The 53259-nt window shown below is 51.6% G+C and carries 50 protein-coding genes (1 of these 50 running past the window's edge); 30 read left to right on the forward strand and 20 right to left on the reverse strand.

Annotated elements, in window-relative coordinates; translation table 11 throughout:
• The 7 genes from QLH52_RS18415 to QLH52_RS18445 all read right to left on the reverse strand — a co-directional run.
• On the reverse strand, nt 1-34 hold the start of the coding sequence (locus tag QLH52_RS18415) for a lytic transglycosylase domain-containing protein (protein ID WP_033158930.1). It extends 542 nt beyond the left edge of the window; the window shows 34 of its 576 coding nt (coding positions 1-34); it begins with the start codon at nt 32-34; the stop codon falls past the left edge of the window.
• 24 nt (nt 35-58) lie between these two features.
• Entirely contained in the window at nt 59-1255 is a 1197-nt protein-coding gene (gene purT, locus QLH52_RS18420; protein WP_171694585.1) for a formate-dependent phosphoribosylglycinamide formyltransferase, read from the reverse strand.
• On the reverse strand, nt 1252-2844 hold the full coding sequence (locus QLH52_RS18425) for a MutS-related protein (protein WP_171694586.1): 1593 nt from the start codon (nt 2842-2844) through the stop codon (nt 1252-1254). Before QLH52_RS18425 ends, purT begins: the two co-directional genes overlap by 4 nt.
• Before the next feature lie 33 nt (nt 2845-2877).
• Nucleotides 2878-3861, reverse strand: coding sequence for a ferrochelatase (gene hemH / locus QLH52_RS18430; protein ID WP_205453691.1), 984 nt, complete (start codon nt 3859-3861; stop codon nt 2878-2880).
• A gap of 2 nt (nt 3862-3863) precedes the next feature.
• A complete protein-coding gene (gene folE, locus QLH52_RS18435) occupies nt 3864-4409 on the reverse strand; it encodes a GTP cyclohydrolase I FolE (protein ID WP_033158934.1) in 546 nt (181 codons plus the stop codon).
• 39 nt (nt 4410-4448) lie between these two features.
• Complete coding sequence (dusA, locus tag QLH52_RS18440; protein ID WP_033158935.1) at nt 4449-5453, reverse strand: tRNA dihydrouridine(20/20a) synthase DusA; 1005 nt, start codon at nt 5451-5453, stop codon at nt 4449-4451.
• 483 nt (nt 5454-5936) lie between these two features.
• Complete coding sequence (locus tag QLH52_RS18445; protein ID WP_033158936.1) at nt 5937-6245, reverse strand: hypothetical protein; 309 nt, start codon at nt 6243-6245, stop codon at nt 5937-5939.
• A 979-nt stretch (nt 6246-7224) separates the two neighbouring features.
• On the opposite strand from QLH52_RS18445, the gene QLH52_RS18450 reads away from it, so the two are divergent.
• Genes QLH52_RS18450 through QLH52_RS18465 form a run of 4 tightly spaced genes read left to right on the forward strand, consistent with a single transcriptional unit; the run spans nt 7225 to nt 13285 of the window.
• Nucleotides 7225-8355 (forward strand): hypothetical protein, encoded by a 1131-nt coding sequence (locus QLH52_RS18450; protein ID WP_319962523.1) that lies wholly within the window; start codon nt 7225-7227, stop codon nt 8353-8355.
• Nucleotides 8352-8810: a hypothetical protein gene (locus tag QLH52_RS18455; protein ID WP_033158938.1), complete on the forward strand. Its 459-nt coding sequence runs from the start codon at nt 8352-8354 to the stop codon at nt 8808-8810. Before QLH52_RS18450 ends, QLH52_RS18455 begins: the two co-directional genes overlap by 4 nt.
• Nucleotides 8807-11455 (forward strand): hybrid sensor histidine kinase/response regulator, encoded by a 2649-nt coding sequence (locus QLH52_RS18460; protein WP_051670430.1) that lies wholly within the window; start codon nt 8807-8809, stop codon nt 11453-11455. Before QLH52_RS18455 ends, QLH52_RS18460 begins: the two co-directional genes overlap by 4 nt.
• A 42-nt stretch (nt 11456-11497) precedes the next feature.
• A complete protein-coding gene (locus tag QLH52_RS18465; protein WP_033158939.1) occupies nt 11498-13285 on the forward strand; it encodes a sigma-54-dependent Fis family transcriptional regulator in 1788 nt (595 codons plus the stop codon).
• Between the two features lie 6 nt (nt 13286-13291).
• On the opposite strand, the gene lolA is transcribed toward QLH52_RS18465, so the two are convergent.
• The gene (gene lolA / locus QLH52_RS18470) at nt 13292-13918 is read right to left on the reverse strand and encodes an outer membrane lipoprotein periplasmic chaperone LolA (protein ID WP_051670432.1); all 627 of its coding nucleotides are present in this window, start codon (nt 13916-13918) and stop codon (nt 13292-13294) included.
• Nucleotides 13919-13920: 2 nt separating this feature from the next.
• Nucleotides 13921-16248 carry a penicillin-binding protein 1B gene (gene mrcB / locus QLH52_RS18475; protein WP_319962524.1) on the reverse strand — a complete coding sequence of 776 codons (2328 nt, stop codon included), beginning with the start codon at nt 16246-16248 and terminating at the stop codon, nt 13921-13923.
• 159 nt (nt 16249-16407) lie between these two features.
• On the opposite strand from mrcB, the gene QLH52_RS18480 reads away from it, so the two are divergent.
• Nucleotides 16408-17649, forward strand: coding sequence for a glutaredoxin family protein (locus QLH52_RS18480; protein WP_033158940.1), 1242 nt, complete (start codon nt 16408-16410; stop codon nt 17647-17649).
• Nucleotides 17650-17735: 86 nt separating this feature from the next.
• Nucleotides 17736-18005, forward strand: a complete 270-nt coding sequence (locus QLH52_RS18485) for a PilZ domain-containing protein (protein ID WP_020482610.1) — start codon at nt 17736-17738, stop codon at nt 18003-18005.
• Here the strand turns inward: QLH52_RS18485 and QLH52_RS18490 are convergent, their stop codons facing one another.
• Together QLH52_RS18490 and queG are read right to left on the reverse strand one after the other, a co-directional pair.
• Nucleotides 18006-18527 carry a putative metalloprotease CJM1_0395 family protein gene (locus QLH52_RS18490; RefSeq protein ID WP_033158941.1) on the reverse strand — a complete coding sequence of 174 codons (522 nt, stop codon included), beginning with the start codon at nt 18525-18527 and terminating at the stop codon, nt 18006-18008. It abuts the gene before it with no gap.
• Nucleotides 18528-18740: 213 nt separating this feature from the next.
• Nucleotides 18741-19841, reverse strand: a complete 1101-nt coding sequence (gene queG, locus QLH52_RS18495) for a tRNA epoxyqueuosine(34) reductase QueG (RefSeq protein ID WP_033158942.1) — start codon at nt 19839-19841, stop codon at nt 18741-18743.
• Nucleotides 19842-20079: 238 nt separating this feature from the next.
• On the opposite strand from queG, the gene QLH52_RS18500 reads away from it, so the two are divergent.
• The 6 genes from QLH52_RS18500 to QLH52_RS18525 all read left to right on the forward strand — a co-directional run bounded on the left by QLH52_RS18500 (nt 20080) and on the right by QLH52_RS18525 (nt 25862).
• A complete protein-coding gene (locus QLH52_RS18500; protein ID WP_319962525.1) occupies nt 20080-20775 on the forward strand; it encodes a DUF3047 domain-containing protein in 696 nt (231 codons plus the stop codon).
• 2 nt (nt 20776-20777) lie between these two features.
• Nucleotides 20778-21740 carry an arsenosugar biosynthesis radical SAM (seleno)protein ArsS gene (gene arsS, locus QLH52_RS18505; protein WP_319962526.1) on the forward strand — a complete coding sequence of 321 codons (963 nt, stop codon included), beginning with the start codon at nt 20778-20780 and terminating at the stop codon, nt 21738-21740.
• Between the two features lie 22 nt (nt 21741-21762).
• A complete protein-coding gene (locus QLH52_RS18510) occupies nt 21763-23913 on the forward strand; it encodes an FAD-dependent oxidoreductase (RefSeq protein ID WP_319962527.1) in 2151 nt (716 codons plus the stop codon).
• 3 nt (nt 23914-23916) lie between these two features.
• Nucleotides 23917-24534 (forward strand): TIGR04282 family arsenosugar biosynthesis glycosyltransferase, encoded by a 618-nt coding sequence (locus QLH52_RS18515; protein WP_319962528.1) that lies wholly within the window; start codon nt 23917-23919, stop codon nt 24532-24534.
• A gap of 321 nt (nt 24535-24855) precedes the next feature.
• A complete protein-coding gene (locus QLH52_RS18520) occupies nt 24856-25191 on the forward strand; it encodes a DUF1508 domain-containing protein (protein WP_319962529.1) in 336 nt (111 codons plus the stop codon).
• A 56-nt stretch (nt 25192-25247) separates the two neighbouring features.
• Nucleotides 25248-25862 carry a hypothetical protein gene (locus QLH52_RS18525; RefSeq protein WP_319962530.1) on the forward strand — a complete coding sequence of 205 codons (615 nt, stop codon included), beginning with the start codon at nt 25248-25250 and terminating at the stop codon, nt 25860-25862.
• A 29-nt stretch (nt 25863-25891) separates the two neighbouring features.
• Here QLH52_RS18525 and QLH52_RS18530 read toward each other — a convergent pair whose 3' ends face one another.
• Together QLH52_RS18530 and QLH52_RS18535 are read right to left on the reverse strand one after the other, a co-directional pair.
• On the reverse strand, nt 25892-26404 hold the full coding sequence (locus QLH52_RS18530) for a YgjV family protein (protein ID WP_319962531.1): 513 nt from the start codon (nt 26402-26404) through the stop codon (nt 25892-25894).
• Between the two features lie 43 nt (nt 26405-26447).
• On the reverse strand, nt 26448-28190 hold the full coding sequence (locus QLH52_RS18535) for an NAD-dependent malic enzyme (protein ID WP_319962532.1): 1743 nt from the start codon (nt 28188-28190) through the stop codon (nt 26448-26450).
• Nucleotides 28191-28458: 268 nt separating this feature from the next.
• Between QLH52_RS18535 and QLH52_RS18540 the strand changes: the two genes are divergently transcribed.
• Nucleotides 28459-29805, forward strand: coding sequence for a peptide MFS transporter (locus QLH52_RS18540; protein ID WP_319962533.1), 1347 nt, complete (start codon nt 28459-28461; stop codon nt 29803-29805).
• A gap of 223 nt (nt 29806-30028) precedes the next feature.
• Here the strand turns inward: QLH52_RS18540 and QLH52_RS18545 are convergent, their stop codons facing one another.
• The 3 genes from QLH52_RS18545 to QLH52_RS18555 form a co-directional block, all read right to left on the reverse strand.
• The gene (locus QLH52_RS18545) at nt 30029-31072 is read right to left on the reverse strand and encodes a methyltransferase domain-containing protein (RefSeq protein WP_033158951.1); all 1044 of its coding nucleotides are present in this window, start codon (nt 31070-31072) and stop codon (nt 30029-30031) included.
• A 35-nt stretch (nt 31073-31107) separates the two neighbouring features.
• Nucleotides 31108-31377 (reverse strand): hypothetical protein, encoded by a 270-nt coding sequence (locus tag QLH52_RS18550; protein ID WP_319962534.1) that lies wholly within the window; start codon nt 31375-31377, stop codon nt 31108-31110.
• Between the two features lie 486 nt (nt 31378-31863).
• Nucleotides 31864-32304, reverse strand: a complete 441-nt coding sequence (locus QLH52_RS18555; RefSeq protein ID WP_033158953.1) for a cupin domain-containing protein — start codon at nt 32302-32304, stop codon at nt 31864-31866.
• Between the two features lie 364 nt (nt 32305-32668).
• Here QLH52_RS18555 and QLH52_RS18560 point away from each other — a divergent pair, with 364 nt between their 5' ends.
• Nucleotides 32669-33310 (forward strand): methyltransferase, encoded by a 642-nt coding sequence (locus QLH52_RS18560; RefSeq protein WP_165385934.1) that lies wholly within the window; start codon nt 32669-32671, stop codon nt 33308-33310.
• Between the two features lie 51 nt (nt 33311-33361).
• Here QLH52_RS18560 and ylqF read toward each other — a convergent pair whose 3' ends face one another.
• Nucleotides 33362-34282 (reverse strand): ribosome biogenesis GTPase YlqF, encoded by a 921-nt coding sequence (gene ylqF / locus QLH52_RS18565; RefSeq protein ID WP_319962535.1) that lies wholly within the window; start codon nt 34280-34282, stop codon nt 33362-33364.
• A 275-nt stretch (nt 34283-34557) separates the two neighbouring features.
• Between ylqF and gap the strand changes: the two genes are divergently transcribed.
• Complete coding sequence (gene gap / locus QLH52_RS18570; RefSeq protein ID WP_033158955.1) at nt 34558-35571, forward strand: type I glyceraldehyde-3-phosphate dehydrogenase; 1014 nt, start codon at nt 34558-34560, stop codon at nt 35569-35571.
• Between the two features lie 8 nt (nt 35572-35579).
• Entirely contained in the window at nt 35580-37013 is a 1434-nt protein-coding gene (gene pyk, locus QLH52_RS18575) for a pyruvate kinase (RefSeq protein WP_033158956.1), read from the forward strand.
• 67 nt (nt 37014-37080) lie between these two features.
• Here pyk and uvrD read toward each other — a convergent pair whose 3' ends face one another.
• Nucleotides 37081-39246, reverse strand: coding sequence for a DNA helicase II (gene uvrD, locus QLH52_RS18580; protein WP_033158957.1), 2166 nt, complete (start codon nt 39244-39246; stop codon nt 37081-37083).
• 101 nt (nt 39247-39347) lie between these two features.
• Between uvrD and QLH52_RS18585 the strand changes: the two genes are divergently transcribed.
• Nucleotides 39348-39584: a YgaP family membrane protein gene (locus tag QLH52_RS18585; protein ID WP_101051651.1), complete on the forward strand. Its 237-nt coding sequence runs from the start codon at nt 39348-39350 to the stop codon at nt 39582-39584.
• 61 nt (nt 39585-39645) lie between these two features.
• On the opposite strand, the gene QLH52_RS18590 is transcribed toward QLH52_RS18585, so the two are convergent.
• Nucleotides 39646-40086, reverse strand: coding sequence for an FxsA family protein (locus QLH52_RS18590; protein ID WP_033158959.1), 441 nt, complete (start codon nt 40084-40086; stop codon nt 39646-39648).
• Between the two features lie 72 nt (nt 40087-40158).
• Between QLH52_RS18590 and cutA the strand changes: the two genes are divergently transcribed.
• The 13 genes from cutA to fcl all read left to right on the forward strand — a co-directional run bounded on the left by cutA (nt 40159) and on the right by fcl (nt 53049).
• On the forward strand, nt 40159-40476 hold the full coding sequence (gene cutA, locus QLH52_RS18595) for a divalent-cation tolerance protein CutA (protein ID WP_033158960.1): 318 nt from the start codon (nt 40159-40161) through the stop codon (nt 40474-40476).
• Nucleotides 40458-42677, forward strand: coding sequence for a protein-disulfide reductase DsbD (dsbD, locus tag QLH52_RS18600; RefSeq protein WP_319962536.1), 2220 nt, complete (start codon nt 40458-40460; stop codon nt 42675-42677). The genes cutA and dsbD overlap by 19 nt, the downstream gene beginning before the upstream one ends.
• Complete coding sequence (locus QLH52_RS18605; RefSeq protein WP_319962537.1) at nt 42674-43201, forward strand: TlpA family protein disulfide reductase; 528 nt, start codon at nt 42674-42676, stop codon at nt 43199-43201. The genes dsbD and QLH52_RS18605 overlap by 4 nt, the downstream gene beginning before the upstream one ends.
• 114 nt (nt 43202-43315) lie before the next feature.
• Nucleotides 43316-43777, forward strand: coding sequence for a type II 3-dehydroquinate dehydratase (gene aroQ, locus QLH52_RS18610; RefSeq protein ID WP_101051646.1), 462 nt, complete (start codon nt 43316-43318; stop codon nt 43775-43777).
• On the forward strand, nt 43767-44207 hold the full coding sequence (gene accB / locus QLH52_RS18615) for an acetyl-CoA carboxylase biotin carboxyl carrier protein (protein ID WP_171694616.1): 441 nt from the start codon (nt 43767-43769) through the stop codon (nt 44205-44207). Before aroQ ends, accB begins: the two co-directional genes overlap by 11 nt.
• A 20-nt stretch (nt 44208-44227) precedes the next feature.
• Entirely contained in the window at nt 44228-45571 is a 1344-nt protein-coding gene (gene accC / locus QLH52_RS18620) for an acetyl-CoA carboxylase biotin carboxylase subunit (protein WP_319962538.1), read from the forward strand.
• A gap of 65 nt (nt 45572-45636) precedes the next feature.
• Entirely contained in the window at nt 45637-46521 is an 885-nt protein-coding gene (prmA, locus tag QLH52_RS18625) for a 50S ribosomal protein L11 methyltransferase (RefSeq protein WP_319962539.1), read from the forward strand.
• A 236-nt stretch (nt 46522-46757) separates the two neighbouring features.
• A complete protein-coding gene (locus QLH52_RS18630; RefSeq protein WP_319962540.1) occupies nt 46758-47171 on the forward strand; it encodes a DUF3426 domain-containing protein in 414 nt (137 codons plus the stop codon).
• A 6-nt stretch (nt 47172-47177) separates the two neighbouring features.
• Nucleotides 47178-48374 carry a class I SAM-dependent rRNA methyltransferase gene (locus QLH52_RS18635; protein WP_319962541.1) on the forward strand — a complete coding sequence of 399 codons (1197 nt, stop codon included), beginning with the start codon at nt 47178-47180 and terminating at the stop codon, nt 48372-48374.
• A 179-nt stretch (nt 48375-48553) separates the two neighbouring features.
• Complete coding sequence (locus QLH52_RS18640; protein WP_171694620.1) at nt 48554-49081, forward strand: hypothetical protein; 528 nt, start codon at nt 48554-48556, stop codon at nt 49079-49081.
• A gap of 185 nt (nt 49082-49266) precedes the next feature.
• On the forward strand, nt 49267-50868 hold the full coding sequence (xrtD, locus tag QLH52_RS18645) for a VPLPA-CTERM-specific exosortase XrtD (protein ID WP_319962542.1): 1602 nt from the start codon (nt 49267-49269) through the stop codon (nt 50866-50868).
• A gap of 80 nt (nt 50869-50948) precedes the next feature.
• Nucleotides 50949-52070 (forward strand): GDP-mannose 4,6-dehydratase, encoded by a 1122-nt coding sequence (gene gmd, locus QLH52_RS18650; protein ID WP_319962543.1) that lies wholly within the window; start codon nt 50949-50951, stop codon nt 52068-52070.
• 4 nt (nt 52071-52074) lie between these two features.
• Complete coding sequence (fcl, locus tag QLH52_RS18655; RefSeq protein ID WP_319962544.1) at nt 52075-53049, forward strand: GDP-L-fucose synthase; 975 nt, start codon at nt 52075-52077, stop codon at nt 53047-53049.
• Here fcl and QLH52_RS18660 read toward each other — a convergent pair.
• A partial coding sequence (locus QLH52_RS18660) for a hypothetical protein (RefSeq protein ID WP_319962545.1) occupies nt 53036-53259 on the reverse strand: 224 nt, incomplete at its 5' end. The two genes, fcl and QLH52_RS18660, sit on opposite strands and share 14 nt — an antisense overlap.

The raw sequence follows: 53259 nt of genomic DNA on the forward strand, positions 1-53259 counted from the left end.
CTATCGATAGTGTGGCAATCAACAGGGGTTTCATCGCGTCACCTTTTACCGATTGGACTCATTCAGTCACACGAATTAGGCTGGCGGCCTGTAACGCTTTAGATCGAGCATCATTGACGTTGTCGGCCGTGGCGAGCGCCACACCCATGCGCCTTGACACGAAAGCCTCCGGTTTGCCGAACAGGCGAATGTCGGTGTCTGCGACCGCCAATGCTTGTGCCAAGCCTGCATAGCTCACGGCTTTGGCGTCTACGCCACCTAAAATCACCGCGCTGGCGGCGGTTTTATCTAGCGCCGTGTTGACCGGCAGGCCAAGAATGGCGCGGGTATGCAAATCAAATTCGCTCTGCCGCTGGCTGGCCATCGTCACCATGCCGGTGTCGTGCGGTCTGGGGCTGACTTCGCTAAACCAGACTTGATCGCCGGCGATGAATAATTCCACACCAAATAAACCTAATCCACCTAACGCTGTGGTGACTTTATCGGCGATTTGCTGAGATAACTCAATGGCCTTGCTGCTCATCGCCTGTGGTTGCCAGCTTTCCCGGTAGTCGCCGTTCTCCTGGCGGTGGCCGATGGGTTCGCAGAAATAGGTTTGCACTTGGCCGTTGCTATCCAACGCCCGGACAGTGAGTAGCGTAATTTCAAAATCAAAGTCGATCTTCGCTTCGACGATCACCTTACCCGTATCGGCGCGCCCGCCGGCCATGGCGTAATCCCAGGCGGCTTGCAGCTGATCGGCGCTTTTTACCATGGACTGGCCTTTGCCGGAAGACGACATCGTTGGCTTGATAAAACAGGGGTAGCCTATGCCGCTATCAACTGCGCTCCTCAATTGCTCGAAGGTTTCGGCAAAAGCGTATTTCGATGTCGGTAGACCTAGTTCAGCGGCTGCCAGCTCGCGGATGCCTTCACGATTCATAGTCAATTGAATCGCCCTAGCATTAGGGACAATAGTGGTTTCACCTTGAGCTTCAATCTCCGCTAAGGCCTCGGTAGCAATCGCTTCGATTTCGGGGATGATGTAATGCGGCTGTTCGCGGGCAATCAGGGTTTTTACTGCTGTCGTGTCGGTCATATCAATCACGTGGCTGCGATGCGCCACTTGCATGGCTGGCGCGCCGGCATAGCGGTCAACCGCAATGACTTCCACGCCATAGCGTTGCAGGGAAATGGCGATTTCCTTGCCTAATTCGCCGCTACCCAGCAATAAAGCTTTGGTGGCGCTGCCGCTGTCAGGGGTGCCGATTTTCATGATTTTGCTAAATAGTTATCGATGTCTTGTTTGGAAAAGCCAATTTTTTTCGCGACCCGGTCGGCGTGGCTGACTCTGGAAATGCCGGCGATCAATTTAAAAGTCGGCAAGTCGTCGGCAAATTCCACTTGTTTAGGCACGGCGATTTTTCGTTTCACGAACTCATCCACCAATTGATGGTTGTGGGTAATCAAAATAGTACTGTTACCTTTGCGGTAAAAACCGTCCAGCACGTCGATAGACGACTGCATCTTCTCTTCAAAAGTAGTGCCTTCCGCCATTTCGTCAAGCACCACCAAGCTTTTTGCGCTGCTGGCCAAGAAAATATCGCGGGTACGTTTCAATTCCGTACCGAAGCGGCCTTCGCCGTCATCGAGATGGCTGATCTCCGGGCATTGATAGAAAATGCGGTCCGCCACGCTTAAATTGGCGGCCTGAGCCGGCACGAAACAACCGATCTGCGCCAACAATTGAATTTGCGTGATGGTTTTGCAAAATGCGGTTTTGCCGCCGCTGTTGGGGCCGGTCACGCACACCAGACGTTCGTCGTCCATGCTGAAATCGTTGCCGACGTAGGCGGGATTTTTCTGGCCCAGTACCGGGTTTTTCGCAGCGACTAATTTGATATTGTGACGTTCGCCGGCGTTCAGTTCTGGCAGCACCATTTCGCTGCCGAAGTCTTCGGCGTATTTAATAAAAGCCAATAACTCATCCAACTGTCCCAGGCCGTCCAGCATATCGCCGAGCGCCTGCGAATTTTTATAAATGTTACGCAGGGGTATGATGCAGTTGTCTCTATCGTAGCCGCCAATGACCGGAATATAAGCTAAGGCTAAGGGCAGGAAAAACACCGAAGCCACCGACAAACCGTCACGGGTGACCTGGAACATATCGGTTGGGAAAATCTGCATCAAGCCCCAGATGGCGGCGATCAGTAGAGCGATCAACATCGGTTTGAACAGGGTGGGGCGGAAAATCGTCGCCGGTGAGAAGGAGTTTTTGCGCTCTTCTTTGCTTTGCAGGCCTTTTTCGCTGTTGTAAACCGGGCCGACCATCAACGAATATTCGTTACTGTGCGAAAAATTGCCGATTTTCTCGAAGACGCTTTGCAGATAAGGGCTTTGCGGCTTGCCGGAGTTGTAGATCGCACCGACCAGATTCAAGACCACGCGCACACCACGCACGTATTGTTTGTAGCCGTAACCTTCGATTTGATTATCCTCTCGAGCCGTGCCGAAACCGCCGAGAAACTCGCCGAACAATAACAAGTAAAGCCGGTTTTCCGAAGCGGCGGCATTGGCGATAATGTTTTCCACATTGGCGCGCACATCGGGGTTGTCTTGAATTTCCCGCACTGCGGCTTGTTTGGCGGCTATCGCCTCCAGATTATCCAAGGGTTGGCTTAGCGAACGATACAGCACCGATTTACCGGCGGTGGTGCTGGCGTAGTTGACGTAATCGAACAATTCGTCCACTTCTATGGTGTTAAACGCGCCTTGGTCGATGACGCCTTCACCGGTGGGCAAGGGGTGGCTCGAGCGCACTGTCGGCCATTCGTCGTTCCAGCTTTGTAAGATGTTTTGTTGCATATTACCCCCGGTTTTTTAGTGGCCGCGCTTTATTTAGTGCACGGTTTTAATTAAATCAAGCATCACCTCGACATGAGCGTCGCTGTCGTTTAAACACGGAATATAACGATACGTCTCGCCACCGGCTTCCAGAAATATCTCTTGGTTGGCGATAGCGATCTCTTCCAGCGTTTCCAGACAGTCTACCGAGAATCCCGGACAAATCACGTCGACATTTTTGACGCCTTGCTGCGGTAGTTCTTGCAACACTTCCACGCAGTACGGTTTCAGCCATTCGGCTTTGCCGAAGCGCGATTGAAATACCAATTTCCATTGTTCGTCCTTGAGGCCTAATTGCTCGGCAAGCAGGCGACCGGTGGTTTGGCATTGATAGAAATACGGGTCGCCCCATTCGGTCAGTTTGGCCGGTAAGCCGTGAAATGACAGCAACAGCAATTCCGCTTGGCCGTTGGCTTGCCAATGCTGGCGCACCGATTGCGCCAGGGCTTCGATGTAACTGGGGTGTTCATGAAAGTCGCTGATGAAGTGCAGGCCGGGCATGTGCCGCCAACTGACAAATTCCTCGGCCACCACGTCGAAAATCGAGGCGGTCGTGGTGGAGGAATATTGTGGATAGAGCGGCAGGATAACGATTTCGTGGACACCTTGCTTCTGAAAGTTTTGCAATTTTTCCCGCAAGGCCGGTTTGCCGTAGCGCATCGCGCAATCGATGATTAAATCGGCGTCGTCTATACCGGTAAAACCTTGCAATTTGGCGGTCAGCTTTTCGGTGAATACGATCAAGGGCGAGCCTTGCTCGGTCCAGATCGATTGATAGGCATGCGCCGATTTTTTAGGGCGAAACGGCAGCACGAACAAATTCAGGATCAGCCACCACAAGGGTCTGGGCAGATTGACCACCCGCGGGTCGCCGAGAAATTCGCGCAGGAAGCGGCGTACGTCGCCGGTTTTTGGGGAGGCGGGCGAGCCCAGATTGACCAGTAACACCCCGATCTTTTTTTGGCCGGTTTCAGTCATGGTTACTTGCGATTGATCAGGTTCAGGAATTCGGAACGGGTGCTGATTTCTTCTCTGAAGATACCCAGCATGACCGATGTGGTCATCACCGAGTTTTGTTTTTCCACGCCGCGCATCATCATGCACAAGTGCTTGGCTTCGATGACTACCGCTACGCCGCGGGCGTCGATGGCGGTTTCCACCGCTTTGGCGATTTGCCGAGTCAATTGTTCTTGAATTTGCAGCCGCCGACCGTACATATCAACGATACGGGCCAGTTTGGACAAGCCCAAGACTTTGCCTTTAGGCAAATAACCGATGTGGCATTTGCCAATAAAGGGCAATAAATGATGCTCGCACAAAGAGTAAAGCTCGATGTCTTTTACAATTACCATGTCTTCGGTATCGGCTTCAAATATCGCGCCGTTCAATACTTCTTCCAGGGTTTTTTCGTAACCGTTATTCAGGAATTTGAAGGCTTTAGCGGCACGTTTCGGCGTGTCCCGCAAACCTTCCCGATTCACATCTTCGCCTATTGCTTGAATGATTTTGGAGAAATATTCTTCCATTGCCGCCCTCGAGTAAAAAAATGTCGTGAGTATACAGCATCAAACTGTAAATTCTAAGGCGTCCAAAACCACCTGGCTACCGGCGCCAAAACGGGTGGCGTTTTCGCTGAGATGGCGGCGCCAGGCCCGCGCACCATCGACCCCATGAAACAGACCCAGCATATGCCGGGTCATACAATGCAGTCTCACGCCTTGTTGTAATTGCTGCTCTATATAAGGCAACAGGGCTAATACCGTTTCTTGCCGCGACGGGATGGAATGCTCGTCGTTAAACAAGCGCCGGTCTACTTCTGCTAGTAGATAGGGATTGTGATACACCTCCCGGCCTAGCATGACGCCGTCAAGTTGCTCTAATAAATCGAGCGAGCTATCCAAGGATTCGATGCCGCCGTTGATAACAATATTCAGCATCGGAAAATCTTGCTTCAATTGCAACACCACGTCATAACGTAGCGGCGGTACGTCGCGATTTTGCTTGGGTGAAAGCCCGGATAGCCAGGCTTTGCGGGCGTGCACGATAAAGGTCTCGCAACCTGCCGCCGCTACAGTGTTTATGAAGTGTGTCAGTTCTGCGTAAGAATCGCGATCATCGATACCAATCCGCGATTTCACCGTCACCGGCATCGATACTGCCTGGCGCATGGCTGCCACGCATTCGGCTACCAGTTCGGGTTCTGCCATTAAGCAGGCGCCAAAGCGGCCATTTTGCACGCGATCACTGGGACAGCCGACGTTTAAATTGATCTCGTCGTAACCATAGTCGGCGGCAATTTTGGCGCATTCCGCTAAATCCGCTGGATTGCTGCCGCCTAGCTGTAAAGCCAGTGGGTGTTCCTCTGGGCTGAACTGTAAATGCCGGTCACGGTTGCCATGCAATATGGCGCCAGTGGTGACCATTTCCGTGTATAGCAAGGCATGACGGGATAAGGTGCGGTGGAAATACCGACAGTGTCGGTCAGTCCAATCCAGCATGGGGGCCACTGAGAATCGGTAGGCCAGGTGTTTGTCAGCTTGGGGGGCGGTATGGTCGCGGTCAGCGGTCATGGGTGGTTCTGGTGGTTGGGAATCAGGATTCAAATTGGTGAGTTTATTATACTTTGCCGGGCTGAATAAAAACCGCAGTAGGAAATCAGCCCGTGCTGAAGGCTGAAGCAGGAAGGCGATAGGAGAATATCAGTGTGCTTTATCGGCGTAGACTTTGTTGGTCAGTTCTTTAAACCAACGCGGCCTGAAAATCACTAGGTATAAACCGATGCTGCTGGTAATCGGAATGGGGCTGACACTAAACAGCATGAACACGATAAAGACAATCGCACAGTTGATTCTGCTCAGGCTTGTCGGATGCGTATTGGCCCGCTGCTATTAGATGAAGCTAAAAGTTAACACCTTACATCTAAATGTTGCAGTCAGATCAAAAAAGCCTTGGTGCCGTGTTGACGCCGCCTTGACGAGTGATTTGGGATTCGGGATGGCTATCTGGCTTGTCCGCGCGGACGATTCAAAATTATACGGATTGCCGAAAAACACTCATTTGTATTGTTTGCTAGCTTTGTTTTCGGTCAGGCTACTAACGCATTTACTGTAAGTTTGTTTGGTATGAAACTGATGGAGCGAATTGCTAACCGGCTGGACCAAAGCACGAGTGCCGGGTTTTAGAGGGCGAGAGGCAAGTGCGTTAATCGTTTCCATGCTGCCTATGCATTGCTTGGGTTTTGGCATGGTTGCGGCGGGGGCGTTTTGGGTGGCCAGAAATACGCCGATTATGATCAGTACGAAGCTTATGCCGCAGCGCTTTAGTTCGCGTATACAAGTTTTCAGGATGTCTTCGGAATTCATAGTTTGTCTCCTTATGTTGGGGTTATAAAAACTTAGCGAGCTGATGCGCATGTTTCAGGTATTCGCGCCAATCGGTTCGCTGTGGGCAGCTGAGGCGCTGAATAACGACGCCATTTCGCGATCCGGTTGAACGTGGCCTCGAGCCTACGATGGTTATCGGCAAACTTTCATTGTGGCGCGGCCAGCCTTATAACAAGGCCATGCTTAAACCAATCTGAAGTGAATTTTTGCCACGCGGTTTTTTGTATGTATTTCTTGGTGAATTTCCAGTGCTTCACTACGCATCTGGGCGCAAAATGCACAGAGGCCTTCGTGGGCGGTATGTGACTTTTCATGGGCTGACAATAAGTCGCCGCACCTTTTGCAACGAGTAACCTGCTGGAGCGTTTTCATGGTGATCACCTCGTAATCCGAATGTCTGAAAATAATGCGCTATGGGTTTGTTGGGTATTCGGCTCTTCGTCATTGCAGAGCTACTTTATACAGCGCAAAACCAATGCCACTACAAAACCGCATGTACCTTAATTATTCTAAGTAATTGTTTATGCATTATTTTATGAGCTGGCAATGCTGGAAAACAGTGAAAAAATGCACAAGAAATTGTTGATTTCAGCACTAAATATCGTATCGCTTACGAAATGTCGTACAAGGTGTCAGCGCCAGTCGATGATGCAGGGGCGTTAGACGCTTTTGCAGGTTTAAAGGTGGTATGAGTTTTTAGGTTAATGGCTGTCGCTACAGGGGTAGCTCCAGCGCTGGCTCGAAGATTTGTAATCGGCGGGCTAATAAGCGGGTTTAATCAAATCTACCTCTGTCTTGAATGATGCTGCTCAGGTGCTTGATCTGCACTTAAGTTTTGACGAAATATCGTCAACTATTCAAAAATATGTGATACATTTCGCTTTAAACGTATCGGGAGAATATTCCCAATTAACTAGGTAGTATGAGTGTGCTACCGATGAAATGCTTGAGAGTCCGCATGCGGCAACGATACTATCCGGCCATATTCAAAACGCTAAACGCTGCTATCGTTTCCTATGTCTGCGCACTCGCAGCCCTAGTGCCTGCCTCTGTAGTTGCCGGGGGCCATATGGGGCATATGCCCAGCCATGGCACCACCGGGCTGCCGGGTGATTTGTTATTGTTTCCGGCTGTGACCGGCATCGAACGTTTCGATCAAGAACCGCAGAAAAAACTCAGTACAGGTGACGTTATCCCCGAGATTAACGTGTTTTACACCACCGACTATCAGCGCTTCCGCTTTCTCGGCGAATGGCTGGTCAGCACCAAAACCCATAATCTGGAACGCTTTCAATTAGGCATGCATGTTGGCGACGAAGCCACGCTGTGGTTGGGGCGCTTTCATAACCCGATCGGCTATTGGAACATGCAGTTCCACCACGGCGCGTTTCTGCAAACCACGATCAGCAGGCCCGGTATTATGGCTTTCGAAACGGCGGGAGGCGTGATTCCCAATCATTTGACCGGGTTTTTATGGGAAGGTGTCCACGATCTGGGTGAGGGCGGCTTGTATTACACGGTTGGCGCTGGTGCGGGCCCGCAAATTAATAAAGGTTTGGAAGCGTTCAATCTGGTGGAGCCGGGAGGTTCCCGCCGGCCTGGTGTGTCGTTTCGGTTGGGCTACCAACCTATCAGCTATGGGGTCGACGAATTCGGCATTTCCGGGGCCTACAATCAAATTCATTCCGACGAACTGGCCGTTAAAAACGTTAATCAGTTCGTCGCCAGTGCCTATGCCGCTAAGCAAATCCAATCGCTAAGATTATTAAGCGAAATTGTCTATGTGAACAATACCTTGGAAAGTCCGTTGGGCGGCAAAACTTACGACGATTTTCTCAGCGCTTACGGGCAAGTGGAATGGGACCTCAATCCGGCCTGGACTGTGGTCGGGCGCGTAGAAGGCACTTTTGGCGGCAGGGACGATCCCTACCTGGCGATGTTTCCTAAATATGTCGAGGACAGGTTTCTCGGCGGCATACGCTATAAGCTCAACCACACGAATGCCCTAAAGCTAGAAGCCTCCCGCGATCATTTGCGCGACGATCATTTCGGGCAAGTGATGTTTCAATGGAGCGCGGTGTTCCCATGAAACTGCTGCGCGGTCTTTGCATCATTGTTTTGCTGTTGCTGCTTGGAGCGCAGAGCCTATGGGCTATCACTCGCCATTCTCTGGTATTGGCCACCAGCGCCAACTCGTCGATGCCGGCTCTAACCGTGCAAGAAGCCAGAAAATTGTTCTTGGGCGTACCTTTGGAGAAGGGCGGCGAACACCCCGTGCCCTTATTAAATATCAGCGATCCGTTAATTTTCGAAGTATTTCTGCAAAAAGTGGCCTTCATGTCGGCTAATGCCTATGAAAGTCAAACCATATCGGTGGTTTTCCGCCTCGGCGGTAAGCGTCCGGAGAGTTTTAACGATCTGAAGAGCTTGGTCGATACGCTGCAACAAAATCCGGGTACGGTGACCTATTTGTGGGAAGATCAAGTCCGGGCCAATCAAGGCCTTAAAGCGGTTAACGTGTTATGGCAGGGAGCCCTGGAATGAGTCGGTTTTTTCATAGTTTTAACGGCCGAATGATTCTGGCGGTTGTCGGCATTCATTTACTGCTGGTGCCGGTGTTGTTGTTCGGCATTTATCGGGTAATCAAACCCAGTTTGGAAGCGCAGTTTGTCAATTACGTCCGCTCCGATGCCTTGCTGTTCAGTAATCTGGTGACACCGCGCCTGCAGCACAGTAAGGCCGGCGAATTGCAAGGCTTGTTAGGGGAGTTTCTGTTGAATGGCCGTTTGGCGTTTGCGGAAATCGCCACCGAGCGCGGCAATATTCGCGCCGACATCGAACTGAATGCGCAGCAGCAATTTCAGGAAGATTTTTTCTTCGGCGAGCACGACGACGATATTTATTTTCTAGCGGTGCCGATTTTGAATCCTGAAGACGGCTCGTTGGCGATGCTAAGGCTGGGTTACGACGAGCGGCAGATTCAACGCGACATTGCCACGATCTATCAGCGTAGCGCCTATTTTGTCGCGGTTTACATGGGCTTGACGCTGCTGGTGGTGGGATTGTTCGGGCGCAAACTGGTTATGCCGCTGGAACGTTTACGCGACGAAGCCGAACAAATCGCCGCCGGCAATCACACCGGGCAATTTAATTCCGGCACCAAAATTACCGAAGTAGCGGCGTTGGCCGAGCATCTGGAAAAAATGCGCCAAGCCTTGCTGTCCGCCCGCGACGCGGCATTGCAGGCCGCCGGCGCGAAGAGCGAGTTTCTGGCTAATATGAGCCATGAAATCCGCACGCCGATGAATGGCATCATCGGCATGATAGGTTTGGCCCTGCGTACAGATCTTACGCCGCAGCAACGCGAATTTCTGGGGATGGCGAACAGCTCGGCGGATGCTTTGCTGCGCATCGTCAATGACATTCTGGATTTCTCCAAGATTGAGGCGCGTAAGCTCGAACTCGATCATGCACCGTTCAAAGTCCGCGAAAGCCTCGGCGACACCTTAAAGCTGCTGGCCGGCCATGCCCATGAAAAAGATCTGGAGTTGATGTTGCGCATCGACCCGGAAACCCCGGACGATTTGCTGGGCGACGTCGGCCGTTTGAATCAAGTCATCATTAATCTGGTCGGCAATGCCATCAAATTTACCCAGCATGGCGAAATCGTGGTGCAAGTCAAACCGGAATCGGTCGATGAAAACAAGGTTTGTTTGCAGATTGCGGTCAGCGACACCGGTATCGGTATTTCCCCCGATAAACAACAGCTTATTTTCGAAGCCTTCGCGCAGATAGACGCTTCGTCCACCCGAAAATTCGGCGGCACCGGCCTGGGTTTGTCGATTTCTTCGCGCTTGGTCGAGTTGATGGGCGGGCATTTGTCATTGGAAAGCGAAGAACATAAAGGCAGCACTTTTTTCTTTACCGCCGTGTTTGACCGGCACACTAAAAGCGAGGCCGACGCGCCATTTCAGCCACTGATAGACGTGAAAAATCTACCGGTGTTGATCGTGGACGACAATGCCATCAATTTACGGGTGTTCTCGGAAATCTTGAACCATTGGGGCATGCGGCCCACCACGGTGGATAGCGGCGAGGCGGCCATCACCGCATTGAAGAGTATGGCGGAAACCGGCGAAGCCTACGCTTTGATTTTACTCGATGCGATGATGCCGATCATGGACGGCTTTATGGTGGCGCAAGCCATCAGAGAGGATCAACGCTTCGAGCCGGTAACCATCATGATGTTGTCGTCTGCCGACCGGCCGGACGATTGCGAACGCTGTCACGATTTGGGCATCAATTTGTATGTGCGTAAACCGGTCAAACATTCGGAATTGTGGAATGCCATTCAATCGGCGTTGGGTAAATCCGCCAAAGCCGCAGAAGCCGCGCTGACAGTATTGGCCGAGCCGCCGCGTAAGTTAAGAATTTTGTTGGCGGAAGATAATCCGGTTAACCAATACATGGCGGTGGTGTTGCTGGAAGAGCGCGGCCATACCGTGAAGGTGGCCAACAACGGCCAGGAGGTACTGGATATATTGGCTACCGATATTTTGTTCGATCTGATCTTAATGGACGTGCAGATGCCGGTAATGGACGGTTTTCAGGCTACCGAAGCGATTCGGGCCAGCGAGCGCGAGACCGGTAAACATATGCGGATTATCGCGATGACCGCGCACGCCCTGAAAGGTGATAGGGAACGCTGTTTAGCCGTTGGTATGGACGATTACATCGCCAAACCCGTGCAGGAGCAGGATTTGTTGGCAATGGTGGAGTGTTGGAATATGGCGGGAACAGAGCAAGCGGATAAGCACAGCATGGCGTCGGCGCTGTTGGCTGAGCCGGCGCTGGATTGGCAACAAGCCTTAAGCCGGGTGCGCGGTAGACAGCAGATGTTGTGCAAAATGATGACTTTATTTCAGGAACAGTCAGCGCCGCTGCTGAATGACATGGCCGATGCGATACAGCGTCAGGATGCCGAATTGTTACGGCTATCCGCACATACCCTGAAAAGCTCGGCCAACAGCATCGGCGCCTTCCCGTTCGGCAAGATAGCCCAGCAGCTGGAGACGATGGGCCACGAGGCTGCCTTTACTGATGCGGCCGCCAGTTACGAGTTACTGCAACAAGCCAGCATTCGGCTGGAGCCGGCTATTCAGGAATATTTGCACGAGTTTCAGGAATGATGCTGCCGCCGGTGGTTGGGATAGGTTAAGAAGGAGATAGGCATGACTCATAAGCGCCAGCGCGATAAACCGTTAATCTTGATGCTGGACGACAATCCGGTTAACTTGGAAGAGTTGGCAGGCTTGGTCGATGAAGCCGGCTTTGACGTATTGCGTGCGGAAACGGGCGAAATTGCCTTGGTCCAAGCCGTGGCCCAATTGCCAGACCTGATTCTGTTGGACGTGCTGATGCCGGGCATGGACGGTTTTACCGTCTGCCAGACCTTGAAAACCATTCCGACGACGCGCGATATTCCGGTGTTATTCATGACGGCCTTGGCGGATACCGCCGATAAATTAAAAGGTTTTCAAGTCGGGGCGGTGGATTACATCACCAAGCCGTTTCAATACGAAGAAGTACTTGCCCGCGTGCAAACCCATCTGACGCTGCAAAAGTTGAAGCTGGAGTTGCAAGAAAAAGAGCAGCGCCTGTCGCGGATTTTCGAGAACGCGATGGATGCGATTCTGACGCTGGATGACATCGGGCGGATTACCTTATTCAACGCGGCGGCCGAACAGATGTTTCGCTGCAAAGCCGCCGACAGCATTGGCCGGGCGGTGGATAGATTTTTGTCGCCCGAGCTTTACAAAACGCTAACCAATTTTCGCAACGGCGTGCCGGCCGAGCAGGCCATTTGGGTGTCGGAAGGCATGAGTGCGGTACGCGCGGATGAGAGCACTTTCCCCATCGAAGCCACCATTTCCCGCGTGGAAGCCATTGGGCAGAAACTGTATATCCTGATTTTGCGTGACATCAACGAACGTAAAGCCCGGCAACAGGCCGAAGCGGAATGCAATACCTTGCGCGGCATCAATCTATATCTACAAGAAGAAGTCTTGGCCAGCCGCGATGGCGAGGAATTGATCGGCAATTCTCCGGCATTGCATCAAGCGATGGATCTGGTCAGGCAGGTAGCCAACACCGACGCAACGGTGTTAATCACCGGTGAAACCGGTACCGGCAAGGAATTGATTGCTCGGGCGATTCACAATCTCAGCGCTCGCAAAGACAAAACCTTGGTGAAATTGAATTGCGCGACGATCCCGGAAAATCTCGCCGAAAGCGAGCTGTTCGGTCACGAAAAGGGCTCGTTTACCGGGGCGATTGCTCGCAAATTGGGACGTTTTGAACTGGCTAACGGCGGTACCTTGTTTCTGGATGAAATCGGCGAATTGCCGTTGGAGATGCAGGCCAAATTATTGCGGGTGCTACAGGAAGGCGAATTCGAACGGGTGGGCGGCACGCAAACCCTGACCTGCGATGTGCGGGTCATCGCCGCCACCCATCGGGATTTGGCGCAGTTTTCGCAACAAGGTAAATTCCGGGCCGACTTGTATTACCGTTTAAATGTGTTTCCCATTAATTTGCCGCCGCTACGCGAGCGTAAGGAAGACGTGCCGTTTTTGGTGAAGCATTTCATCGATAAGTACGCGGCAAAATTCGGCAAGAAAATTCAGTCTATTCCGGAACGGATGATGGCTGATCTGCAAAGTTATTTCTGGCCCGGCAATATTCGCGAGCTGCAACATATCATCGAACGTGCGGTGATTTTAACCAAGGGCAGTCAACTGGCCGCCGTGGATTGCGTGAATGTGATGGGGGCCGGCGGCGCGCCCAACGCGGCACCGATTGTCACGCTGGACGAAGCCGAGCGCGCGCATATTTTGAAAGCGCTGGAAGCCACGTCCTGGCGAATCGCCGGTAATCAGGGAGCGGCGAAGATTTTGGGGGTGCCATCCACGACTTTGCGGTCGCGGATGGAAAAGCTGGGGATTAGTAAACCGGCCTGACGGGGGCTAGTTTTCAAACACATCTACGCCTTTCGGCGCTTTGAAATTAAACAAGGCGTCGTCCAGCTTGGGATTGAGCTGGATGTTGGAAAAATAAATACGGGTTAATTGGCCGAAATTGTCGCTCAGTTCCATACCGCCCAATTGGTTGCCGTTCAGGCCGATCAAAATATACTTGAACCCGCTTTCTTCATTCTTGGGTGATAGTTTCACCCAGTTCATGCCGTCGTCTTCCTTGCCTTGTTCCTGCAGGATGAATTTTTCCTCTATATCCACTTCGCCGGTCAATAACAATGCCGGTGTGGAACCCAGCGAATCGTCCAACTGTTTGACCGTCACCTGTTCCAGGTCGGCATCGTAAAACCAGACTTTGCCGGTATTGGACACAATCTCTTGCACAAAGGGTTTTTGGTAGTTCCAACGAAATTTGCCGGGTCGGCTCAGATAAAATTTACCGGTGCTGTTTTGCGCGGGGCGGCCGCTTTTATCGAAACTGGTTTGCTTGAAATCCGCCGTCAAGGAACTGCTGCTGGCTAAAAAGCTTTTCAATCGGGCAATCGGTGTTTCGTCTGCCCAGGCTGACGAGGTGGTGGCGATCAGGAAAATCAGAGCAAAAATGTGTTTAAGCAACATAGTTAAAAAGGGTTCAGGTTATTAAGCCAGCTTTCGCCGGATTCCGGACTTGCTCCGCAGTCGGCAAATTGGCTGGGTCCGGAGCCATCCACGAACGGCATCAATTTAGCGCCGGGGCAGCCTTCATTGCTGAGCAAGCCGCTGGCAGTATCTATCCAGGTCATCTGTACATTATCGGGCGGTACCAGGCTGACCGGCTTCTTCGACACTTGCCGCATCAGCTCGGACCAGATTTGCAAGGCGCCGGTTCCGCCGGTCAAGCCGGTCGGTTTGTTGTCGTCGCGGCCAACCCATACCACCGATAGAAAATCGCCGCTAAAACCGGCAAACCAGCTGTCGCGTAATTGATTGGTGGTGCCGGTTTTGCCGACTAAGGCCATGTTCTGCGGCAAATAGTTATACGCGGAATGGCCGGTGCCGGCATACATCACTTCTTGCAAAATGGTGTTGGTAATAAAGGTGGCGGCTGGGTCGACCGCTTGACGCACGGTAAAAGGATAACTTTGCAGGGCTTTGCCGTCGGCGGCGTTTACCGCGCGGATCGAGCGCAGCGGCGTGGCAAAACCGTCGCCGGCCAGGGTTTGGTAAAGCTGCGTGACTTCCAACGGCGTCAAAGGTTGCGCGCCCAACAGGAAGGACGGAAACAAATCCACCGGCCGGCTGACCCCCATGCTTTTTAAGGTGTTGGCGACTTTGGCCAAACCAATGTCCATGCCAATCCGCACAGTCGCCATATTGTAGGAGTGGGTGAGGGCGCTATGCAGCGGCACGATGCCGTGTTCCTGATTATCATAGTTGTCCGGCGACCAGGTTTTGCCTCTTTCGGCTGGAATTTCCAGGCGGGTATCGCTGATCGGCGTGGCGATGGTGTAGCGGTCCGGATATTCCAGTGCGGTCAAATAGACCACCGGTTTGATCAGCGAACCTATCGGCCTTACAGCGTCCAAAGCGCGATTGAATCCGGTATCCTCGGCGTCGCGGCCACCGGCCAGTGCGACAATTTCGCCGCTATCGCGACGGGTTACAATGGCGGCGGTTTCCAGATCGTTACTTTTCGGGCTTCTTTCTAAATGCTTCAGTTTGCTGGCGATGGATTTTTCCAATGTGTCTTGGATGCGGGTATCCAAGGTGGTGACGATGCGTAGACCTTCCGAGGTCAGATCGTCTTCTTTATATTCCTGCTTCAGTTGGCGTTTCACCAGATCGATAAAACCCGGATAGCGATTGGCGGAGCGATGAATCACCGTCGCGACGCCTATCGGTTGTTTTTTGGCTTCGCTCAGTTGCTGTGCGTCGATAAAACCTTCCGTATGCATCGCATCCAGCACGATGTTGCGGCGTTCCAGCGTGTGTTCAGGATTGCGGCGTGGATCATACTCGGACGGCCCGCGTACCAATGCCACCAATGTAGCAACTTGATGCAAATTCAGGGTTTTTAATGATTGCCCAAAATAAAATTCGCTGGCCAAACCAAAGCCATGCACAGCGCTGGCGCCGTCTTGGCCCAGGAATATTTCGTTCAAATAAGCTTCCAGAATTTCGTCCTTGCTGTAGCGATATTCCAGAATAAACGACATCAAGGCTTCTTTCAGCTTGCGGCGTAGCGTGCGTTTGGGATTCAGGAAAAAGTTTTTCACCAACTGCTGGGTGATGGTGCTGCCGCCTTGCACCATGCCGCCGGCTTTCACGTTGGACCACATGGCGCGGACGATGCCTTTGGGCGAGATGCCGAAATGGTTGTAAAAGTCCTTGTCTTCGGTGGACAGCAGGCCTTGCACCAGGGTTGGCGGCGCTTCGTCCAGTTTGATCAGAATTCGGTCTTCCTTGCGGGTGGGATAAAAGCTGCCGATTTGCACCGGGTCCATGCGGACGATGGCCAAACTCTCGCCGGTGGCGGCGTCGGTAATACCGGCGATGCCGCCGCTCGTGAAACTCACGCTGATATTGCGGCTTTCCTGAGGCGTATTGCCGAAATTAAAGGCGCGGGTGCGGATGTTGATCTGGCCACCCTTAATGGAATAGGAGCCTTCGCCGGCCAGTTGGTTGTCCTGGCGGTAATGCAATTCCAGCAATAAGTCTTCCAGATTTTTGCTGGAAATTTCGTAACCGGCGTAAAGCTCGACGGGGCTGGCATAGACGCGGGCCGGAATCGACCAGCGCTTGCCCTCGAATTGCTGGCGTACCGTGTAATCTAGGTAGCTAACATACACCGCCAATACGAAAGCCCCGATCAGCACTAGCGAAACCAGCGCGCGTTTCAGCCACGATGCTTGGGGTTGCGATTTTCTGCGTCTAACGGTCGATTTGCTGCTTCTGGGTCGTCTAGGCATTAAGTCGGTATCTGATCTCGCCGACGGCAGTTAGCGGCGGCTGTGTGAATGGGGCGAAGATGGCACCTGCTGGTTCGGCGCAGTTCATTTAGCTTACTATTATCTAATAAAATGCCCACTTCCGCACAGATTGCTGGCGTTATTGAGGAGAATAGGCGAGTGTTGATACTGAAACTGTTTCCAAAATGCTTGGCCCAGCTACCGTCGACACTGATGCGTTTTGGTTTGGTGCTGGTGCTTGCGCTGGCAATCATGCCGAGTGTCGGAGCGGTTGAAAACCGGATCGATATCGAAGCTTTTGTACGTAACGGTTGTCCGCATTGCCAACAAGCCGAACAATTTTTGGCGGTGCTGCAAGGCGAGCAACCCGGTTTACGGATAGTTATTCGCAATATCTCTGCTGAGCCAACCGCCTTGGAGCGATTGCAGCAGATTACCGAATCCCGGCAAGCCGGGCCAATCAGGTTGCCGACATTTCTGGTGCATGGCGAATACATCGTCGGTTATTCCGAAGAAGCCGGTAGTAGCGGTTTGATTAGGAATGCCTTGCGTGCCGGTGCGCTGCCGAGTGAAGTGTCCGGCGCAGAAGCCGGTAGCTGTGAAGTGCAAGTCAGCGAGTCCTGCGATGTGCCGGTTAGCCAGCCACCCGCACCCGCAACGGAGGTGTTTGCCGTGAATTGGTTTGGCAGGCGCATCGGTCTTGATGAGGTTGGTTTGCCGGCTTTTACACTAGCCATGGGCTTGCTGGATGGCTTCAATCCCTGTTCGATGTGGGTGTTGATTTTGATGATTTCGATGCTGGCACCTATGAATAATCGGCCCCGGATGTTGGCGGTGGCCGGCACGTTTGTTGTCGTCGAAGGGATGGCTTACTTCGTGTTTATGGCCGCCTGGTTGAATCTGTTTTTACTGATAGGCTTATCGCGAGCTTCGGAATTGGCTATCGCCGGCATTGCCGTGTTGGCCGGCGCGATCAACCTGAAAGATTTTTGGGCGTTTGGCAGGGGTATCTCGCTGTCGATTCCGGTTGCCGCCAAACCCGGTATCTACAACCGGATTCGGCGCATCCTGCAAGCCGAGAATTTGGCGGGCGCCATGTTGGGGGCCGTGGTACTGGCTTTGCTGGTCCAGATCGTCGAATTGTTGTGTACCTCCGGATTCCCGGCCCTTTACACACGCATACTCACCTTGCGGGAATTAAGCGGCTGGGACTATTACGGTTATTTAATGTTGTACAATCTGGCCTATATGCTGGATGACGTCGTTGTGCTGGGTGTGGGAGTCGTGACCCTGAGTCAGCATCGTTTGCAGGAAAAAGAAGGTCGTTGGCTGAAATTGCTTAGCGGCTTGGCGATGGTAAGTTTAGGGTTGTATTTAATATTGCGCGGTTTAGGCGAGTAGATGGCCGGTTGGCGTGGGGCGCTGATTAACAGCACTTTTCTTTATCACTACACGTGCGATAGAACCGAAACGAGATAGGAGAATTCGTGATTGATAACAAGCGCAGGCACCCGCGCCTAAAGCACCGTGCCAAAATCAGGATGACGGTGCCGGCATCGGCTGAAGCGGTCGTGGTGGATATGCGGGACTTTTCCGAGACTGGATTGTTTTTACTGTGTGCCAACGAATTAATCCCGCCGATTGGCGCGCTAGTGGAAGTGCAAACCACCGAATTCGACGATGCGCCGATACAAACTGCGATTGTGGTGCGGGTAGAGCCGGACGTGGGGTTTGGTCTGGAGTTTGCGCCGCGTTGATCAGGCGGTCAGGTCGAGGAGCTCGCCGTTACGGCTGGGTTGCTTTTGCGAATTCAACAATTCTCCGCGAGCTTTATTAGCCATCGCCGCTGCCTTGGCGGCGATGCTTTGATCCGGGCCTGAGGGACTGGCCGGCGCTAATGCCGCGCGGCGGATAGTCTCGGCTTTGCGCAGAGTCGCTTCCGGGTCGCCGGCAACCTCTGAGACATCAATATTCACTTCACCGCCGGTGGCGTAACGTTGGCCATCCGGCCCCGTCACAAAAGTAAAACGCGCACCACTGACAGCGATACCGCCGGCGGCACTTAAATGAGCTTGCTCGTGCGCCCGAACTTCCTGGTCGCGGGCTTTAAGCTCGGCAATTTGGCTTAGCTGTTCCGGACTGTATTGGCCGGATTGGGCGTTTGCGCTTTTCGCAGTTTGGGCGATAGGTTCGACAGGCGCCTGTTCGCCGCTCGCGGCTAGATTGCGACCGGTCAGCCGATATAGCGAAGTTTGATGGGAAGAGGCGGTGACCAGCATGTTGGGCCTCGAACGGATTGTGTTAACTGGCTCTAAGAATACACCTTGACTTCATGCTGGTTCAAGTCATCAAAGCATATTTAGCCTGAGTTTTCACGGTAGGGGCGATTATCGCAGTCTGGCTGATTAAATCCCTTTTACTCGCGATTCCAGCAACTACCAATCCCGTTTGTTAATCGCACTCGGCTCCGGCTTGCGCTGGGAAAGACGCTTCTAAATTGTCGGAAGTTCCGGTTCAATGTGCAAACTGTCCAATTTCTGCAAAGCCCATTGTGCATGCTCGCGCACCATCTCCGATTCATCACTCAATCTGCCGGCCAATGCCGTCTTAGCCGCATCAGTGGCTTTGCCATTACCCAGCGCCACAGCGATATTGCGCAGCCAACGCTGATGACCGATGCGGCGAATCGCCGAGCCTTCGGTTTTTTGCAGAAACTCCGTTTCGGTCCAATTGAACAATTCAAGCAAAGTCGCCTGGTCCAAGCGATGGCGGGGTTTAAAATCGCTTTCCGCGCTAAGTTTGGCGAAACGGTTCCACGGGCACACCAATTGGCAATCATCGCAACCGTAAATCCGATTGCCCAGCAAGGGGCGCAATGCCACTGGAATGCTGCCGTGCAATTCGATAGTTAAATACGAGACGCAACGGCGGGCATCAACCTGATAGGGGCCGACGATGGCTTGGGTCGGGCAAATATCCAAACAAGCCCGGCATTGTCCGCAGTGGTTGCTGACGGGCTGATCGCTGGGTAAGGCCAAGTCGGTATAAATTTCCCCGAGAAAAAACCAGGAACCGGACCGGCGATTGATCAGGTTGCTGTGCTTGCCTATCCAGCCCAAGCCGGCTTTCTCGGCGATGGCTTTTTCCAAAACCGGCGCGCTGTCGACAAACGCCCGATAACCGAACGGGCCAATCTCCTCGGCGATTTTGTCCGCGAGCTTTTGCAAACGATTGCGTAACAGTTTGTGGTAATCACGTCCTAAGGCATACCGCGATACGAAGGCGGCGGCCGGGTCGTCTAATAATTGCTTGCTGATTGCCGATGGTTCCGGCAAATAATCCATCCGTGCCGAGATAATGCTGCGTGTGCCCTCCTGCAATAACGCCGGTCGGCTGCGTTTTAAACCGTGTGCGGCCATGTATTGCATCTCGCCGTTAAAGCCCTTGTCCAACCAGTCGTGCAGATGCCGTTCGGCGGCAGTTAAATCCGTGTCGCTGATACCTATCTGCTGAAAGCCCAATTCTTCGCCCCAATGCTTGATGCGTTGGACAAGTGCGTTAAGATCTTCGGCTTGGGTTAAAGGCGTGTGCAATTTACGGAACCTTGGGAAATAGTAGGGGAGATCGTCGTGGCCTAGTAAGGAATGGCTCGCGAATAGCTGGATAAGCTAACCGTATCAAACATGAAGATCAACCGTTAAGCTGTTCAAGTCACTGGTAAGAAATCCCTGCCAGTCACGAAGGATTACGTAGAAAAGCTAAGCGGGGCGTTTTATGATCGACGGCAAAAAAGCGCGACATCCTTATCAAGCAAAACTTGGACGACCGATTATGACAATTCCGCTGTATCCGGCGCATACCAGTGCCACATGGACAATAGTGAAGCATAAACTATTGCTGTGCCTGGCTATGTGGTTGCCGCATCACCCAGTGCTTGCTGATAACAAACTGCCTATCGGCGAGTTCAGCCAGAATCGCCTGGAGGGCTGGGAACATAAACGCTTCAAAGGCGAAACCCAATATCGATTACACGCAATCGACGGCGTGACGGCACTGAAAGCTGATAGCCACGCCGCCGGTTCCGGCCTGTTTAAGGAGCAACGCATCGATCTCACTCAAACGCCATTCCTGAACTGGTCGTGGCGCATCGGCAATCGTTTATCCGGCTTGAACGAACAAAGCAAGGCTGGCGATGATTACGCGGCGCGGGTTTATGTGGTGGTCAAAGGCGGGCTGGCGTTTTGGCAAACTAAGGCTGTTAATTATGTCTGGGCCGGCAACAGCAAACGGGATAGCGTCTGGCCGAATGCTTTTGCCGGCGATCATGCGATGATGATGGCTTTACGCGATCAGGAAGCACCGTTGAATGTCTGGGAACACGAAAAACGCAATATTAGGGCCGACTTCAAGCAACTATTCGGTGAAGACATCATCGCTATCGATGCCGTCGCCATCATGACCGATACCGACAACAGCGGCGGCCACGTTTGTGCTGTGTATGGCGACATCTGGTTTTCCAAGGATTAAGCATGCACGACACCAAACCATTATTGGCCAACAGCGACTTTCCGGCCATTTTTCGCAAGCGGTTGGAGATTTTGCAAATCAATCTGGGCTATCGGTGCAACTTGAGCTGTGTGCATTGCCATGTCAACGCCGGCCCCAAACGCACCGAGGCGATGAGTCGGGAGACTATCGATGAAATATTGGCGCTGGCCGACACCGCTAACATTCACACGCTGGATCTGACCGGCGGCGCGCCGGAAATGCATCCGGATTTTCGCTATTTGGTGCGAGCCGCGCTGGATCGTGGCATAGCGGTGATCGACCGTTGCAATCTGACCATTCTGGAAGCACCTGAATACGCCGATCTCGCGGCGTTTCTGGCCGCGCAGCAGGTGAACATTGTCGCCTCCCTGCCGTGTTATCTGGAAGAAAATGTCGACAAACAACGCGGCAAGGGCGTGTTCAAGGATAGTCTGGCGGCCTTACAGCGCTTGAATAGGTTGGGTTATGGTCAGCCGGACAGCGGACTGGAATTGAATCTGGTGTTCAACCCGCAAGACGCGGTGTTGCCGCCCGATCAACATAATCTGGAACGGGCTTATAAGCAGCACTTGCAGCAACATTACGGCATCGTCTTCAACCGCCTGTTTGCTATCGCCAATATGCCGATTCAGCGTTTCGGCAGCACCTTGGTCAGTCACGGCTGTTTCGAATCCTATCTGGCATTACTGAAAGACAGTTTTCGCGCCGACAACCTTGAAAACCTGATGTGCCTGAATACCCTCAGTATCGACTGGCAAGGCTATGTCTACGATTGCGATTTCAATCAGATGCTTAATTTGCCCTTGGGCGCTGCAGCCAACCCCCAAACCCATATCAGCGAGTTGCGACTGGACCAACTGCAAGGCGCCCCCATCGCCACCGCCGCCCATTGTTACGGTTGCACAGCCGGCCAAGGCAGCAGTTGCGGCGGGGCTTTAGGGTAAATCAAAGGGCATGCCCCCTCGCATGAAACCGTCAAGAATCATCTTACTACTGATAATGGCGGGATTGATCGGGCTGTTTTTCAGCTTTGATCTCGAGCAGTACCTGAGTCTGGAAAACCTAAAATTACAGCAAGCAGAGATAGCTGACTATCGCCAAAGCAATCCGCTAATGGCGCTTGCTCTGTATGCCGCGTTGTATATCGCGGTCACTGCATTGTCGCTGCCAGGGGCGACGATATTGACGCTGGCCGGCGGTGCGGTGTTCGGTTTGCTCTGGGGGACGCTGATCGTCTCGTTTGCTTCCAGCATTGGTGCAACGCTGGCGTTTTTGGCTGCACGGTTTTTGTTCCGAGACTGGGTCAAATCCCGCCTCGGCAGTCGTTTGCAAACCATCGACGACGGCGTGAGACGCGACGGTGCTGTTTATTTGTTTACCTTGCGCCTGGTGCCGTTGTTCCCGTTCTTCATGATCAATCTGGCGATGGGTTTGACGCCCATCAAGACCAGGACTTTTTACTGGGTTAGCCAGTTAGGCATGCTGGCCGGCACACTGGTTTATGTTAATGCCGGCACCCAGTTGGCGAAAATCGACTCCCTATCCGCTATTCTCTCACCTGCTTTGTTGGTTTCGTTTGCCTTGCTCGGTGTATTTCCACTAGCGGCGAAGAAAATGCTCGAAGTCATTCAACAGCATAAAGTCTACGCGCGCTGGACCAAACCAGCCCGTTTCGACAACAACCTGATCGTCATCGGCGCGGGTGCCGGCGGCTTGGTGTCGGCTTATATCGCCGCAGCCGTCAAAGCTAAAGTCACGCTGATCGAAAAGCATAAAATGGGCGGCGACTGCCTGAACACCGGTTGCGTGCCGTCGAAGGCGTTGATCCGTTCGGCCAAGCTGTTGTCGCACATCAAACGCGCGCCCGAGTTCGGCATTGCCAAAGCCGAAGCCGAGTTTGATTTTGCGGAGGTGATGCAGCGAGTACAACAGGTGATCAAAACCGTAGCGCCGCACGATTCCATAGCGCGTTATGGCGAGTTGGGCGTGGATGTGATGCAAGGTAGCGCCAAAATCGTTTCGCCCTGGGCGGTGGAAGTCACCACAGCCGACGGCGTTAAAACCCTCACCAGCCGCGCCATTGTTATCGCCGCCGGTGCTAGCCCCCTAGTGCCGCCGATACCAGGACTGGAAAACATCGATTATCTGACCTCGGATAACGTCTGGGACTTGCGTGAATTACCCAAACGCCTGTTGGTGTTGGGCGGCGGTCCAATAGGCTGCGAACTGACGCAAACCTTCGCTCGCTTGGGTAGTCAGGTTACGCAGGTGGAAATGGCCCCGCGCATCATGGTACGGGAAGATCCAGTGGTATCGGACATAGTCCAGGCTCGTTTCCAGGCGGAGGGCGTGGAGGTCAAAGTTCAGCATACAGCCAAGGAATTTATCGTCGAAAACGGCGAACACATTCTGCTGGCCGAACATGTCGGCCAGATGGTCAGGATTGCCTTTGATAAGGTGCTGGTGGCGCTTGGCCGCTCGGCCAATGTGCAGGGTTACGGCGTGGAAGAAATGGGCATCGCCCTGTCGCCGCGCCGTACCTTGGACGCCAATCCATTTCAGCAAACCAATTATCCCAACATCTATGCGGTCGGCGACGTGGCCGGACCGTATCAGTTTACCCACACCGCGGCGCATCAAGCCTGGTATGCGACGGTGAATGCGCTGTTTGGCCCCTTCAAAAAGTTTCGCACCGATTACGCCGTCATCCCTTGGTCGACCTTTACCGATCCGGAAGTGGCCCGCGTGGGTTTGAACGAGCAGGAGTCGCAAGCACAGAACATCGCGTATGAAGTCTCTACCTATGGCATTGATGACCTGGATAGAGCAATAGCCGACGGCGAGGCACACGGCTTCGTCAAAGTACTGACCGTGCCCGGTAAGGACAAAATCCTCGGCGTCACCCTCGTTGGCGAACATGCCGGCGACTTACTGGCTGAATTCGTGTTGGCGATGAAGCACGGTATCGGCTTGAATAAGATCCTGGGCACTATTCATATCTATCCAACTCTAGCGGAAGCCAATAAGCATGTGGCGGGCGTCTGGAAGCGCAATCATGCCCCGCAAGGTCTGCTGAAATGGCTGGGCCGTTATCACGCTTGGCGGCGCAAGGTTTAAGCCATGCCAGCGATCTATCCCGACAGTGTGCTTATGATTTTTTGCAAAGCGCCGATTCCCGGCCAAGTCAAAACCCGGCTGCAACCAGCCTTAAATGCCGAACAGGCTGCCGCAGCACACCGGCAATTAACTTACATGACCCTGGAACGCGCCTTCCAGCAGCCCTTGTGTGCGGTTGAATTGCATTGCGCGCCAGACGCCGGCCATAGCTTTTTTCAGGATTGTGCGCGGCGTTATCCGTTGACGCTTAAAGGGCAATACGGCGCCGACTTGGGTGAACGCATGCACCACGCCTTTGCTGATGCCTTAGGCCGTTACCGCCATGCCTTGCTGATGGGGTGCGATTGCCCCAGTCTGTCGAGTGACGATCTGCTTCGCGCATTAGCGGTGTTACACAAAGGTCACGATGCGGTTATCGCACCAGCCGACGACGGCGGTTATGTGCTGATCGGCTTAAACGAAACGCAACCGAGACTGTTCAGCGACATGAGCTGGGGCCATGATCAGGTCATGGCCACCACGCGCAGTCGGGCAAATGAAATGGGTTTGAACCTTTACGAACTGGATAGCCAATGGGATGTGGACACTTACTCCGACTGGCTGCGTTATTCGGCTATGTAAACATTATGGGCAAAACCTAGCTTGATTCGCGTTATTGCCGGGAGGGGGGGCGGAATTCAGGCATAGGCTTGAAAGCGAGAGCCCATGATTGAAGAGAACAGTTCACTGGCGATCGGCTCGTCGTCAATGTTGTGTAGCAAACCCGACAATTGAATCCCTGTTGAGCTGTTTCTGGCTGAATTTTAAGGATTTTTTATTGGCATAACGCTTGCTTTTGGATTTATAGCCTCTGCCGGTCACACTTTGGCTCCTCTGTAATCGGGAAGCTGAAATTTGATCGGCGATGAACTTCCATTCAACTGTTAACTTCCGGGACAGAATATGCCAGCCACTTTTCAACTTAAAACCAACGACGACAATCAATATTCCTTTTCTTTTGTGAACAGTAAGGGCGAGCTGATTCTGATCAGCGGCGATTACGACAACAAAGAAGAAGCTCTCCAGGGCATTAAAGAAGTACGAACCGGCTCCTTAATGAGCAACCAGATTGCCGCCAGCAAGGTTCCTGAAGGCGATACTTTTTTTGTGATTAAAGATGCGACCGGCGCCATCATTGTCAAAAGCGTTTTATTTAATTCAAACATGGTATTCGACAATGCGCTGCACACGGTTAAAGACAATGCCTGCGTTGCCGAAATCGTCGATCTGACACTGTAAACTTGGGCTGAAAGCGCTGCTTTAATTTTTACATAGCGAAAATAGGTAAAGACAATATGGGTGTCGAGCTAAAAATTGTTCGAGAATTGGCCACGGTATGCGTGACTGCAAGCGAACTGGTGGCGATTGAAAATCTGCTTAAAGGTGAACTGACCAAGCCGGCATTCATCGAGCAATTCGACAAAATGGCAAATTCCATCAAGGAATGTTACGGCATAAGCATCGAGAGTCTAGAGACTTGGCTGGCGATGACCACCGAAACCGAGTTTTGCGAACAATTCGATGCCGCCTATGCCCACCACAAAGCCACTTACCTCAGTATTACCAACCGGCCACGGGTGGCATCGGAGCGGGCTTACCTAGATTACATGCTGCTCCGGGAATTTAAGGAGACCCAAACTGCTTATCCGCTGCTAAAACTGACCTTCGCACGCCTGGATGAGTTTATCGATAAATGGATTACCAACGATGCCTGGCTGGCGATGTCCATCGAGAATTTGGTAAAAATGCTGTATCGGTTTCTGACCGAGGTATCCGAGCTTAAGCAAAAAGACCCCAGCGATGCATTTACGCTTTATCAAACGCTGATGGTCGCGCTGCGCCCGTATTGCACCTTGCTTGAAAGTAACTGGAAAGTCCTGGAAGAACCGATCGCGGAAGCAACGGTATAAAGCTATATTAGAAATGCCGTAGCGCGTTACTATCGGGCCAACAGCTTGCTTATGGTCCGCAAATTAAGGCCCATTGCCACGGTCTCGGCCACCAATGCCGGCCAGGCCTCCCAGATGCAATCGTTGCTTATCCATGCAAGACTGGAAGCCAACAGCGCAATGCGCATGCGGCGATTGTTTAGGTAAAACAGAGCCAGTGTGGTGTTGATCACCGCAAAGGCCGGCAATAAAGAGACAGGGCCTTGCCAAGAGCATGCCGTAAGCCCGCTAAACAAAGCCACGAAGCTCGCCGCCGTCCAGTGTTTGTGCACACCTTTCTGCAAACGGCTGGACAGCAGGGTGCGCAGGGCGGTACTGGCCATGGTCAAGCCAGCGGTCCAGGCATCCAGTAACAGGTATTGAGCGGCCCACAGCACGGCCCCGGCCGCGGACCAGCGCCGAAACGCCACGCCATCCGGCAGACAATAAGCCCGCCATTCCACCAGAATGCCAATCCCGCCTATCAGGTAGGCGAGATGCAGCAGATTCAAATCCAGTTGCAAGCGTTAAGCCTTACCGCTGAGCTTTGTAAGCGGGGAAATTCCATTAATGCGTTGCCGTTACCCCGGCATATTTGAAAGGCAGATACTCGGCTTTCCAGAGATTGGCTTTAACGTAAGCTTCCAGATCGATACCCACTAAATCCTGCCGGGTCGCGGAGCCGTCTTCCAGTGCTTTAGCCAATACCCGATTAGCCACAAATAAACTGACTTGCTTCAGATCGCCCACCGGCGGGAAAATCAGGTCGGCAGCCGAACATTTCTCCACGATGTAGTCGGCCAAAGCATAGGCAGACTCCAAGACCATTGCGTCGCTAATCCGGCTGCACTCGCCCAACACCGCGGCAAAGCCCAAGCCCGGAAAAATAAAGGCATTATTGCCCTGACCAATCGGATAACGCCGGCCTTGATATTCGACGTCGGCGAATGGGCTGCCGGTCGCGACCATAGCTGTGCCTTGCGTCCACGCCAAGATGTCTTCCGGCGTGGCTTCGCAGTTGGCGGTGGGGTTGGATAAAGGGAAAATAATCGGCTGAGCGTGGTTCGCCGCCATGGTTTTAATCACAGTCTCGGTGAACAATCCCGCCACACCGGTTAGCCCGAGTAATACCGTCGGCTTGGCGTGAGTGACCACTTCCAGTAGGTTGGGCACCCTATCATCGGGAATATCCCAGTCGTGGTAACTTTCCTGAGTATGCGATAGCGGTAATTTGTAGGCCTCGGTCGTAGCTTCCTTGACCACCAGGCCATGCGCATCCACCACGAAAATCCGCTGCAGAATTTGCTCCATGGTTAAACCTTCGCGCAGCATGCCTTTTTTAATGCTACTGGCTACGCCGAATCCGCCGGCACCGGCGCCCACCACCACCACGGTTTGTTCTGCGAGGGTTTCGCCTTTTTTATGGCAAGCCGAGAGTAGGCCGGCCAAGGCCATCGCTCCGGTGCCCTGGATGTCGTCGTTAAAACAGGGCAATAGATCTTTGTATTTGGCCAACAAATCGAAGGCGATGTTTTTCGCAAAATCTTCCCATTGGATAATGGCTTTGGGCCAGACTGTTTGTACCGCGTTAACAAATTTATCGACCAAATCGAAATAAGGCTGGTCGTGCAAGCGCTTGCTATGCGCGCCCAAATAGAACGGATCGTTCAGCAATTCGCTGCGGTTGGTGCCCACATCCAGATTGACCGGCAAGGTTTGAAACGGGCACATACCGCCGCCGACGGTATACAGCCCCAGTTTGCCGATGCAAATCGCCAAACCGCCCATACCTTGGTCGCCGATACCCAAAATCGACGAAGAATCGGTCACCACAATCATACGAATATCGTGTAACGGGTAGTTTTGTAAAATGGTTTCGGCCCGGTCGATGTTGGCTGCCGAAAAAGTCAAACCGCGCGTGCTGGTAAAGTTGGAACTGAATTGTTGCACCGCCAAACCTATGGTCGGGGTGTAGACAACAGGCACCATTTCCTCCAGATGCTGCTCCAACAGCGCATAAAACAGCACCTCGTTACGGTCCTGCAGAGCCCTGAGAAATTGATACTTGGAAATATCGTTCGCTTGTTTTTGATAATTGACATACAAGCGGTCGAGTTGCTGAGCCATATCCGTGACTTGCGGCGGCAGCATGCCATCCAAGCCCAGTTCGATACGTTCCTGCACACTAAACGCCGTGCCTTTGTTGGTGGCCGGTAGCCTGAGTAAGGTCACGCCCCGAATCGAAACCTCTACATATTTATTACCGTCGGCATCTAGCCGGTAGTCGAAATAATCGCTTAGCGTTGTCATTAAGTTTCCTTGAGAATATTTGATCGAAATCCCGGGGCTAACCAGGAGCTCGAATGGCACAAACGATGGCGCGTGTTCCCTTTATAACAGCCTAATCGGCGATGCGGTAGCCGAAAACACGCTGAATCGGCACTTTTTTTGTCGCTTATAGTTGCCGTGTTTCAAGGCGGTGCAATTACTGAGTGTTTACCGCAAAAATGCCCCAGATTGGCGCTTGTGAGATGATGTTCAGCAGGCTTTGCAAAGAAACTTAACAAGACTTTCCCTCGTGAATCAAAAAAACCTGTTTGGTCATCCTATCGGCTTGTTCGTGCTGTTTTTCACTGAAATGTGGGAGCGCTTTTCCTATTACGGCATGCGCGCTTTGCTGGTGTTGTATATGACCCAGCATTTAATTCAAGCCGCGCAAACCGATACCTGGGTATTCGGATTTGCGCCGCTTCAGACTGGTTTGCAGGGATTGTTCGGGCCTTTGTCCACGCAAGCCCTAGCCTCGCAGATTTACGGTTTATATACCGGCCTGGTGTACTTCACGCCACTGTTCGGCGGCATTTTGGCGGACCGGGTGTTGGGGCCGCGCAAATGCGTGATAGTCGGCTGCGTGTTGATGGCTATCGGACATTTTTTGATGGCGGCCGAAGCGTTTTTCCTGTTGGCACTTCTGTTTTTGATTTTAGGTAACGGCTGTTTCAAGCCTAATATTTCGGCTCAAGTGGGCAGTTTATATGCGCCCGGCGACCCACGCCGCGACGGCGCGTTTACGATTTTTTATATGGGTATCAACCTGGGTGCGTTTTTCTCACCGTTGATCTGCGGCACCTTGGGCCAACGCTACGGCTGGCATTACGGCTTCGGCGCCGCCGGCGTTGGGATGTTGCTGGGTTTGCTGGTCTATCTGTTTGGGCAAAAATATCTGGGTGCGGATCAATTTGTTAAACCTGCGGCTGAGTTGATAAAGCCCGAACCGCTGACTACTAAAGAATGGCAGGCACTAGGCGGATTAATGGCTTTAGCGGTGCTGAATATTTTGTTCTGGGCAGTTTACGAGCAGCAAGGCAACACACTGCAACTGTTCGCCGAGCACAACACCGATTGGCATATCCTGGGTTGGGAAATGCCATCCACCTGGTTTCAATCCCTGAATCCGGCCTTTATATTCTTGTTGGTACCGTTGCTCGACCGTGTTTCTCGCTACCGCGCCGGCCAGGGCCGGCAAAGTTCGAGTGTCGGTAAAATGGCATTCGGCTCGATATTGTTGGGTGCGTCGTTTTTGGTACTGATTTTCGCGGTCAGCGGTGTGCAATCCACCGAAAAAATCAGCTTTCTATGGCTGGCATTGTGTACCTTGATTTACACGCTAGGCGAACTTTATCTGTCGCCGGTTGGCTTGTCGCTGGTCAGTAAAGTCTCGCCGCCGCGCTTGGTAGGCATGCTAATGGGCATGTGGTTTCTGTCGACGTTTTTTGGCAATTATTTGTCTGGTTACATCGGCAGTTTTTACGAGCAAATGCCCAGACAGGATTTCTTTCTGCTGTTGGCGGCGATGGGCGGCGCTACCGGCTTAGCCATATGGGCGTTCAAACCGCTATTAAAAAGGGTGGTCGGGTCGGATTAACCATCACGTATCAGTGTAGACCGACCACTTGCGATTGACAGGTTTGGGGGCTGGCCGCTTTTAACCGATACCTGGCAATTTTTGGATTCTTCTCTGGATTCTTTATCCAACCGGTTTTGCAGTTGTCGGTATGGCGATGCGTGGCTTTATTGCGGCAACGCGAGCGTATCACCACATGAACAACATCGCCTGTCGTTCGCCCAATTTACCGGATCAGTCCATCTCAGCAGCAGGCGCTGTCAGCCTTGGCTGATTCGCTGCCGGGTCCGGGCGAGCAGTCGAATAAGCCGAAATGCCGGGTTTTGTCTCCTAGTATTTGGAAGTGTTCGCCATAGCGGCTACCCGCCAGCATGTCGGCGGTGTTTCCGCAGACTCTTAACGGCCGGCCGGTTTCGAAATGATGATGATCGTCCAAATCAAAGCTGTGCGGGTGCTGCTCAATAGTGCCCAAATACGTTGCGACCTGGCCGAAGTCCTCGCAACGGTCTTCCAGGGGCATTTTAAAGGCGCGCACCGTCACCGAATCGAACTTGACCATGCCGATTTTGGCGAACACGTCCGGGTCGTCGATGCTGATGGCGTTTTGTTTGACCTTGCGGACATCGGGGCAGCCTAAGTCGTGCAATATGCGTCGGAAGTCTTCCCAATACAATGCGCCGCCCAGACATTCGCCTAATAGCACCGGGTCCTGGCGCAGTTTGAACGGGATGCGGCGATCGGCAAAAACATCGGAAAAATACAGCTCGCCGCCGGGCTTCAACACCCGGAATATTTCCGCCAGCACGCTGGGTTTTTCCGGCGACAGGTTGATCACGCAATTGGAGACCACCACGTCGACACTGTTGTCGGCGATACCTACGGTGTGCAGGTTTTCGATGTGACCGTGCAAAAACTCAACATTGGCAAATCCAAAGCGCTCAGCATGCCAGTTGCGATGACGCACGGCCACTTCTAGTTGCTCGGGAGTCATGTCTACGCCGATTACCCGTCCTGACGCGCCGACCAGCTTCGACAACAGATAGCAATCGCGGCCGGTGCCGCAGCCCAAATCCAGCACGGTTTTACCCGTTAATGCGGGGGGTAAGGGGGAGCCGCAGCCGTAAAACCGTTCCAACACTTCGGGATGCAGGTTGGTCAGCAAGGCTTTTAAATAGCTTGGCATGGCGTCGATGCTGCAACAGGCGCTGGTTTTCAGATCGTTGCTGGATTGCAAGACCTGACCATAATAATGGCGGACCGATTCGCTGATTTCGATACTGGTAGTCATGGAAAGCCTCGTGTTTTTATTATTGAAGATAAGTGCTAAGGGCGTTTTAAATGGCTGCGGCACAGATAGCCGCGCAGGGTAAGGCACGCATCCAGGATAAGGCAATCGATGCAATCACTCCAGTATTGGCCTAGCCGCTGCCAAGTCGATACCGAATTGGTTTGTGTGTCCGGAAAGCTGTGACGGGGGGTCAGAATCACCGGCATTCCGGCATAAGCTCTGAAGGCAATTCTGAACGGTAATGTACGTATCAACTCGTCCGGGAAATTGGCGGTACTGCTGCTGAATAGAATACGGGAGAGCATCGGAAATTTCCTTAATCGGATCGGTCACACGCTCTAAGTTGTAAGGGTTGGCTTAAACCTTACAACAATATTCCACAATAGATAAATCGCTGCTTGGTTCTGATGATAAACGCAATGCCATTAAGTTCCGCTTGGGCATTGTTCATGCCGTATAAGCCCCATCGATCCTCTTTTTAAAAGGGGAAGAGCTTAAATTTGATGTTATTGATGATGACGCCCCTGTGAACGGAAAGACTGATTCTTCCAGGCACTGCTTGACAAATAATCATAGAATCTCAGCCCCAACGGCATACCCACGATAAATAGGGTTGGGTTAATAAATAGTTAAAGCCCTAGTCATGAATAGACGGCCGAGCTGAGATGATAGTAGTAAAGTCTGGCGCTACTGGATAGTGCCGTTACAGCTCAATTCCTGAGCAAATAGTAACGGAGCGGAGAGCGAGGTTTTCATTGCACCCGTTCAAAATGACCGGGATTGCGTGATTTTTATCCGGTTTGCCCGGACTGCGCTTGGTGTAGTGCCACGAAGTCGGACATTGCCAGGCTACCAATAACGTTGGTATCGTTGTCCAGTATGTCGTAAAGCACCCCCGTGCTGCGGATGCTGAATAACAGGATGACGTCAATGTCGCCGCCGCCTTCCCGGTGCGGCACCTCGCTGGCTGGGCTGACGGTGTAGCTGCCGACTGGTCTGATCTCCTTCAAGGTGCCGTCGGCGTGGTAGATTCTATGTTCGCCTTGAATGACGAAAATGTGGTTTGGCGCTTTGTGTCGGTGCAGCACTATTTGTTGGCCGGCGGCAAATTTGAACAAGACGTCGACAATGTTGGCGTCGGTGTCAATGTTCAAAATGAAATAGCGTAAATGCTCGAACCCCTCCAGGGTTTGCCAATCGATACGGCGGTCGTCGAAAAGATATGTGTTCATGGTGTGTTCTCTGCTTGATGGTGGCTAGGTATGCAGGCTGATGTTTGGGCTCTGAATATCGCGGACAGTTGCAGTGTAGGTGAGGCGGTGGCCTGGGTAAGCTGATATTTGCCCGAAAATGGCGGGCAAATTGCCCGCTCTCACGTGGTGGTCGAACCGCGTGGCCGACATCAAAGGCAGGCAGTTGGTCAATGATGCAGGCCTGGCACGGTGGGCAATAACTGCACAGGGTTTGGTTGCCCGCCGCTGTTTGTTGTAGGATTCAAGTATGAACCGGCCAGCCGATTATGGCGGGCTCCTGAAACAATCGCGTCCAAAAGCGTGGCGCCACTCAACTCTATCGCAAATTATGAAACAGCCGGATATGAGCATCGATGCTCGCAAGCAGGAATTGGCCCACTATTTGGAAAAACAACCCTATATGACGGAGTTGGATGGCATCACTTTGAAGATTGCGAAAAATGTGTTTCCGTCCGATTTTGGGTTGACCAGCTCATTTTTTGGGAATTTCATTCTGCAACAACCGCCCGCCGAAATGGCTTTGGATATGGGCTGTGGCAGCGGCTATTTCGCGTTTTTGTTAAAAAAAATAGGCTGTGAAAGCGTCATGGGTGTCGATTTTAATCGGGACGCGGTAGATTGCACCCTGGAAAACTCGCGCTTGAATCCTGACTTGGCACCTATCGATTTTCTGCATAGCGATTTATTTGCCGATGTGCCGCACACGCTGTTCGACCTGATCGTTTTTAATTTCAATTATTACCCGTCCGACGGCACCTTCGGGCTGAACAAAGACGGCGGGCGCGATATATTGAAACGGTTTTTCCATCAAGTGAAAGACTATATTACCGAGCACACGCGGATTTATATTCCCTACTCGGATTTTGTCGGCGAGGAACACGATCCGAAAAACATTGGCCCGGATTTCGGTTTTTCGGTTACCGTGGAAGAAAGCACCGTTAATCATGCCGGCGCGCACCATATTTATAAGGTTATGAAAGCGTAATAGCTGACGCGCTTGGGATTTGGGATGAGATGAACTCTAGTCTGGCGACTTTTAATTCTGTGGGTTGCCGCCGCGCCGTCTGGCTGCTTGTTTAGCGGCCTTTTGCTCGCGGATGGCGGCCAGTTCCAGCATTTCCGCTTCTATCATCTCGGGGGTTTCCAGGGTGATTTGACCCAAGGTGCCGGCGCGCAATTCATTCATTAGTAGCTTGGCGGCTTTGTCCAATTCGACGATGCCGCCGCTACGCAAACAGCCGCGTTTCGCGCCGATGGCTTGTAATAGCGCGAGCGGTTCTTCTGGCAAAGGTGCCAAACGATAGCGTTGGCTTAACTGCTCCGGGTAGGCTGTACGCAGATACTCCAAGGCATACAGTGCTATGTCGTCGTGTTGGAAAGCCGTATCCTTGATGGCGCCGCTTACTGCCAGTCGGTAGCCGCTGTGGCGGTTTTCCACATTTGGCCAGAGTACGCCAGGGGTGTCGGATAGTACGATGTTATTGGCCAAATTGATGCGTTGCTGCTGTTTGGTAACGGCAGGTTCGTTGCCGGTCTTGGCGATGGTACGGCCGGCCAGCACATTAATAATGGTGGATTTGCCGACGTTAGGGATGCCCATGATCATGGTGCGGATGACCTTGTTGGCGGCGGTTTTCTCCGGCAGCATCTTCGCGCACAAGTCAATAATCTGTTTGATCTTGTCCGGTTGTTGGGTAGTCACGGCCAGGGTTTTGACCGCCTGTTCCCGTTCCAAATAGGCTTGCCATTTTTTAGTCAGTTCAGGGTCGGCCAAATCGGTTTTGCTGAGGACGCGGATGGTGGGTTTGTCGCCGCGCAGACTCGCCAGCATCGGGTTTTGGCTGCTGTAAGGAATGCGGGCGTCGAGTATTTCGATCAGCAAATCGATGTCGGGCAAGGCGTACTTGATCTCCTTGCTGGCCTTGTGCATGTGGCCGGGATACCATTGAATTTGCATGGGTTGTGCTGCGCTGAGTGGAAAAAGCCAAATTGTACCTTTTATCGAGATGGCGCTATTGATTACTCGCATGTTTTTAAGGCTTTTAGCACCGCACGGTGATTGTCCTTCAACCAGCACAGCGCCTTGATATGTTTTAAGGCGGGATTTCTGCACGCCGCAGCGCGCCGCGGCGGTAGACGTAGAGGGCCGGTTGTTGCTACAATCCAGTCTATTTTTGGTGCTTTTGGCACATCTCGACGCAAGTCTTTCACACTCATCCCGGAGAAAACTCTATGGCAATTAAAGTTGCAATTAACGGTTATGGTCGTATCGGTCGCAATGTCATGCGCGCTTTGTACGAATCAGGTCGCACCAACGAGATCCAAGTGGTCGCTATCAACGATTTGGGCGATTCCAAAACCAACGCACACTTGACCAAATACGACACCGTACATGGTAAATTTCCGTTTGATGTGTCTGTAGACGGTGATTACATCGTGATCAATGGCGATAAAATCCGGGTATTTGCTGAAAGAGATCCCGCTAAATTGCCTTGGGCTGAGTTGGGAATTGATGTGGTTCACGAGTGCACCGGCTTCTTCACCAGCAAAGCCAAAGCGTCTGCGCATATCACTGCCGGTGCAAAAAAAGTCATTATCTCCGCACCTGGCGGCAACGATGTCGATGCCACGATTGTTTACGGTGTTAACCACCAAACCTTGAAAGCGTCCGACACCGTTATCTCTAATGCTTCTTGCACCACCAACTGCTTGGCGCCTTTGGTTAAACCTTTGATGGACAGCATTGGTGTCGATCACGGTTTGATGACCACCATTCACTCTTACACTAACGACCAAGTATTGACCGACGTGTACCACAGCGACTTGCACCGCGCCCGTTCCGCGACGCAATCCATGATCCCCACCAAAACCGGTGCGGCTGCTGCAGTAGGTTTGGTATTGCCGGAAATGAAAGGCAAACTGGACGGCTTCGCGATGCGCGTGCCTACCATCAACGTATCGGTTGTTGACTTGTGCTTCCAAGCTTCACGCAACACCACCAAGGAAGAAATCGACAGCATCCTGCGCGAAGCGGCTGCCGGCCCATTGAAAGGCATTTTGGCCATCAACGACGAGCCTTTGGTATCCATGGACTTTAACCACAACCCACATTCTTCTATCTACGAAGCGGGCCTGACCAAAGTCACCGGTGGCAATTTCGTGAAAGTCTTGTCCTGGTATGACAACGAGTGGGGTTTCTCAAACCGTATGCTCGATACCACGGTTGCTTTGTTTAACGCTAAATAAGGGTTTACATGCTGTTACGAAGAACGAAAATCCTGGCTACGCTGGGACCTGCTACGGACAAGCCCGGTGTACTTGAAGAGTTGTTCGAGGCTGGAATCGACGTTGTCAGGCTTAATTTCTCGCACGGTTCGGCGCAGGATCATATCGACCGCGCCAACCGGGTTCGCGAGCTGAGTAAAAAAACCGGGCGTCGCGTCGGTATTCTGGCCGATTTGCAAGGTCCGAAAATCCGTATCGAGCGGTTTAAAGAGAACAAAGTTTGGTTGGAAGAAGGTCAAGCTTTTGCTTTGGACATTAATCTAGGCAAACTGGATGGCGACAACACCCAAGTCGGCATCAGCTACGAGCCGTTGGCGCGTGAAGTGAAACCGGGTACACGGTTGTTGCTGGACGACGGACGGGTTGTATTGGACGTGGTCAATGTTGAAAACAACACCCGCGTCAATACCACGGTAGTAGTTGGCGGCGATTTGTCCAACAATAAAGGCATCAATTTGTTGGGTGGCGGTTTGTCCGCGGCAGCTTTGACTGACAAAGACAAGGAAGACATCAAAACCATCGCGGTGATTCAAGCCGATTACGTGGCGATTTCCTTCCCGCGTACGGCAGCCGATATGAACGAAGCCCGTGAGCTGTTGCAAGCAGCTGGTTCTTACGCCGGATTGGTTGCCAAGGTAGAGCGCGCGGAAGCGATGGAAGTTATCGACGAAATCATCCTGGCCTCGGACGCGATCATGGTCGCGCGTGGCGACTTGGGTGTGGAAATCGGCGACGCCAATTTGCCGGCTGCGCAAAAACTGCTGATCAGCCGTTCGCGCGAGTTGAACCGGGCGGTGATCACGGCTACGCAAATGATGGAGTCGATGATCGAGAATCCAATCCCGACCCGTGCGGAAGTATTCGATGTGGCCAACGCCATTGTCGATGGTACCGATGCGATCATGTTGTCCGCGGAAACCGCCTCAGGCAAGCATCCGGTGAAAACCGTGCAAGCCATGGTTCGCATTTGTTTGGAAACTGAAAAGCAACCTAGCGTGACCAAATCCATGCACAGGATGACCGACAAGTTCGAACGGATGGACGAAGCGATTGCGATGTCTGCGATGTATATGGCCAACCATACCAAAATTGCCGGTATAGCGTCTTTGACCGAGTCGGGTTCTACTCCGCTTTGGATGTCGCGGATCAGCTCGGATATTCCTATCTTTGCCTTCAGCAGTCAGGAGCGCACTTTGGGGCGTGTGACTCTTTACAAAGGTGTGTTTCCGATTCCGTTTGCTAAGGAGAAAATGGAGTCGGCCAGCGTGACCGATAGCCTGATCAAGGCTTTGAAAGTCCGTGGTGTCGTAAAAGCGGGCGATGCACTGATCCGCACCAAAGGCGACTTGACCGGCGCCAGCGGCGGGACTAACTCCCTGAAGGTCATTACTGTCACCGACTAATCCTCTTAGTCGGATTGGCTTGTTTCGCGGCGTTCGGTTGATCCGCACGCCGCGTTTTTAATATATTCTAAGCAGCATCCAGTTTGGCGTAAGCCAGCATCAGCCATTTGATGCCCGCATTGCGGAAATTGATTTGCACCCGCTCTTGTTCGCCTTCGCCTTCCATTTGTAGTACCACGCCTTCGCCGAATTTTTCGTGCCTGACAGGCTGTCCGAGTTTGTAAGTACCCTTGCTGCCCAAGCCTTTGGACTGCGATGCGCTATTGGTAGTCGGTCTGCTGACATTGGCGCGTAACCTGATTTCCTGAATCGATTCCGGCGGCAGTTCGCGCAAAAACCTAGAGGCGCGGGGATAACTGTCTTTACCATATAGGCGCCGCGACTCGGCGTGCGTCAAGTAAAGTTGTTGCATGGCCCGAGTGATGCCGACGTAGCAAAGTCGGCGTTCTTCCTGTAAGCGGCCCGCATCGTCCAGCGCTTGTTGCGAGGGAAACAGGCCTTCTTCCAAGCCGACCAGAAACACCAGTTTGAATTCCAAGCCTTTAGCCGAATGCAGCGTCATCAACTGTACGCAATCTTCATCGACTTCGCCTTGCATTTCGCCGGCTTCCAATGCGGCGTGCGCTAAGAACATGTCCAACTCGCCCAGGTTTTCGGCGTTTTCGCTGTCGTAATCAAATAGTCTGGCGGCGTTGACTAACTCCTCCAGGTTTTCCACTCTGGCTTCGCCTTTGTCCTGTTTTTCTTTCTTATACAGTTCGATTAAGCCGCTGGTTTCGACGACTTGTTTGACCGTTTCGTGCAGACTCAATTCTTTCGTCGTTTCGCCGAGCGCGATAATCAGATTTAAAAAGCCACGCAGGGCATTGCTGGCGCGGGCAGGTAGTTGATTGCTTTCCAACATAGCCAACGCGGCTTGCCACAGTGATAGCTGTTGTTCGCGGGCCAAAATGCGCATGTCGTCCAGGGTTTTGGCCCCAATACCGCGTGTTGGCGTATTCACTACCCGTTCAAACGAAGGGTCATCGTGCGGGTTGGTAGACAGTCGTAAATAGGCGAGGGCATTTTTGATTTCCATACGCTCGAAAAATCGCAGGCCGCCGTATACCCTGTAAGGTGTGGCGGTGGTCATCAAGCGTTCTTCAAACTGTCGCGATTGGGCGTTGGATCGATACAGAATTGCGGTCTCGCTGCGTAAGCCACCATCTCTAACCCATTGCCGAATTTTCTCGACCACGAAATACGCTTCATCTTGCTCGTTAAACGCCGAATACAAGGAAATGGCCTGACCTTCGCCGGCAGCAGTCCATAATTCCTTGCCCATTCGATTGTCATTATTGGCGATCAGGGTGTTGGCGGCTTTCAGTATGTGGCCGGTGGAGCGGTAGTTTTGCTCGAGACGGACGATGCCGTGCTCCGGATAGTGCTTTTGGAAATTGAAAATATTTTCGATTTTGGCGCCGCGCCAGCCGTAAATTGATTGATCGTCGTCGCCGACCACGAACAGATTATTGTTGCCTTCGGTAAGCAGGCGCAGCCAGGCGTATTGGATGGTGTTGGTGTCTTGAAATTCGTCGACATGGACTTGTTGGAAACGCTGCCGGTAAAAGGCCAATAAGTCCTCGTTATCGCGCAACAGTTCATGAGCTCTCAGTAATAGCTCGGCAAAATCCACCAAGCCGGAGCGTTGGCACACGTCTTCATATGCCAGGTAAATATCCTTCATCTGCCGGTTATAAAAATCGCCGTTGTCGTGCATATGCTTGGCGCGGATGCCTTCGTCTTTTTGGGCATTGATAAACCATTGCGCCTGCTTGGGCGGCCATTTGCTGTCGTCCAGATTCAGGTTTTTCATCAGCCGCTTGATGATGCGCAATTGGTCGTCGCTATCCATCACTTGAAAGGTGTCGGGCAATTTGGCTTGCTTGGCGTGTTGCCTCAATAAGCGGTGGGCCAGGCCGTGGAAAGTGCCTATCCACATGGCGCGGGCTGGGGTTTCGAGCAACTCTTCGATACGGTTGCGCATTTCGTTGGCGGCCTTGTTGGTAAAGGTCACCGCCAAGATGTTATAGGGCGAAATGTGGTTGACTTGAATATGCCAGGCGATGCGATGCACCAATACCCGGGTTTTGCCGCTACCGGCCCCGGCCAATACCAGCATGGCTTGCATGGGAGCGGAAACGGCCAGACGCTGGTCGTCGTTTAAGGAGGTGATGATAGAAGAGACGTCCATTTTTTATAGCTTGCAGATTTTGAGGAGCTGTGTATATTTGCTTGCCTTTAAGGGAAAGCCGTGCGTCGGGACTAATAACTACAACACAGAGAGGATTGGAAATGAGCTTCGATTATAAACGTTTGATCAAATTTGAGCACAACATCGGCGAGAAAGATAAGAAAGTTCGCATGGTTTCTGGCGTGGTGTTGCTCAGCGTATCGCTGTTTACCGCCAGCATCCTGATGTTGTTGGTTGGCTTGGTCTTGGTTGCGACCAGTTATTCCGGCTGGTGCCCGGTATATTCCGGTATGGACAAAAATACCTTGGGTGCTGATGCAGGGTCTACCGGTCAATAACTGCTAGTGGCCAGCTCCGAATCTGCGCCTTTGGCGCGGATTCGGATTCAAAAAAACCTTATTAATCTTGTTTGTTGTACTCGCCTTCGATAATGGTTTGCGAGTCTCGTGCCTGTTTAAACACAGAGCCCATCTGAGTTTGCAGCAAATGATGCTCGATGATGTACTGGGCAATCTTTCTGCGTAAGGTTGGAATCAGACAAGCGAAACCCAACAGGTCGGTGAAAAATCCCGGCGTCAATAACAGCGCTCCGCCTACCAGCAATATCGGGCCCTCGATCATTTCATAAGCAGGAATTTCCCCTTGTGCCAACCCGGACTGGAAGCGCTGCCAGGTGGTGAAACCTTGCCGACGTAGTAGCCAAGCGCCCAAAACCGCAGTAAAAACCACCAGTAAAATAGTGGGAAAGGCGCCGATCAAGCCGCCGACTTGCAATAGCACGTATATTTCCACAAACGGCACGATCAAAAAAGCGATAAACAGAATTTGCATGGTTTTCATGGTGAGTCCGGTTGCGGTAAAAAGCCGCTAATACTAAGAGCATCTTGGTGCAAATTCCAGGATAATATCGCGATGTATCAATTGATTCTTTGTACCTGCCCGGACCTAGAGGTTGCTGACAAACTGGCCGGCACTCTGATAACCCAAAAATTAGCGGCCTGCGTGAACATCTTGCCAGGTGTGTGCTCGGTTTATGAATGGCAAGGTGAAATTGAAACCGCTCAGGAACATTTGCTGCTCATCAAAAGTCATCAAGACCGCTATGCGGCCATTGAAGCGACGCTGAAAAGCCTACACCCTTACCAACTCCCGGAAATTATTGCGGTCGCGATAGCAAGCGGCTCGCTGGATTATTTGAAATGGATAGACTCATGCCTTGGCATCGACTGATTTTATTATGTTTATTCGCTGTTTTTTGGCGCACTGCGGCGGCGCTGGAAAGTCAGGATTTTTTGCCCCCGGAGCAGGCGTTCAAATTAACTGCCACGGCCGAAACCGCCGATAAAGTTGAATTGCACTGGCAGATAGTCGAAGGCTATCACCTGTATCGGGATAAGACCAAGTTCCAGTCGCAAACTGAAGTGATTCAGCTGGGCCAGGCAAGTATGCCGGAAGGCGTTACCGAGCATGACCCGAGTTTGGGTGATGTGGTGGTGTATCGTAATGCCTTGGATGTCGTGGTGCCGTTGATTAATCAAGGCCGTGAAACCCAATTAAAGCTGCTGGTTAAATACCAAGGTTGTGCGGATGCCGGGGTTTGTTATCCGCCGCAAAAAGTACTGCTGGATGTGGCGCTCCCTGCAGCTTCGGCCGCTGCAAACAATGGGGCGCTCAACCAGTTTGTCAAAGGTCTAAAGGGCTGGTCGCCCGGCTTGTTTTCCCAGGAGTTATTGCCGGCGGAACAAGCCTTTCAGTTTTTCGCGACTTTGAAAGATCCGCATACTGTGCAAGCAACCTGGCAAATTGCCGAGGGTTATTACCTTTATAAGGATAAGTTGTCGGTTAAAGCGGAAGGCTCTAGCCAGACGCGGTTGTCGCCTTTGCAACTTCCGGAAGGGGCTGCTTACCACGACGCTGAGTTTGGTCAGGTGCAAATCTACCGAAACCAGATCAGCGTCGATATACCGCTGTTGCGAGATAGCAAGGCCGGCGAAACCATTGAGTTGCTGGCAAAGTTTCAAGGTTGCGCCGACCGCGGCGTTTGCTATCCGCCCATGCAATCCAAGGTGAGCCTTGACTTGCCGCCTACTGATGCATTGCCGCAAGCCAAACCGGCCGCGGTTGCCGAGTTGTCGGAGCAGGATAAAATTGTCAATGCTTTGCGGCATGATAGCTTGGCACTGACTTTACTCAGTTTTTTCGGGTTTGGCTTGTTGCTGGCCTTTACCCCATGTGTGTTTCCGATGATTCCGATTCTGTCCGGCATCATCGTCGGCCATGGTGACCAAATCGGTACGCGCAAGGCCTTCTTGCTGTCCTTGAGTTATGTACTGGCTTCGGCGTTGATGTATACACTGTTCGGTATCTTGGCGGCTTTGTTCGGCAGCAATCTGCAAGCGACCTTTCAAGAGCCTTGGGTAATCGCCGTGTTTTCAGGATTATTCGTGCTGTTATCGCTGTCGATGTTTGGTTTTTACCATTTGGAGCTGCCGAAATCGCTGCAGTCTGCCTTGCATCACTCCAGCGATAAGCATCGCGATGGTTCATATCTCGGCGCGGGTATCATGGGGGCGCTGTCGTCGCTGATCGTCGGGCCCTGCGTGGCGGCCCCGCTGGCAGCGGCATTGATTTACATCGGTCAAACCGGTGATGTGGTGTTGGGCGGTTTGGCGTTGTTCATGATGGGCCTTGGTATGGGTGCACCGTTATTGCTGTTGGGCGCATCAGCTGGAAAACTGCTGCCCAAGGCCGGCGATTGGCTGAATGCCACCAAAGCCGTATTCGGCGTGGCGATGCTGGCCGTGGCGGTGTGGATGTTATCGCGGATTCTGCCGGCTGCGGTGACGATGTTTTTGTGGGCTTTGTTATTGGTTATTCCGGCCATATTTCTCGGGGCAATCGATTCTTTGCCGGAAGCGGCTTCCGGTTGGCGTAAACTCTGGAAAGGTTTGGGCATTATCATGCTCGTATTTGGCGTTCTGCAGTTGATCGGCTTGAGCGCCGGAAACGATAATCCCCTACAGCCCCTGCAAGGCATGGGTTTCAATGCGCAAGCGCAGGAACCGGTTCAGGGGCTTAGTTTTCAGCGGGTGGCATCGGTGGTGGAATTGGAGCAACGCATCCAGCAAGCAACGGCCAGCGGCAAGCTGGTGATGCTGGATTTCTATGCCGATTGGTGTATTTCCTGTAAAGAGATGGAGGCTTACACCTTCACCGATCCGCAGGTTAAGCGACAATTGGCTGATTTTGTGCTGCTCCAGGCCGACGTGACCGATAACAATGAGGCGGATAAAGCCTTGTTAAAACGTTTCGAGCTGGTGGGGCCGCCGGGCATCATATTTTTCGGTGCCGATGGCCGTGAACAGGCTGCGCAGCGCGTGATCGGCTACCAGGATGCCGCTACTTTTTTAAGAACCTTGCAACAACTATGAATAAAAAAATCATACTGATAGTCACCGCTATTGCCTTTGTTGCAATGGCGGCCGGTCTGTTTGTCAGACAATATTTCGCAGCCCCCGAAGCCGGTAAACCGACTCCGCAAATCAATTTCAGCTTGCCTGACCTGGCGGATACGCCGCAATCGGTCGCGCAATGGCAAGGCAAAATATTGATTATCAACTTCTGGGCAACCTGGTGTCCGCCCTGTTTGAAGGAAATTCCCGAGTTCATCAAGCTGCAGGACGAGTATAAAGACAAAGGCGTGCAGTTTGTCGGTATTGCCATCGAAGACAAGCAACCGGTAGAAGACTACCTTAAACGTATCAAAATCAATTATCCGGTGTTGATTGGCGGCGAAGGTGCAACGATGTTGGCTCAGCAGTTGGGTAATGTCATCAATACCGTGCCGTTTACGGTGATCATTAATCAACAAGGGCAAATTGTGCATCATCAATTAGGCGAATTGACCCGAGACAAAGTGCTGGAAGTGATTGCACCGTTGTTGACGGCAAAATGACTGAAAAATCGCTAAAACGCAGGCTAATGAAGTGAAAAACGGTTTATCTGGACAAAAACCTACAAATTAGGCAGAATTCATTCTTATTTAGCTAATTTTTGTTCGACACCAGCAATGGCAAACCTCACGGTTCTCAATGGACCCAATTTAAATCTGTTAGGCGTCCGGGAACCTGGGCTTTACGGTAGCAAAACATTGCAAAGCATTCAGCAGGGGATGGAGCGGTTGGCCCAAACATTGGGGCATCAATTAAATTTCCTGCAAAGCAACGCCGAGCATGAAATTGTTGAACAAATTCATCAGGCTTATCGGCAGGGCGTCGATTTTATCATCATCAATCCCGCCGCATTTACCCATACCAGCGTGGCGATTCGCGATGCCTTGCTGGCAACCAAGATTGCATTCATAGAAGTACATTTATCGAACGTGCATGCCCGTGAGCCTTTCAGGAAGCATTCGTATTTTTCAGATATCGCCGTCGGCGTTATCTGCGGATTGGGGGCGAACGGTTACGAATTGGCTTTGCAAGCCGCTCATCAGATATTACTAGAGAGAACTCAGAACAATGGATATTAGAAAAATAAAAAAACTGATTGATCTTATCGAGGAATCCGATATTGCTGAAATAGAGATTCGCGAAGGCGAAGAATCAGTGAAAATCAGCCGTTATTCGGCGGCTGCGCCGGTGCAATATGCTGCGCCGGTGGCTTCGGCACCGGTAGCGGTTGCTGCGGCCTCCGCCGCGGTCGCGCCAGTGGAAGAGAAAGTCAGTGGTCATGTTGTGAAGTCGCCGATGGTTGGGACTTTTTATCGCTCTGCATCGCCTGGTTCAGCGGCATTTGTGGAGGTTGGGCAGTCGGTTAGCAATGGCCAAACCTTGTGCATTATCGAAGCGATGAAGATTTTGAATCAGATCGAGGCGGATAAAAGCGGCAAAATCAAGCAAATTCTGGTTGAAAACGGCCATCCGGTCGAATATGGCCAACCTTTGTTCATCATTGAATAACGGACAAAGGGGCTGGACTAATGTTTGAGAAAATTGTTATCGCCAATCGCGGCGAGATTGCTTTGCGCATTTTGCGGGCCTGTCGCGAATTGGGTATTAAAACCGTGGCTGTGTATTCCGAAGCAGATCGTGACTTAAAACACGTCAGACTGGCCGATGAAGCAGTCTGTATCGGTCCTGCTGCGTCGGCCGCCAGCTATTTGAATATCCCGGCGATTATCAGCGCCGCAGAAGTCACCGATGCCGAAGCCATCCATCCCGGTTACGGTTTCTTATCCGAAAACGCCGATTTTTCCGAAAAAGTTAGCCAAAGCGGTTTTGTGTTTATCGGGCCAAGACCTGAAACCATCCGCATGATGGGCGATAAAATCGCCGCGAAAAAAGCCATGCAGGCGGCGGGAATTCCTTGCGTGCCGGGTAACGGCGATCCTTTGGGGGAAGACGAGGAAATCAATCTGAAAATGGCACGGGAAATCGGTTATCCGGTCATTATCAAGGCTGCTGGCGGCGGTGGCGGTCGCGGTATGCGCACCGTGCATACCGAAAGCGCGTTGCTAAATGCCATTGCGATGACCAAGGCCGAGGCCGGCACAGCGTTCGGCAATAGCACCGTCTATATGGAAAAGTTTCTGGAAGATCCGCGGCATATCGAGTTTCAGGTGTTGGCAGACTCGCACGGCAATGCGATACATCTGGGTGAGCGCGATTGTTCCATGCAACGGCGGCATCAAAAAGTGGTGGAAGAAGCGCCTGCGCCGGGTATTACCGAAGAGCAACGCAAACAGATGGGCGAGCGTTGCGCGCTGGCTTGTCAGGAAATTGGTTATCTAGGTGCCGGTACTTTCGAGTTTCTCTATGAAAAAGGCCAGTTTTATTTCATAGAAATGAACACCCGGGTGCAAGTCGAGCACCCGGTCACCGAGATGATTACCGGCTTCGATATCGTGAAGGAACAGTTGCGGATTGCTGCCGGCGAGCCTTTGTCGATCACGCAAGACCAGGTGAAATTTACCGGCCATGCCATCGAATGCCGTTTGAATGCGGAAGATCCGAAAACCTTTATGCCTAGCCCTGGTGTTATCGATCAATTCCACATGCCGGGTGGCCCGGGTATCCGTTGCGAGACGCATATCTATAATGGCTATAAAGTGCCGCCGTACTACGATTCCATGATCGGCAAGCTGATTGCACACGGTGACGATAGGGCTAGCGCGATTGCCCGGATGAAGACCGCACTGAGTGAAATGGTGATAGACGGCATCAAAACCAATATCCCCTTGCAACAGAGCATTATGGCTGACGCGGCGTTCGCTCTGGGTGGGCAAAATATCCATTACCTCGAAAAGAAATTGGGTATCCATTAATTCGGTATGGGCGAGGAGATGACGAAAATGGCGTCTTCTTTCCCTGCTAAACGCTTTATATAACTATGGCCTGGCATCAGCTTTCCGTTATCACCGACGAAACCACCGCTCCCGACATATCGGAGTTTTTCAGCGAATTGGGCGCGGTCTCGGTGACTTACAGCGATGCCGATGATGAGCCGGTTTACGAACCGGCCATTGATCAAACCAAAATCTGGACTCGTACTCGGGTCACGGCTTTGTTCGAGCTCGATACCGATCCGGATATTGTTCGCAACTTGTTGTTCAATCAGTTTATCGGTCAGCCTTTGCAGGAATGGGTAGCTGAGGTTTTGCAAGATCAAGCCTGGGAGCGGGCGTGGATGGAGCATTTCCAGGCGATGAAGTTTGCCAATCGTTTATGGATTTGCCCCAGCGGCCAGGAACAGCACGAGCCGGGTACGGTTTGCATGACTTTGGATCCCGGCTTGGCATTCGGTACCGGAACTCATCCGACGACTGCATTGTGTTTGGAGTGGTTGGCCGGTAACGATATTAAGGATAAAGTGTTAATCGACTACGGCTGTGGATCGGGGATTCTTGCCGTCGCAGCGTTGTTACTGGGTGCCAAGCGGGCGCATGCGGTAGATATTGATCCGCAGGCGTTGACCGCCAGTCAATACAACGCCGAAAAAAATCAGGTTCAGCAACGGATTGATTATTATCTGCCCGAACAGTTTTCCGCGTTTGCAGCTGATTTGGTACTTGCCAATATTCTCGCTAAACCGCTGATTGAGCTGGCCCCAACGATTGGCGCATTGGTCAGGCCGGGCGGGCAGTTGGTTTTGTCAGGCATCTTGAACGAACAAGCCGAGTCTGTAGCGGCAGCTTATCGAGAGCAGGGGTTTGTTGTGGCGCCGCCGGTCAGTCAGGAAGACTGGTGTCGATTGGATGCCTATAAACCAGACTGAAATAGATGTTTAGCCGGTGCCCGTATTGCGCTGAGCAGCACGAAGTTACCGTCGAGCATTTGCGGCAATCGCGTGGCTTGTTGGATTGTTCGGTTTGCGGTAAATCTTTCGATGCGTTGCGATTCCTTAGTGAAGATAAAGATTCGCGACTGAACGACGACTTGCCGTCTCCGGACCACCAAACTTTAGACCAGGGGCCGCAGACTCGGCGGGTTTGGTTTGTTGCCACCAGCTTAGTGGCATTGTTATTGGTGGCACAAATACTGTATTTCGAAGGTTATCGTTTAACTATGCAGCCTCAGCTCAGAGCACATTTAGATAAAGTTTGTGCGACATTATCTTGCCGGTTACCGCCATATAGAAATCTTGAGGAATTGAGCGTTTCCCATAGCGATTTGCGTGTTCGAAGCGATAGCAGTTATTTGTTTAGCGCTGTACTTAGCAATCAGGCGCCTTTTGCGCAAGCCGCGCCTGATTTGAAGCTGAGTGTGTTGAATTTTAATGGACAGGCCATTGCGGAGCGGGTGTTTAGTTCTGCGGAGTACCTTCTAAAACCCACAACACTTGCCCCAGAGCAAACGGTCGAAATTCGGTTGTTTGTTGTGGCGCCTGCTGCGCCAATTGGCGGTTATACCTTTACCTTACTTTAGGGCAATATGAGCTACCCGGAACTGTTTCTAAAAAAAAACGAAGACAAACGTCTGCGGCAAGGGCATTTGTGGGTGTTCAGCAACGAGGTCGATACCCAGCGCAGCCCTTTGGAGCAGTTTGCGGCAGGCGACTTAGTCCTTGTTCACGATTCTGGCGGTAAAGCTTTGGGGATAGCGTATCTGAATCCTCATGCACTCATTTGCGCGCGCTTGTTGACGCGTAAAACCAATATCAAAATCAATGAAAGTTTTTTTAAAGCGCGCTTGGCCCAAGCTTTAGGGTTGCGTGAGCGTTTGTTCGATAAGCCCTATTATCGCTTGGTGTTCGGCGAAAGCGATGGTCTACCAGGCTTGGTAATTGATCGCTTTGGGGTTGTGCTTTCCGTGCAAATTACCACTGCCGGAATGGAGCGGTATAAGGATGTGCTGGTCAAGATCCTACTTGAGCTGCTGGCGCCAACGGCTATTTTGCTGAAAAACGATAATAGTCAGCGCCAGTTGGAAAGTCTCTCTCTGGAGCCTGAGCTGATTTACGGCGAGTTGCCTGAGCAATTGTTGATTGAAGAAAACAACGTGCGTTTTATCGTCAATGTGGCCGAAGGCCAAAAAACCGGGTGGTTTTACGATCATCGCAACAGCAGGGCGCAGTTTGCTAAAGCTTGCCATGGTTTAAGGGTGCTTGATTTATTCAGCTATGCCGGTGCTTGGGGTATACCTGCCGCAGTGGCGGGCGCTGCGGAAGTGTGTTGTGTGGATAGCTCCGAGAGTGCGTTGGCTTTAGCTTCAGCTAGTGCCGAGTTGAATCAGGTGCAGGGCAAAATGCAATTCGTGCGCAATGACGTGTTCGAGTTTTTGAAACAAGCCCGTGAACAGCAACAACATTACGATGCGATCATCCTGGATCCGCCGGCGCTGATTAAACGTAAAAAAGATTTCAAAGCCGGGTACGAAGCCTATCGGCGCTTGAATCATTTGGCGCTACAGGTTTTGTCGAATAATGGTATTTTGGTCTCGGCATCATGCTCGCATCATTTGAGTAGAGATAATTTGCATGAAATATTGCGTTCTTCGGCGCGGCACATTGACCGGCACTTGGTGTTTTTCGGTGCCGGCACTCAAGGCCCGGATCATCCGATTCATCCGGCCTTGCCTGAGACCGATTATTTGAAAACCTTTTTTTGTGCAGTATCGAGCCGGCTATAGTCAATTATGGTGGATTCCAAGCCCCAATGCGGTCTGTGCGGTCAGCGGGTGTTGATTCCCGGATTTGAGCTCAACACTTTGCTGGGCGAAAAAAAATTCTGTTGCGAGGGTTGTCGCAGCATTTTTCAACTGCTCCATAGCGAGCAAATAATAATAACGACTCCAGAGGAGAAATAAACATGAAAGCCTGCGAATCTTGTGCAGACCGCGTCAATATCGGTTGCCATCATAAACAAATGCCGGTTATATCCAGAGCTATTGGTTTGCTGTTTATCTATTTGCCGATTTTGACCTTGCCGTTTGTGATTACCAGCGCTTATTTGACTTATTTCAGCCTGAAATTGGTCGGTGCGGAAAATGTTAAAAAATGGAGTGATTTTCTGCCGGCCAGGGCGAGCCATCGGTATGATTTAAAGAATCAGATTACGATGGACGGGTCATTCAAATTCAGCATGGCGCAATCGAAATTATTCTGGATATTGAATTGCACCTGGTATTGTCCGGTGAGTGTGGGCTTATTCGAATGGCATGCTTACTTGGTGAAAGTGGTGGAAAACTGGTGGTGTCCATTTACCCATGATCGTAAAAACAGCTATACCGACGGTGCTATCGATCAATCTTTTTGGCATATTTATCCTGAAGAAAAAGCTAAATTGCATGAAGACGACAAAACAAACCCGATTTTTACTGCCGATCCCGAAGCCTAAAAGTGTTATTTGTCTGTCATGATGTGTCACTCGGCTTTAATAAAGCTCGGGGATAATGGTTGGATTTACCGGTCAGGGCTATTGCGATTGATCGGGTTAGTAAGTAGGACAAAATTTCCATACCGCATAACAAACAGTGCCGGTATGGGGGAAATTTAAACATCAATTCTTATTTTCGACACGGAATGAATACAGAGAATACGAAACCGGCCATTGTCTGGTCATTATGGGGTGCGGCTTTATTGCTGCTGTGCGTGGTGTTCAGAGATAGCCTTATCGAAATGGCGACGACATGGACGAATGTCGAGGAATACAGTCACGGGTTTTTTATACCTATCATCACTATTTACCTGCTTTGGGTGAGGCGCGGCGAGCTAGTCTTGGTTCAAGGATTTAAAGCGTCGTTGCCCGGTATCATCATTATCTGCTTAGGGTTGATTCTTTTTATTCTGGGCGGGTTGGCAACCATAAAAACCATGGAGCAGTATGCTTTTCTGGTGGTGTTGACTGGGATGTTTGGCAGTGCTTTCGGGCTGCGCGGGCTGCGGGTTGGGGCTATCCCACTGTTGTTTTTAGTCTTCATGGTGCCGTTTCCATCTTTCATACTGAATAACCTGTCGTCAAAGCTGCAATTGATTTCTTCCTGGTTGGGCGTGGAATTTATACGAGCTTGCGACATCATGGTTTACCTGGAAGGGAATGTTATCGATCTAGGCAGCTATAAGTTGCAAGTGGTTGATGCCTGTAGCGGATTGCGTTATTTGTTTCCTTTGGCCAGTCTGGCTTTCCTATGCGCTTATCTGTTTAAAGGTCCATTCTGGCAGAAGTTGCTGATTTTTCTGTCGTCGATGCCCCTGACTATTTTCATGAACAGCTTTCGGATTGGTGTCATCGGGGTCCTGGTCGATAACTGGGGCACTGAGATGGCTGAAGGCTTTTTGCATGATTTTGAAGGCTGGGCGGTATTTTTGCTTTGCATGTTTCTGTTATTTATCGAGATGTGGGTTTTTAGCCGAATCAGCGGTAGGAAACTGGCAATGGGCGAACTGGTGCAGATTCCGGAAGAATGGAGCCACACGGCGCGTCGAGATATTGTCCCGATATTGAATAAATCGGTTTTCGCGGTGTTGCTATTGCTTTGTATAGGTGCAGGCGCTTCAGAGGTCTTTAAGGGGCGGGAAGACATTATTCCAGCGCGAAAAGCGTTTTTAACATTTCCGACGACGTTGGGAAGTTGGCAGGGACGTAATGACTATTTAACGCAATTTTATCTAAACGAGTTGAAATTGACGGATTATGTTATTGTCAATTTTATTCAGCCTGAAACTCGGAACAGCGTTAATTTTTACAGCGCGTATTACCAATCGCAACGCAAGGGCGCCGTTGTGCATTCGCCGCGCAGTTGTATTCCTGGGGATGGTTGGCAGATCAGCAGTTTCGAGCAGCGCGAGTTCACAGATTTGCAACTGGACGGGCAGGCATTGCAGGTAAATCGGGCCATTATCCAAAAAGGCGAAAGCAGACAATTAGTGTATTTTTGGTTTCAACAGCGCGGCCGGATGATAACTAACGAATATATGGTCAAATGGTATCTATTTTATGATGCCATCACTATGAATCGCACCGATGGGGCTTTGATTCGCTTGGTGACTCCTGTGGATAAGGTGGAAGATATTGCCGTTGCCGACAAACGCCTGCATCTATTTTTAAAAGATTTATTGCCTGAGTTACCCGCCTATTTGCCGGGTAAGATCATTGAGCCTGTTTATTCGGCTTTACCGGGTTAATCAATTAAGACGTCGGCTTCATTGCCTGACGAGTTTATGCAGTATTACGTCGATTTGACTCAAAAGAAAAGGAGCTGTAAATGAGTAGAAAAAAAGCATTGATCACTGGCATAACCGGGCAAGACGGATCCTATCTTGCCGAATTTCTGTTGGAAAAAGGCTATGAAGTGCATGGCATCAAACGGCGTTCGTCATTATTTAATACCGAACGCGTTGATCATATCTATCAAGACCCGCATATTAAGGATCCCCAATTCTTTCTTCATTACGGCGATTTGACGGATAGTTCGAACCTCACCCGTATCCTTAGCGAAATTCGTCCGGATGAAGTCTACAACTTGGGCGCGATGAGTCATGTCGCTGTATCGTTTGAGTCTCCTGAATATACGGCCGATGTCGACGGTATGGGGACGTTAAGGCTTTTGGAAGCCATTCGTTTCCTCGGTATGGAGAAAACTACGCGTTTTTACCAGGCATCCACTTCTGAGTTGTATGGTCTGGTCCAAGAAATTCCGCAGAGAGAAACCACGCCGTTTTATCCCCGTTCGCCTTATGCGGTAGCCAAGCTCTACGCCTATTGGATCACCGTTAATTATCGTGAAGCTTATGGCATGTATGCGTGTAACGGTATTTTGTTCAACCACGAATCGCCGCGCCGAGGCGAAACTTTTGTGACGCGCAAAATCACTCGCGGCCTCAGTAATATCGCAATTGGTCTGGATAAATGTCTATACATGGGCAATATGGATTCTCTTCGAGACTGGGGGCACGCGAAGGACTACGTGCGGATGCAATGGATGATGTTGCAGCAAGATAAGCCTGAAGATTTTGTGATTGCTACAGGTGTGCAGTATTCGGTGAGACAATTTATCGAAATGTCGGCTAAAGAATTGGGTGTGACTATTCGTTGGGAAGGTGCGGGCGTTGAAGAAAAAGGTTATGTCGATGCTATTACCGGTGACAAAGCGCCTGGTATGGCGGTTGGACAAAACATCGTCGCTATCGATCCGCGCTATTTTAGACCTGCCGAAGTGGAAACGCTGTTGGGCGATCCGACTAATGCCAAGAACAAATTGGGTTGGGTGCCGCAAATTACTTTGCAAGAAATGGTATCCGAAATGGTGGCTTATGATCTTGAGCAAGCGCAAAAACATGCTCTGCTGAAAAAACAAGGTTATAACGTGGCGGTTAGCCGGGAGTAAGAGCATGGTAGATAAGCAAGATAAGATTTATCTGGCGGGCCACAGAGGTATGGTAGGCTCGGCGATTTATCGGCAATTGACTGAGGCGGGTTATCAAAACATTGTAGTGCTTACGCATGCTGAATTGGATTTGACCGATCAAACGGCTGTGCAGGACTTTATGCAACAAGAGCGTCCGAAGCAGGTGATTCTCGCGGCGGCCAAGGTTGGCGGCATTCATGCCAATAATGAATATCCGGCGGAATTTATCTATCAAAATCTGATGATGGAAGCCAATGTGGTTCATCAGGCTTGGCGGATTGGATGCAAGCAACTGCTGTTTTTGGGTAGCTCTTGTATCTATCCGAAATTCGCTGAGCAGCCGATGCGAGAAAGCGCGCTGTTGACAGGCGTTTTAGAGTCGACCAATGAGCCGTATGCAATTTCCAAGATTGCCGGGATTAAGTTGTGTGAGTCATATAACCGGCAGTACGGCGTAGATTATCGGTCTGTGATGCCGACCAATTTGTATGGTGAAAACGATAATTTTCACTTGCAAAATAGCCATGTTATCCCGGCATTAATCAGAAAGTTTCATGATGCCAAGCTTGGTAATTCTCCAACTGTCAGCGTGTGGGGAACCGGTAAGGCTATGCGCGAGTTTTTACACGTCGAGGATATGGCTGCTGCTTGTTTGCACGTGATGGCCTTGGACAAAGAGCAATATCAATCTTGCACTGAACCCATGCTATCGCATTTAAATGTTGGGACTGGTGAAGATGTAACGGTGCGTGAATTGGCTGAAACTATCCAAGATGTCGTTGGTTTTCAAGGGCAAATTAGCTGGGACAGTACCAAGCCGGATGGTACTCCGCGAAAACTGATGGATGTCTCAAAGCTTAAGTCTTTGGGGTGGCAACCAAAGATACCGCTGAAAACAGGTCTGGAGCTTACCTATCGTTGGTTTTTAGAGCATCAAGGCCAGTTTAAAGCAGAATAGTGTTGCCCAAATCCCTACGCGCCTGCGAGGCATGTTTATCAAGTGGGGAAAAGAAAGTTTGCGCGAATAGAAATAATTTCTTGACGCGAGGATGTTGGGTGATTAGAATGAGCGGCTCTTCACTGCTCTGGCTTTTAAGTTTTAGCGGTGAAGCGGTCGACTTGGTTCGGCGGGTTTGAGGTTGTTGATTGGCGGGTTTGTTTTTTTGGG

This window comes from Methylomonas defluvii (genome assembly GCF_033949435.1).
GTDB lineage: Bacteria > Pseudomonadota > Gammaproteobacteria > Methylococcales > Methylomonadaceae > Methylomonas > Methylomonas defluvii.

Bases quoted from the DNA above. Each gene is read 5' to 3' on its own strand.
- purT (WP_171694585.1), bottom strand. From the start codon at position 1,255: ATGAAAATCGGCACCCCTGACAGCGGCAGCGCCACCAAAGCTTTATTG.
- QLH52_RS18425 (WP_171694586.1), bottom strand. From the start codon at position 2,844: ATGCAACAAAACATCTTACAAAGCTGGAACGACGAATGGCCGACAGTG.
- hemH (WP_205453691.1), bottom strand. From the start codon at position 3,861: ATGACTGAAACCGGCCAAAAAAAGATCGGGGTGTTACTGGTCAATCTG.
- folE (WP_033158934.1), bottom strand. From the start codon at position 4,409: ATGGAAGAATATTTCTCCAAAATCATTCAAGCAATAGGCGAAGATGTG.
- dusA (WP_033158935.1), bottom strand. From the start codon at position 5,453: ATGACCGCTGACCGCGACCATACCGCCCCCCAAGCTGACAAACACCTG.
- QLH52_RS18445 (WP_033158936.1), bottom strand. From the start codon at position 6,245: ATGAATTCCGAAGACATCCTGAAAACTTGTATACGCGAACTAAAGCGC.
- QLH52_RS18450 (WP_319962523.1), top strand. From the start codon at position 7,225: ATGCGGCAACGATACTATCCGGCCATATTCAAAACGCTAAACGCTGCT.
- QLH52_RS18455 (WP_033158938.1), top strand. From the start codon at position 8,352: ATGAAACTGCTGCGCGGTCTTTGCATCATTGTTTTGCTGTTGCTGCTT.
- QLH52_RS18460 (WP_051670430.1), top strand. From the start codon at position 8,807: ATGAGTCGGTTTTTTCATAGTTTTAACGGCCGAATGATTCTGGCGGTT.
- QLH52_RS18465 (WP_033158939.1), top strand. From the start codon at position 11,498: ATGACTCATAAGCGCCAGCGCGATAAACCGTTAATCTTGATGCTGGAC.
- lolA (WP_051670432.1), bottom strand. From the start codon at position 13,918: ATGTTGCTTAAACACATTTTTGCTCTGATTTTCCTGATCGCCACCACC.
- mrcB (WP_319962524.1), bottom strand. From the start codon at position 16,248: ATGCCTAGACGACCCAGAAGCAGCAAATCGACCGTTAGACGCAGAAAA.
- QLH52_RS18490 (WP_033158941.1), bottom strand. From the start codon at position 18,527: ATGCTGGTCACCGCCTCTTCCCATCAAACTTCGCTATATCGGCTGACC.
- QLH52_RS18500 (WP_319962525.1), top strand. From the start codon at position 20,080: ATGACAATTCCGCTGTATCCGGCGCATACCAGTGCCACATGGACAATA.
- arsS (WP_319962526.1), top strand. From the start codon at position 20,778: ATGCACGACACCAAACCATTATTGGCCAACAGCGACTTTCCGGCCATT.
- QLH52_RS18510 (WP_319962527.1), top strand. From the start codon at position 21,763: ATGAAACCGTCAAGAATCATCTTACTACTGATAATGGCGGGATTGATC.
- QLH52_RS18515 (WP_319962528.1), top strand. From the start codon at position 23,917: ATGCCAGCGATCTATCCCGACAGTGTGCTTATGATTTTTTGCAAAGCG.
- QLH52_RS18520 (WP_319962529.1), top strand. From the start codon at position 24,856: ATGCCAGCCACTTTTCAACTTAAAACCAACGACGACAATCAATATTCC.
- QLH52_RS18525 (WP_319962530.1), top strand. From the start codon at position 25,248: ATGGGTGTCGAGCTAAAAATTGTTCGAGAATTGGCCACGGTATGCGTG.
- QLH52_RS18535 (WP_319962532.1), bottom strand. From the start codon at position 28,190: ATGACAACGCTAAGCGATTATTTCGACTACCGGCTAGATGCCGACGGT.
- QLH52_RS18545 (WP_033158951.1), bottom strand. From the start codon at position 31,072: ATGACTACCAGTATCGAAATCAGCGAATCGGTCCGCCATTATTATGGT.
- QLH52_RS18550 (WP_319962534.1), bottom strand. From the start codon at position 31,377: ATGCTCTCCCGTATTCTATTCAGCAGCAGTACCGCCAATTTCCCGGAC.
- QLH52_RS18555 (WP_033158953.1), bottom strand. From the start codon at position 32,304: ATGAACACATATCTTTTCGACGACCGCCGTATCGATTGGCAAACCCTG.
- QLH52_RS18560 (WP_165385934.1), top strand. From the start codon at position 32,669: ATGAGCATCGATGCTCGCAAGCAGGAATTGGCCCACTATTTGGAAAAA.
- ylqF (WP_319962535.1), bottom strand. From the start codon at position 34,282: ATGCAAATTCAATGGTATCCCGGCCACATGCACAAGGCCAGCAAGGAG.
- gap (WP_033158955.1), top strand. From the start codon at position 34,558: ATGGCAATTAAAGTTGCAATTAACGGTTATGGTCGTATCGGTCGCAAT.
- pyk (WP_033158956.1), top strand. From the start codon at position 35,580: ATGCTGTTACGAAGAACGAAAATCCTGGCTACGCTGGGACCTGCTACG.
- uvrD (WP_033158957.1), bottom strand. From the start codon at position 39,246: ATGGACGTCTCTTCTATCATCACCTCCTTAAACGACGACCAGCGTCTG.
- QLH52_RS18585 (WP_101051651.1), top strand. From the start codon at position 39,348: ATGAGCTTCGATTATAAACGTTTGATCAAATTTGAGCACAACATCGGC.
- QLH52_RS18590 (WP_033158959.1), bottom strand. From the start codon at position 40,086: ATGAAAACCATGCAAATTCTGTTTATCGCTTTTTTGATCGTGCCGTTT.
- cutA (WP_033158960.1), top strand. From the start codon at position 40,159: ATGTATCAATTGATTCTTTGTACCTGCCCGGACCTAGAGGTTGCTGAC.
- dsbD (WP_319962536.1), top strand. From the start codon at position 40,458: ATGCCTTGGCATCGACTGATTTTATTATGTTTATTCGCTGTTTTTTGG.
- QLH52_RS18605 (WP_319962537.1), top strand. From the start codon at position 42,674: ATGAATAAAAAAATCATACTGATAGTCACCGCTATTGCCTTTGTTGCA.
- aroQ (WP_101051646.1), top strand. From the start codon at position 43,316: ATGGCAAACCTCACGGTTCTCAATGGACCCAATTTAAATCTGTTAGGC.
- accB (WP_171694616.1), top strand. From the start codon at position 43,767: ATGGATATTAGAAAAATAAAAAAACTGATTGATCTTATCGAGGAATCC.
- accC (WP_319962538.1), top strand. From the start codon at position 44,228: ATGTTTGAGAAAATTGTTATCGCCAATCGCGGCGAGATTGCTTTGCGC.
- prmA (WP_319962539.1), top strand. From the start codon at position 45,637: ATGGCCTGGCATCAGCTTTCCGTTATCACCGACGAAACCACCGCTCCC.
- QLH52_RS18635 (WP_319962541.1), top strand. From the start codon at position 47,178: ATGAGCTACCCGGAACTGTTTCTAAAAAAAAACGAAGACAAACGTCTG.
- QLH52_RS18640 (WP_171694620.1), top strand. From the start codon at position 48,554: ATGAAAGCCTGCGAATCTTGTGCAGACCGCGTCAATATCGGTTGCCAT.
- xrtD (WP_319962542.1), top strand. From the start codon at position 49,267: ATGAATACAGAGAATACGAAACCGGCCATTGTCTGGTCATTATGGGGT.
- gmd (WP_319962543.1), top strand. From the start codon at position 50,949: ATGAGTAGAAAAAAAGCATTGATCACTGGCATAACCGGGCAAGACGGA.
- fcl (WP_319962544.1), top strand. From the start codon at position 52,075: ATGGTAGATAAGCAAGATAAGATTTATCTGGCGGGCCACAGAGGTATG.